Below are 57,671 nucleotides of genomic sequence, written 5' to 3'. Positions count from 1 at the left end.
TCCACCTGCACGTCCACGACGGAGCCGCCGAGGCCGAGTACGAGCCCTCGGAGGTGCTGCTGGTCGCGAAGTCCGCCGCCAAGACCTCCGTGCCCGCCGACCCCGCGTACTCGTTCCTCGGCAAGACCGGCGCGCCGGTCTGGGTACTGCCCCAGGTGCAGGACCCGAACCTGCTGTGGCCCGGCATCGCCACTGAGGAGATCGAGCCCGGGATCTTCACCGAGGGAACGCTGAAGCTGAAGGTCGAGTGCGTCCACGGCCCCGGCGACTTCAGCATCTTCACCACCGACGCCGTGGGTGCGCCCACCGTCCTGGTGGACAGCGGTGACGGCCTGCCCGACCGGATCGAACTCGCCGCCGGAGAGCACCAGCACGCCAACTGGGCGTTCGAGGCCGCCGGCACCTACACGGTGACCGTGCGCGCCGCGGGCGTCCTCGCCGCGACCGGGCAGAAGGTCGTTTCCGAGTCCGCCACCTACCGTCTCAAGGTGAACCGATGATCCGCCGCCTCGCCGCCGCCGCACTGGCCGCCGGACTCGCCCTGGTCGCCACTGGCACCGCACATGCCGCGGTGACCCTCTCCTCCGGCCACGCCGACGCCATCGACGTCGACTGGACCGGCAGCGCCCTCACGCTCGACGTCCGCGACGACACCGTCGTCCCCGGCGCGGACCGCGACCCGTCCACCGTGACGCTGAACGCCGTGCCGGCGAGCCGCACGACGGTGCCGTCGAACTCCTCCTACGCGTTCCTCGGCTCCCCCGGCTCACCGGTGTGGATCCTGCCGCAGAGCCAGGCGAGCGGCGTGCTGTGGGCGGGCTTCAGCACCGAGGGCGTGCCGGCGGGAGTGCTGCAGGGCAACACGCTCACCGTGAAGCTGGTGTCCGTCACCGGCCCCGCGGGCTTCAGCGTCTTCACCACGGGCTCGTTCGGAACGCCGACCGTGTGGTTCGACAGCGGCAACGGCCTGCCCGACAGCCGCGCGTTCGCCGTGAACACCCACGCCCACGCCAACTGGGCGTTCGAAGCGGCCGGCACCTACACCGCGGTCTTCGAGGTCACGGCGACCCGGGCCACCGGCGGCGCGGTCACCACGGGCCAGAAGACCTACACCTTCACCGTTCAACCGTGATCCGCGCGGAGGCCGGGCAGTGCGCCCCGGCCTCCGCGTCTCGCGACTTGATGATTATGATTATCGTTGTTGACTACTTCGGGATTGGCGTGACGACGTGCTCCTTGGCTTGCGCCGACGCCTGCTGTTCGGGTTGATCGTCATGGTGGGAGCTTCGGGCTGCACCGCTCCTGCGTCGCTGAGCGACCGCGACGGCCGGTTGCAGGTGGTCGCCACGACCGGCCTGCTGCGGGATCTCGTGCGCAACGTGGGCGGGTCGAGGGTCAACGTCACCTCGCTCGTACCGGACGGAGCCGACCCGCACTCCTACGAACCGAGCCTGCGTGACGTCCGGAACGTGGTGTACGCGGACGTGGCGTTCAGCAACTACGTGATGCTGGAGGAGCACTCCGTCATCAGGGCCCTGGACGCCAACCTCCGCCCGGAGGCGGCGAACGTCTCGCTGGCCGAGGACGCCGTCAAGTACGCCGCCGAGATCATCCCGCTGGTCGAGGACGTCACGCTGGACACCGTGTGGCTCGGACTGCGGGCCAGGGGCGACGGGAAGGCTCACGGCGCGAACCGCGCGTCGGAGGTCCTGCTGAGCATGACCGCCGCCAGCGGCCCCGGGAACGTCTACGGCTACCTCACCGGGTCGTTCGGCGACGCCGACGTCTACTTCGACTCCAGCGACGGCTTCGACCCCGGCGACGGCTACGGCGACGACACCGCGACCCTGCCCGCCGATGCCCACACCCACATGTCCTGGGCGTTCACCCGGCCCGGCGTCTACGAGGTGACCCTGTCCGCGCGCCTGCGGGTGGACCAGAAGTCACGACCGGTCCCGCTCGGCGAGTCGACGTTCACCTTCGCGGTCGGTGTACAGCCCCCGGACCGGCCTGTGCTGGTGGACCGCGGGCATGCCGACCTCACCGTCGACCTGGACCGCGAGCAGGTCTACGCGCTCTTCGACCCGCAGGGAGGCGGGGAGAAGGCGCAGCAGGTCGTGCCCGCGTCCGATGCCGTCGTCGTGGTGCCGGGCAAGGCGCTCAGCGAGATCCCCGCCGGGTTCGGGTTCCTCGGCCGGCCCGGTGAGCGGGTCTACCAGCTCGCCCAGGCCGTGCTCGGCAAGCACGTGCACGGCGAGATCGATCCGCACCTGTGGCAGAACGTGCGCAACGCCATGGCCTACACCCAGGTCATCCGCGACACGCTGATCGAGAAGGACCCCGAGGGCGCGCGGGAGTACCGCCGCAACACCGAGGCCTACCTCGCCGAACTCGACGCACTCGACCGATATGTGCGCGCGCAGATCGACGAGATCCCCGCGGCGCGCCGTCATCTGATCACGACGCACGACGCGTTCGGCTACCTCGCCCAGGCGTACGGCATGAGCGTCGCCGGATTTGTCACGCCCAACCCCGCCACCGAGCCCTCCCTGGCCGACCGCCGCAAGCTCACCGAGACGATCCGCACCCTCGCGGTGCCCGCGGTGTTCCTCGAACCCAACCTGGCCGCCCGTTCGTCGACGCTCACCCAGGTCGCCGGTGAGCAGGGGATCCGGGTCTGCCCGATCTACGGCGACACCTTCGACGGCGAGGTCACGACCTACGTCCGGATGATGCGGTTCAACGCCGACTCGCTGCGCGACTGCCTGCGCTGATGAAAGAGGAGTACATGAGACGGTCCCTGCCGAGCGCCCTGCTGGTCGTGGCGGCGCTGCTGGCGCCCGCCGCGGCCCTGGCGCAACCACCCGGCGACGGGCAGGACCAGACCATCGCGCCCGACCAGCGGATCGCCGCAGACGAGGCCGTGCTGGCGCGCGGCCACGTGGACGTCGGCCCCCGGTTCGTCGACGGCGCGTGGAAGCTGATGGCGCACGACGACACCGGCGATCCGTCCGTGTGGCGGGACCTGGACCGCACCGCGTTCCAGGTCTCGGACAAGGCACTGCTCACGGTGCCGGACAACCCCGCGTACGCCTTCATCGGCAAGCCCGGCTCGAAGGTGCACGTGCTGCCGCAGGTGCAGAACCCCGAGGTGGCCTGGGTCGGCTGGAACACCCAGGACCCCGAGGTGATGGAGGTCGTCGACCGCGGGGTCACCCTGACCCTCACCGGCGTCGACGGTCCCGGCGAGCTGTTCGTCTACCTGCAGGCCGGCAACTTCGGCGCCGCCGACGTGCTCTGGGACTCCACCAAGGCCGAACGCCAGGACATCTGGGTCGACACCAACACGCACACGCACGCCAACTGGGTCTTCACCACTCCTGGCGTCTACCTCGTCCAGGTGGAGGCGCACGCCAAGCTGGTGGACGGCAAGGAGGCCCGCACCACCGCGACGCTGCGCTTCGCCGTCGGGGACGCGACCGACACCAAAGCGGCACTGGCTGCCGCACCGAGAACAACCGCGAGCGCAACACCTTCCGCAGCGGCGTCCGAAAAGGACAGTGCCGGGAACGGCGGTGGTTCGGGACCGCCCTGGGGTGTCATCGCGCTGATCGCGGCCGTCGCCGTGCTGGGCGCGCTCGTCGTCGTGGTGATCGTGCGCGGCCGCGCGGCGAAGCGGCAGGGGACGTCCGGGTGAACGCGTTGCGGGTGAACGGGCTGGCCGTGGACCTGGGCGGACGCCGGGTGCTCACCGACGTCGGCCTCACCGTCGACCGAGGCGAACTGGTCGGGCTGGTCGGGCCGAACGGCGCGGGCAAGACCACGTTGCTGCGCAGCCTCATGGGCCTCCTGAAACCCAAGGCGGGCCAGGTGGAGGTGGACGGGGAGCCGGTGCGCCGCGCGGGCACCGGCCTGGGTTACGTGCCTCAGCGGCACGAGTTCGCCTGGGACTTCCCGCTCTCGGTGGAGGGCGTGGTGATGACCGGCCGCACCGGAAGGCTCGGCCTGTTCCGCAGGCCGCGCGCAGCGGACTGGCGTGCGGTGGTCGAGGCGCTCGACCGGGTGCGCATGGCCGATCTCAGGACCCGCCCGGTCGGTGAACTGTCCGGTGGGCAGCGTCAGCGCGTGCTGCTGGCCAGGGCGTTGGCGCTCCAGCCGTCGGCGCTACTGCTCGACGAGCCCTTCACGGGCCTGGACATGCCGACGCAGGAACTGCTCTCGGACCTGCTGCTGTCATTGGCCAGGGACTCCCACGCCGTCCTGACCACCACCCACGACCTGCCGGGCGCGCTCTACACGTGCGACCGGCTCATCCTGCTCAACCGCACGGTCGTCGCCGCGGGATCGCCAGATCAGCTGCGCGACGAGAAGCCGTGGATGGACACCTTCGGCGTCAGCGAGGGCAGCCCGTTGCTCAAGATCCTCAAGGCGGTCTGAATGTCCCCCGTCGACTTCCTCCGCGACCTGGTCAACCCCGACCTCGCGTTCCTGCCCAAGGCACTGCTGGTCGCGGTCATGTCCTCGATCGTCTGCGGTGTCGTGGGCTGTTACGTCGTTCTGCGGGGAATGGCGTTCATCGGCGACGCGGTCGCACACGCGGTGTTCCCCGGACTGGCCATCGCGTTCGCGGTGTCGGGCAACCTGATCCTCGGCGGCACCATCGCCGGCGTGGCGACCGCGGTGCTGGTCGCAGTGTTCTCGCAGAACCGGCGGCTTCGCGAGGACTCGGTCATCGGGATCTTCTTCGTGGCCGCGTTCGCGCTGGGCATCGTGGTGATCTCCAGGGCGCCGGGCTACGCGGGGTCGCTGCAGCAGTTCCTGTTCGGCTCCATCACCGGCATCCCCGACGAGGACCTGTACACGGTCGCGGTGACCGGCGTCCTCGTGCTGGGCGCGGTGTTCCTGCTGCACAAGGAGTTCGTCGCGGTCACCATCGACCGGGAGATGGCACGGGCGACGGGCCTGCGGGTGTTCTGGCTCGACATCGTGCTCTACGTGCTGGTCACTCTCGCGGTGGTGATCTCGGTGCAGACGATCGGCAACATCCTGGTGCTCGCGCTCCTGGTGACACCGGCGGCGACCGCACGTCTGCTCACCGACCGGCTCGCGGTGATGATGCTGCTCGCGCCCGTGATCGGCGGCTTGTGCGCACTGGTCGGTCTGTACGTGTCGTGGTCGTGGGACTTCCCGACCGGCGGAACGATCGTCCTCGTTCTCACCGCGGTGTTCCTCGCGGCCTGGGTGCTGGCGCCCAAGCACGGTCTGCTCGCCCCAGGGCGCCGAGCCGAGAGCTCGGCAGACGCCGTGTGACGGTGTTGTCGAGCCGCATGAGCCAGGCGAGGCGTGCTCTACTTCATATGAGTGGTCATGGGGGCCGAGCACGGAGGTGGAAGTGAGCAAGCGGTGGATCCAGGCCACGGCTGTCGTCATCGCCGTCGCACTCACCCTGAGCGCGCTGTACTACCTGGTCGCCAGCCTTTGACCGTGCTCTCCTCGCCTGGTGCCCATGTGGATGGTCCTGGCCGTGAGCAGCGCTACGTCGTCACGGTGGCCCAGCCACACCGGTGAGGTGCGGTCGAGCAAGCTGTTCCACGCGACGCGATCGTCCTGAGCCAGGTACGCCCGGGCTCGTCCGACGCGTGCGGCGAGCTCCGCCAGCACCACCTCCCGCACCGCCCCGGTGAGCGGCGCGGGCAGGTCCAGCAGCGCGCTGCGACCGGTGACCTGCTCGAGTCCGGCGGACCGCAACAGGCCCGGCCATCCGCGTGCCGCGCGCACGACCGCGGGCCTGCTCTCGAACCACGCCGTGAACCACTCGTTGTGCGCGGCGTCGAGCCGGGCCTCGAGCCCAGGCCTGCCCACGCCGACGTCCCAGGGCAGGCAACGCGCGGGCAGGCCGCCCTCCCCCAGTGCGAGCAGACCGCCGGGAGCGAGCAGCCCGGCCAGCCCGGACACCGCGTCCTGCCAGGACAACGCGTGGTGCACGCACGCCCCGGACCAGATCAGCGACACGGGTTCCGGCAGCGGCACTGGACCGTCGTCGAGGTCGTGGAGCACCGTGCGCACGCGGTCGCCCAGCCCTGCCCGTTCAGCGCGCTCGCGCACCAGGGCGAGCATCGCCTCGTCGTTGTCCACGGCGTAGACCCGTCCCGCGCGTTCGGCCAGCCGCAGCGTGCCGGTGCCCGATCCGGGTCCGACGTCGGCCACCACGCCGGCGACCGGCAACGCGTCCAGCAGTGCCAGCTCGGCCTGGGCGAACACCGCTTCCGCCGCGGCGGGGTCCGCGGTCGACGGGCCGGTCATCAGGCGTGCTCGTGCAGGTCGGCGAGGTCCCACTCCGGCAGCGGGTCCTCCAGCTCGCGCCAGTGCACCGGACCGGCCTCGAACTCCTCGTCGGTCAGCAGCGCCGGTTCCAGGCGGCGGCGCGGTTCGTCGAGGTCGAGGCCTACGCCGATGAAGACCAGTTCCTGGCGGCCCTGCGGGGTGTCCAGCAGCTGCCCCGGTTCCAGGGTGAGGTTCGGGCCTGCCTGCGACCACACCGCGAGAACCTCGGGACGGCTGGCGATGTGGCAGAAACCCTTGCTGCGCAACACACCGTCCCAGTCGGCCAGCGCCGCCATCAGCCGTGCGGGGTGGAACGGCCGCGACGCGCGGAACGCGACCGAGCGGATGCCGTACTCCTCGGTCTCCGGGACGTGGCCGGTGCCCGCCAGTTCCTGGGCCCAGCCGGGAGCCTGCGCGGCGGTGATCGGGTCGTAGCGACCGGTGTCGAGCACCTCGGCCAGGTCGACGACGCCGTGCCGCGTGTGCAGCAGGCGGGCGGTGGGGTTCATCCTGCGCAGCACGGCGTCGAGCGTCGCGAGCTGTTCCGCGGTCACGAGGTCGGTCTTGTTGACCACCAGCAGGTCCGCGAACTCGACCTGGTCGACCAGCAGGTCCGAGATGGTGCGCTCGTCGGACTCCGCGGCGGCGAGGTCGCGCTCGGCCAGGTGGTCACCCGTGGTCAGTTCGCGCAGGAAACCCGCCGCGTCCACCAGCGTCACCATCGTGTCCAGCCGCGCGAGGTCGGACAGGCTCGTGCCGTCGGAGAAGGTCCAGTCGAAGGTCGCGGCCACCGGCATCGGCTCCGAGATGCCGGTGGACTCGATGAGGATCGTGTCGAACCGGCCCGAGCGCGCCAGCTCGCCGACGCTGTCGAGCAGGTCCTCGCGCAACGTGCAGCAGATGCAGCCGTTGGTCAGCTCGACCAGCCGCTCCTGCGTGCGGTCGAGGGTCCCCTGGCCCGCCACCAGCGCGGCGTCGATGTTGATCTCGCTCATGTCGTTGACGATCACCGCCACGCGCCGTCCTTCCCGGTTGGCGAGCACGTGGTTGAGCAACGTCGTCTTGCCCGAGCCGAGGAAGCCGGACAGCACGGTGACCGGGGTGCGCCTGAACATGTGCACATGATAATCATATTCATGGCTGGCGTGACCCGTTCCGGCCTCCCGATCACCCCTCCCGAGTGGAAGGCACGCACATGCCCCGTCACAGCCTCGCTTCCCGCCGAGCCGTCCCGTTCCTCGTCATCGCCGCGGCGATGACGGCGTGTTCCGCTCCTCCGGCGGACGTTGGTGCGACCACCCCCGGTGGCTCCAGACCTTCGATCGACCGCGCGGCGGCACCGCTGGAGCCGTCGCTGACCGTCACCGATCCCCAGGGCCGGACGCTTGCTCTCCCGAAGCGGCCCGAGCGGATCGTCTGCCTGAACGGGCTGTGCGACGACATCGTGACCACGCTGGGCCTCACGCCGGTCGGCACGAGCAACCCGGCACTGATCAAGCACCCGGCACTGCTCGGCGAGCAGGCGGGCGCCGCTGTGGCGGTGGTGCCGGGCACGTTCGGCAGCGAGGACGTCGAGGCCGTCGCGGCGATGCGGCCGGACCTCGTGATCGGGCTGCCCGGTGTGCACGACCCGCTGAAGGAGGCGATCGAGCGCTTCGCTCCACTGTGGACGGCCGATCCGGTGACCTGGGAGCAGTCCGTCGGTTTCCTGCGTGCCCTGGGTTCGCTCACAGGCCGGGTGGAGCAGGCCCGCGGCGCCGAGGAGCAGTTCCGCGGCAAGCTCGCCGACGCCGTGGAACGCACCCGTGCCAGTGGACAGAGCAGCAAGAAGGTTCTGCTGATGTACGGCAGCATGGACGCCATCGGAGTGGACACGACCGCGTCCCTCAAGGGTGATCTGCTCTCCCGGTTGTTCGACTACCCGTTCCCCGGCAAGGGCGGCGACATCGCGACCGCGAGCAACTACAGCGTCGAGGAACTGCTCGCCCGGCAGCCCGACGTCGTGTTCGTCTACTCCCTGTTGTTCTCCGCGAAGGACCGGACGCTCAGTGCGCAACTGGCGGACAACGCGGTGTGGCAGCAGATCCCGGCGGTGAAGCAGCAGCGGGTGCACGAGATGCACGCGAAGCTCTGGGGATCCGGCCGCGGTACCCGCAGCCTGACCGCGATCATCGACGAGGCGCTGGAGAAGGTTCCCGCGTGACGGCACGCGTGGCGACAGCCTCCGCGTTCGCACTGGTGATCGCAACCGCGGCGCTGATGCTGGGCCAGCCGTTCGTCGGCGTGAACCGGCTGCTGCCCGCGTTGTCCGCGGCGGACGGTCTGGAGCACGTCATCGTCACGCAGGTGCGGGCGCCACGGCTGATGCTCGGCATCATCGCGGGAGCGTGCCTCGGCGCTGCAGGCATGCTGTTGCAGGAGGCATTGCGCAACCCGCTGGCCGTACCGGAACTGCTGGGGGTGTCCAGCGGCGCCGGTGCGGCGGTCGGCATCTGCGTGGCGCTCGGGATCGCCGTGCCGGGCGCGCCGGTGGTACCCGCGCTCCTCGGCGCGGCGGTGGGCGGGGGCGTGACGCTGCTCGCCGTCCGAGGTGCAGCCGGCCCTTCCGCGGTGCTGCTGATCGGCGCGGCGGTGAGTGCCGCGTGCCAGGCGCTCATGATCGCTGCTGGTGCCCTCGTCGACTCCCGCGAGCAGGGCGTGCTGGTGCGTTACCTGCTCGGCTCGCTCACCGGAACCTCCTGGCAGGCCGTGGGTCCGGCCGCGGCGGGGATGGTGGTGGCGCTGGTCGCCGCGGTGGCGGTCCTGCCCGCGGTGAACCTCCTGCGGCTGGGTGACGACACGGCGTCGGCGCTCGGGCTGCGTGCCGGCGCGGCGCGGATGATCGTGCTGGCGGTGGCGTCGCTGCTCGTGGCGGTCGTGGCCGGGCCGTGCGGTCCCATCGCCTGGGTCGGGTTCTTCGCGGTCCGCATCGCCCACGCCTGGCGGCCGAACAGCGGCGCCGTGCAGCGGCTGGCGTGGTCCGCGGCGCTCGGTGCGCTCGTGGTGGTCGTCGCGGACGTGGCCGCTCGTACGGTGTTGTACCCGGTGGAGCTCCCGGTCGGCGGCCTGACCGCGCTCGTCGCCGTCGTGGTCGGTACAGGCCTGCTGCTGCGCGGCGATCGCACAGCGCGGAGTTCGCCGTGACTCGCTGGAGGAGGTCGGCTCTGCTTCTGCTCGTGCCCGCGGTCGCGGTGTGTGCGTTGGCGCAGCTCGCGATCGGCTCGTCGTTGTCTCCGATGGACACCGCCATCGCGTTGTTCGGCACCGGACACGAGCACTCCGTGATCGTCGAACTGCGGGTACCGCGAGTGCTGGTCGCGTTGTGCGCCGGTGCGTGCCTGGGCGTGGCGGGGACCCTGTTGCAGTGCGTGCTGCGCAATCCCCTGGCAGCACCGGAGATCACCGGGGTCGGGTCCGGCGCGGTGCTGGGTGCGGTCGGCGCCTCCGCGGCGGGCGGCATCGCGGCCACCGCCCCGTTCATGGCTGCCGCCGCGCTCGTCGGCGGCGTGGTGGGCGGCGGTGTGCTGTGGGTGCTCGCGGCGCGGTTCGGCGGGGACGCGATGCGGCTCGCCGTCGTGGGAGTGGTCGTGTCGGCCGTGCTGGCCGGGCTGACCCTGGTCCTGCTCACCGCCCGGCCGCAGCTGGCGGGCGCGGTGACGCGGTGGCTGCTCGGTTCACTGGCCGGCCGCACGTGGGAGCATCTCGCGCCGCTGTGGCCGGTGCTCGCCGTGGTGCTCGTGGCCTCGGTCGCGATCGCCGGAGCGCTCGACGTGCTGGCGGTGGACGACGACCACGCACTGGCCGTGGGATTGGCCGTCACCCCCTGGCGGAACGCGGCGCTCGCGCTGGCGGCACTCGCCACCTCCGCGGCGGTGGCAGCGGTGGGCGCCACCGCGTTCATCGGCCTGCTCGCGCCCCACGCCGCCCGCAGGCTGACCGGTGCGACGCACCGCCATCTGGTTCCGGCGTCCGCACTGACCGGAGCGGGAGCATTGGCGCTGGCGGACGCCGTCGCCCAGCTCGTCACCTCCGCCGCAGGGCGGGCGGAAGCAGGTCTTCCCGCGGGCGCTGTCACCGCGCTTGCCGGTGCGGTGGTGCTGATCGCCCTGGCGCGCCGCGGTTCGACGTCGATCACCGGAGGGACCACGTGAGCGAACTGCGCGCAGAAGGCGTGTGGGCGGGATTCGGGAGCAAGGTCGTCCTGCGGGACGTGGACGTCGCCGCGCGCCGCGGCGAGTGGCTCACGCTGCTCGGCTGCAACGGCAGTGGCAAGACGACGATGCTGCGCGTCCTGGCCGGTCTGCACGAACCCGATCAAGGCGCCGTGCTCGTCGCCGGTGAACCGCTCGCCCGCCTGAACCGCCGCGCGGTGGCACGACGCATCGCCCTGCTCCCCCAGACGATGCCGCCTCTGAGCGGCCTGACCGTGCGTCAGCTGGTGCGCCAGGGGCGTTACGCCACAAGAGGTCCGCTCGGGATGCTGACCGAGGCGGACGACGACGAGGTGCGTGCGGCGCTGCGCGACACCGGGACACAGGAGTGGGCGGACATCCCGGTGGACCAGCTCTCCGGCGGCCAGCGACAGCGCGTACGGCTGGCTCTCGCGCTGGCACAGGACGCACCGGTGCTGCTGCTCGACGAGCCGACCACCTACCTGGACGTCCGGCACCAGCTGGAGGTCCTCGACCTCGTCCGCCGGCTCCAGCACGAACGATCACTCACCGTCGTCGCGGTACTGCACGATCTCACCCAGGCCGTCCGCTACTCGGATCGCGTCGTGGCGCTGCGGCACGGCCGCGTGCACGCCGAGGGCGCCCCGCGGGACGTCGTGGACACCGCACTGCTCCGCGACGTCTACGGCGTACGCGGCCGCGTGTGGCACGACGAGGTCAGCGGCCTCGTCTGCACGTTCGACGGAGTGTCCGAGATGGACTGAACGTCAGACCGCGCGTCGCAGCACAGGGGTCACCCACGCCAGCACCACACCGGACAGCAGGATCAGCACGCCGGCACCGAGGCCTGCGCGCGGGTCACCGGCCGCCACGGACACCGTTCCCGCCAAGGCCGCACCGACGGGCTGCCCGACGCCCCAGGCCAGCATCCTGGCCGTGGTGTTCACCCGGGACTGCAACTCCTCCGGACACACCTGCTGCCGGTAGGTGATCCCGTTGAGGACCACTGTGGCGTGGGCGGCACCCCAGTACACCGCCGCCGCGCACACCAGCAGCCAATGCCCGCTCACCAACACGAAAACGCCGCCGAGCAGGGAAAGCGGCAAGGCGGTCAACGCGAGCCGCGCGCCACCCCAGCGCGCGGTCAGCCGCGGCACCAACCGGGACGCGACGATCGCTCCGGCACCCCAGCAGCTGAACAACGCGGCGAGCCGGACGTCACCACGCGGCGCGACCCCCAGCACTCGATCAGCGAACGGCACCAGCACCGCCACCCAGGCACCGCCGGCAACCGAGTGCGTGGCGCCGACGAGGGTCAAGGTGCGGATGATCGGCTCACGCCACAGGAACCGCAGCCCTTCGCGCACGTCGGCGACAAGGTCACCGGCACCCCGCACGGGACGTGGATCGGCCATGCTGCTGACAATGCTGCGCAGCAGCAACGCCGAACCCACAGCGGTCAGCGCGTTCACCGCCAGCAGTCCCGCCGGTGCGACGACGGCGATCACCAGACCCGTCAGACCGGGAACCACGAGTTCCACCGCCGTGGTGCGTCCGAAGAGAGTCGAGTAGGCGGCCGTCAACCGGTCCTTGCCCACCAGCGCCGGCAGTGCGCCGAAGTTCGCGGCGTCGAAGAACACGAACGCCGTCTGCGTCGCGAACGCCACCGCCACGACGTGCGGCGCGGACAACACACCCGCCCACCACGCGAGCGGAACGCTGAGCAGGACCGCGGCGACACCGAGGTCGAGCGCCACCATCATCACCCGGCGATCCACCCGGTCCGCCAGCGCACCGGCGAGCAGTCCGAACACCAGGTACGGCAACGCCTCCGCCACCGCGACCGCCGACGTCCACCCCGCCGATCCGGTCAGCTGGTAGACCAGCACCGGCAAGGACACAGCCGACACGACCGCTCCCGCGACCGACAACACGCGCGCCAGCAGGTAACGACTGAAATCACGCTCGGACGTGTGCAGTGCTCCGGTGCTCGTCACGCCAACAGCATATGACTATCATGTTCATCTTGGTGCGATCAGGCGGTGGTCTCGACGTCGTCGGTGACACCGATGCCGAGGTGTTCGATGTGGTAGACGGCCTCGTCGAGCAGCATCGCGACGTGGTTGTCGTACAGGCTGTAGACGATGCTGCGGCCCTGGCGCGTACCGGTCACGAGGCTGAGCGCCCGCAACAACCGCAGCTGGTGCGACACCGCGGACTGCTCCATCTCCACGGCCTCGGCGAGCTCGCCGACCGAGCAGGCGCCGTGGCGCAACCGGGTCAGGATGCGCAGGCGGCTCGGCGTCGCGAGCGCCTGGAGGGTGGCCGCCACCGTCGCCGCCGACTCGGCGTCCAACTGCGCCGGCGGTGTGGTCCTGCCCTCGACTCCGTGACCCATGGCAGTATCCTACTCAGTGAACACATGAAGAGGTCTTCAGATGTTCCTGTATGGTGTCTGGCGTGACTTCGACGTTCCTCATCGACAGCCCGCACCGGACACCAGCGATCAAGCGCTCCCCGTTCGCGATCACCGAGGTCCGCTGGGCGATCGCGGCCACCGCCCTGTTCCTGCTCGGTGTCGGCGCGAAGTTCGCCGGCACGGCGCCGTGGGCGTGGTGGACTCTGCTGCTCGCCTGTTACGTCGCCGGCGGCTGGGAACCCGCGCTGGCCGGGCTGAAGGCGCTGCGCGAGCGGACTCTCGACGTCGACCTGCTGATGATCGTCGCGGCGATCGGTGCCGCGTCCATCGGGCAGGTCGTCGACGGCGGCTTGCTGATCGTCATCTTCGCGACGTCCGGGGCGCTCGAAGCCGTGCTCACCCAGCGCACCGCCGACTCGGTGCGCGGACTGCTCGATCTGGCACCACAGCGTGCGTGCCTGCTCCTGCCGGACGGTCGTGAGCGGGAGGTGGACGCGGAGACGCTGCGGATCGGCGACGAGATCCTCGTGCGGCCCGGCGAGCGGATCGGCGCGGACGGCGAGGTCGCCGACGGGAGCAGCGAGGTCGACGAGGCCTCCATCACCGGCGAGCCGCTGCCGGTGCCGAAGCACCGCGGGAACGAGGTCTTCGCGGGCTCGCTCAACGGCACCGGTGTGCTGCGGATGCGGGTCAGCCGGGAGCCGAAGGACTCCGTGATCGCCAGGATCGTGGTGATGGTCGAGCAGGCCTCGGCCACGAAGGCGAAGACGCAGCTGTTCATCGAGAAAGTCGAACAGCGCTACTCGGTCGGCGTGGTGGCGGCGACGCTGGCGTTGTTCTCGGTGCCTCTGCTGTTCGGCGCGGCGTTCGAGCCCACACTGCTGCGAGCGATGACGTTCATGATCGTGGCCTCCCCCTGTGCGCTGGTGCTCGCCACGATGCCTCCGTTGCTGGCGGCGATCGCGAACGCGGGCAAGCGCGGCGTGCTGGTGAAGTCCGCGGTCGCGATGGAACAGCTCGGCACGGTGGACGCGGTCGCGTTCGACAAGACCGGCACGCTCACCGAAGGCACGCCCCAGGTCGTCGGCATCATCACCGAGCAGGACGAGGACGAGGTGCTGACGCTGGCCGCGGCGGCCGAGCAGTTCAGCGAGCACCCGATCGGACGGGCCGTCGTGGCCGAGGCACAGCGACGACAGCTTCGGCTTCCGGCCGCCGGCGACTTCCACGCCACGCCGGGCGTGGGAGTGACCGCGCGGGTCTCCGGTCGATCGGTGGTCGTGCGACGGCACGACTCGCAGCACAACACGGCGGTCGAGGTCGTCGTGGACGACCGTCAGGTCGCGATCATCGAGCTCGCCGACCAGATCCGGCCGTCGAGCCACAACGCGGTGCGCGAACTGGCCGTCCTCACCGGACGGGGCCCGATCTTGCTGACGGGCGACAACCACGCCGCGGCACACCGGGTCGCGGCCGCCGTCGGCATCACCGAGGTCCGTGCGGGGTTGCTGCCCCAGGACAAGGTGCGGGCCGTTCGGGAGATGAGCGGCAACGTGCTGTTCGTCGGAGACGGCGTGAACGACGCACCCGCTCTCGCGACCGCACACGCGGGTATGGCGATGGGACGCAAGGGTTCCGCGCTCACCGTGGACACCGCCGACGCCGTGGTGGTCGGCGACGACCTGACCGTAGTCCCGGCGGTGGTGGCACTGGCCCGCCGCGCCCGGAGGGTGGTGATCGTCAACCTCGCGATCGCCGGGACGTTCATCGTGGTGCTGTCGGCGTGGGACCTGTTCGGAACGCTGCCCCTGCCCCTCGGCGTCGCGGGTCACGAAGGATCCACGGTCCTCGTGGCGCTCAACGGGATGCGACTGTTGTCCTCCGGCCGACGGCGCCGCCCGTGAGCACCGGGCCGGCGTGACTCCCGGTGCGTCCACCGGCCGATGCCCGGATCCGCCGGTGGACGCACTGACCGGGATTACTCGGTGAACATGGTGAACGAACGCATCTGGTCGAAGCGCCGCGCGACGAGATCACCGGAGCTGATCAGGAAGCATCCGTAGTAGAACTCGCTCTGCGTGGGGAACTGGGCCAGCGGCACCCATTCCCGGGCCAGCCGGTACGCCTCCTCGCGCCGCAGGCGGAATCGCTCCTCCCTCGACATGCCGGGATCAGCCGCTTGCCGGGTCCTGAGGTTGTCGAACGCCATCTGCGTCCACGGGCCGTCCTGGCCGCCGATCTCCCGGCAGTACCCGCCGAGGCGAAGCGCGCTGTGGCGCTTCTGATCAGGCCAGAGCTCGTCGACGAGCGCGCACAACTGATCGATGTGCTTCAGCTCGTCGAACAACCGCTTCACGGTGTCCGCCTCGAACTCGACGTCGCGCTCCTCGATCCAGTCCGGGAGCACCGGCCGCACCCACGCGGCGAGCCGGCGCTCGGGCGCGAGGAACGGGATGTTCTCGTGGAAGAACGTCCTGGTGTCGTGGCCGGGCGGCGGTGACGCCACCTCCGTCTCCGTGCCCGCCGGGACGTGGAGAACGCGCGAGAACGAGGTGGTGGGATGTTCCTCCATGTCTTCCTCGTGGTGCAGGAAGAACAGCAGCGAACCGTCCGCCGGCAGGTCAAGTCCCTCTGCTCGCGGAAGAGCCGCGCAGTCGACCGAGCCGATGAACGGCAACGGGGACTCGCCGCCCGGCCACGTCACGCCCACCGGTAACCGGGGAAGCCCTCCGAGCTGCCCGGCGACGTCGTCCCCGGCAGCGCTCGGACCCGCCCAGATCGCGAACCGGAGCTGGTCGGCGAACTTGCCGGCCTCGTCCTGCGGAATGCCCCGATCGAGTGCCACGCTGCGGAACTGCTCATGACGATCCATGGCGCAGCATGATCGCAGACCGGTGGAAGCGCTCCCTCGCAACGGCCGTCCGGGCTAACGCCTCAACCCCGCCTCGGCGGTGAGCAACGGCCAGGAAAATCCTGCACAATTCTCTCGGCAGCTCGACACCGCACCGATCAAGCCATGATCGGCCGGAATTCTGACCCCACCCTCGACCAGCTACCCTGTACAGCCGATCGAAAACGCCGCACTCACTTCGATGAAACGACACCGCAGGTCAGGCGCCATGCAGATGATCCTCGAGAAAAGTGGCGCGGATTTTCTTCACCCGCGAAATCGACCGCGCATGCCAGCGGCACATGTAGTGTGGAGACAAAAGAGCCGCTCTCACCGGCGGCCTCCTCGATCCCTTCCACAATGGCCTGATTCTCCATGTCGGACCGTTTACTCGAACAGGACACACGTGGACCAGCTCAGCCTCGGAGTCATCGGGCAGACCCACAAGGAGAACGAACGGCGGCTTCCCCTGCACCCGCTGCACCTGGACCGGATCCACGCGGACCTCCGCGACCAGATCTACCTCGAACACGGCTACGGAGAACGCTTCGGCGTCTCCGACGAGCAACTCGCGTCCTCGGTCGCCGGGCTGCGCTCGCGCGAGGAGCTCATCGCGGAGTGCGATGTCGTCCTGCTGCTCAAGCCGCTGGCCGACGACATCGCCCAGCTGCGCGAAGGTCAGGTGCTGTGGGGCTGGCCGCACTGCGTCCAGGACGAGAAGATCACGCAGCTGGCCGTGGAACGGCGGCTGACCCTCATCGCCTTCGAGGCGATGAACCACTGGACCTCCGACGGTTCGTTCAGCCTGCACGTCTTCCACAAGAACAACGAGCTCGCCGGTTACTGCTCGGTGCTGCACGCGCTGCAACTCTCCGGCTCGACCGGTGACTACGGGCGGCGGCTGCGCGCCGTCGTGATCGGCTTCGGCGCGACCGCGCGAGGCGCCGTGACGGCGCTCAACGCGCACGGCGTGCACGACGTCACCGTCCTCACCAACCGCGGTGTCACCGCCGTCAGCGCGCCGATCCACTCCGCGCGGATCGTCCACTTCGACCACGACGCCACCGATCCGGAGCGCAGCCACGCCTTCACCGACGACGGCCGCGTGCCGCTGGCCGGGTTCCTCGCGGAACACGACATCATCGTCAACTGCGTGCTCCAGGACACCGACGCACCGCTGACGTTCCTCACCAACGCCGACCTGTCCACCGTGGCACCGGGAACACTGGTGGTGGACGTCTCCTGCGATGCGGGCATGGGCTTCGAATGGGCACGCCCCACCACGTTCACCGAGCCGGACTTCCTGGTGGGCGACCACGTGCGCTACTACGGCGTGGACCACAGCCCGTCCTACCTGTGGAACTCGGCGACCTGGGAGATCAGCGAAGCGCTGCTCCCCCACCTGCGTCCGGTGCTCACCGGCACCTGGGACTCCAGCGACATCCTCCGGCGCGCCGTCGAGATCCGCGACGGAACCATCCTCAACCCCCGCATCCTCTCGTTCCAGCACCGATCACCGGAATACCCGCACGCCCGTTTTTGAGCACGGATCCGGCGACGGCAGGGCAACACTCCACAAAGGACAAGTGAGCAGATGAGCGAACTGCCAGAGGACACCGCGGTGATCACCGACCGGCTGCACCTCGCCACCGGCTTCCTCTCGAACGAACGCGGCTGGGTCGTGGAACGTCTGGCCGCACTCGGCTCGCGCCTGCGCTCGTTCCGCGACGACCAGGTCGACCTCGAGATCAGCGTGAAGGACCGTCGCGGCGTCGAGCAACGAGTCACCCTGGAGTGCTGGATCAACCGCACTCCCCGCCTGCACCTCGTCGCCACCTCGTCCGAGCCGGACCTGCCGTCCGCGCTCAACGAGGTCCGCAACGAGCTGATCCGGCAGGTCGACGAGGCAAAGACGCGGACCGAACCGCGCCACAACCGCGCGCTGAGATCCGTCCCCACGCTGACCGAGGGCCGCGGAACGATGTGACAGCGCCGCGACAGGGCGTTCGCCCAGGTCAGCCAGAGTTGAGGGTCGGGCGCGAGGGCGAGGCGGAGTCCGTGTCGGCGCCGTTGTCCGCCTGGCGTTCGGTGCGGCCGATTCCGTGCCAGTCCAGGCAGAGCACGGTGGCGTCGTCCTGGAGATGATCGTGGTAGGCGCGCCTCACCGCCCTGGTCGCCGCCCGCACCACCTCCCTGGGGTGCAGCGCTTCGGTGTTGCGGAGCAGCGCGGGGAGGTCGACGGCTTCGGCGTCGCGTTCGAACATGCCGTCGGTGAGCAGCATCAGCCGGTCGCCGGGGCGCAGGGTGAGCCGTTGCACCCGGTAGGGATGCGGTTGCACGCCGAAGAGCAGGTCGACCTTCAGGTCCAGCTCCTCCACCACGCCGTCGCGCAGCAGCAGTGGTACCGGGTGGCCCGCGTTGACCAGTTCCACTGCTCCGTCGCGCAGGTCCACCCGCACCAGCAGCCCCGTCGCCAGTGATCCCGGGCGGTGGTCCAGCAGGGCGTTGTTGGCCTGCTGTGCCTGCTCCGCCAGGCCGTCGCCCGCGCGGCGGGCCCTGCGCAGCGCGCCGACCAGCAGGGTCGCCGTCATCGCCGAGCCGACGTCGTGGCCGACGGCGTCGGTCATCGACAGGTGCAGGACGTCGCGGTCCAGGGCGTAGTCGTAGGTGTCGCCGCCGATGTCGTGGGCCGGAACGAGGGCACCGGCCACGGTGAACTGGGCGGCCTCGCAGCAGGACGCCGAGGGCAGCAGCTGGTGCTGGATCTCCGCCGCCAGGCTCATCGTCGTCGTGCGCCTGCCGGAGTGGTAGAGATCGGTGAAGCGGCGGTCGGTCACTATCACGTAGGCCAGTGCGTGCGCGGCCTCGCCCAGCTGCGCCAGCACCTCCTCGTCGAGCGAGGGCACCGTCACCTCCAGCACCCCGACGCAGTCGCCGCGGTTGGTCACCGGGAGCACCACACGCACCCCGTCGCCGTCCTGCCCCTGCCACGGCCGCTGGGTGCGCAACACCTCCTCGTAGACGCTGTCGCGCAGGTCGACGCTCTCGCCGCCACCCCTGCCGGGCTCCCACGTGCTCGACGCCAGCCGCACCAGCCGCTCATCACCGACGTCGATCAACAGGAACGACACGTCGACGGCCTCGAACCGCTTCGCCAGATCCCGCGCGACGACCTCGACCGACTCCACCGGCGGCGCGCTCTCGGCCGCCGCGAGCACATCACCCGGTCGCAACACAGCGGCATCCACGGCAACCTCCGAGCAGTTGGGATCACCCTAACCGCACACCGCACGGGTTGGGACACAACGAGGCATCAACCCCGATGGGCTCCGGCTGCTCGCCGGCCTGGAGACCTGGCCCGCCATGCAGCGACGACACACCGCGCACCACCCGGCTGACCGTCCACAAAGGCCGCTCGCCACCTCGCACGAAACGGTGAACCGGAGCTCAGAGGCGGCGCGCCGATCGCCAGGCCGTCGAGTACGTGCCGCCGTCGTCGAGCAGGGAGGTACCGCCCACATCGCCCATGGTCGGACCGTTGATGCGTTCCCTGCTGGAGATGAAGCGGTGTTTGCCGCGGTCGTCGATACCGAGGTAGATGCCGACGTGGTCGAGCGTTTCGGGATCGTCCTCCAGCTCGAAGAACACCAGGTCCCCCGGCTGCAGCGCGGCGTAGTTCGTGGCGCGGCGCAGCTTGTTGGGAACGAGTTGGACACCGGGACCGAACTCGGAGATCGCGAAGGCGCGGCGCGGCAGGCCGGGCCCTGCCGTGTTCGTGTTGAGCAGTGGCATGCCGAGGCGGTAGCCGAACACCAGCCGGACGTAGCCCGAGCAGTCGACGGCGCCGTAGCGACCGCGGTCGGGTGCGCCGGCGGGGCCGTCCAGGAACTTCCAGGGGACGCCGAGGTAGTCGTAGAAGTCCGACTGCTCCTGCCTGCCCGCGCCGGACGCCTTCACCGGACCGAACGACGCGTCACCCCGGAACCGCACACCCGATGCGTCCTTTTCGGACGGCGCGTCGACCGTGTACTGGGTGGCGATCTCCAGGACGTCGGGCGTGGTGTCCTGGCGGGCGGCGCGGAACCACTCGGCGAACCAGTCCGTCTTCTCCGCTCCCGCGGTCCACGGTTGCGGCAACAGCCGCACCCACGCCGTGGTGCTGACCTTCGCCGCCGTCGCCTTCGGCTCGCTGAACGACCGCAGCGAGCCGTGGACCACAGCGGTCCGCGCGTCGTCGGTGAACGTGGCGGCGACGGCGCCCGCACGATCGCGCACCACCGTTCTCCCGGGACTGTTGACGCGTTCGAAGGTCAGCTCCGGTGCGGTCCCCGCGTCCGGTGCGGTCCCCGCCGTGACCTGCTCCCCGGTCGGCGGTGCGGCGACGGTGGACTGCTTCTCCGGCCAGAACACGACGACGCCGGCGACCAGCACGACGACGGCGACTCCTGCCCCGGCCAGCACACCCTTGCGATTCATCGGCACCTCCATCACACCGTGGGAATCAGACCGATCAGGACACCGCTTGCCAGCACGCCGTAGCCCGCGGCGCTGACGACGCCGGTCGCGATCATCGTGACCAGCGGAGGCTGCCGCACGAGCTGGTAGGCGATGAGACCGGGCACCACGAAGCCGAGCGTCTGATGCGCGAACAGCAGCGGGTAGTCGCTCTGGATGAGCAGGAACAAGGTCGACTGCAGCAGCACGCCGGTGAGCACGACAGCGGCGAACAGGCGCTTGCCGTAGAGGATGACGAAGCGCTGCAGCAGTTTCACCGCGCCGAAGGTCACTCCGCTCATGACGACGACCAGCAGCGCGCGCCGGTAGTCCTCGACGAGCGTCAGCGCCAGCCATCCCGGCGTGATCATGCCGCCCGGTGACAGGTTGGTCGTCAGGTAGCAGGCCAGCGAGAACACCAGGCCGATGGCGAGGCCGAGCGTCGCCACCTCGGGCGGGAGAAGCGAACCGTCAGTCATGGGTGTGTCCTGGTCTGGGCGCCGGACGACGCTCGGGCAGAGGCCGCTGCGGCCGCTGGGGCCTGTGAGGCCGGTGCGGGTGGTCGAAGAGCTGTCCGCGGATGGGCGCGTGCGGACTGACCGGAGGCGGTGCGGGCCGCCTGCGTGGCGGCGGCGGTGGTGGCGGTGGTGGCGGCGGTGGTGGCGGTGGTGGTGGCGGTGGCGCGGCAGGGACGACCGTCCGCGGAGCCGGCACGCGCGGCTGCGGCCGTTGCTCATCGGGTTCGGGTTCGTCGAGCTCGTCGACGGCGTGCAGCAGCACCTCTCCCTGCCCGTGGATGTTGCCGATGGCGATGAGCGAGACGGTGTCGTCCACCTCGGCGAGGATCGAGTCGAGCAGGTCGCCGGCGGCGCGCGCACCGCCGAGGTCGCTCACCCGGTCCTGCCACTCGTCGGCGATGCTGAGCCGTGCGCTGCGGGTCGGTTCTCCGATCAGCACGACGCGGTCCGGGTCGATCCTCTCGACCAGCTCGCCCATCTGCCGGTTGCGCTCGACGCGGTCCGGACGGCAGTTGATGACCACGTGCAGGGGCCGGGCGATCGAGCCCTGCTCCAGCAGGCGCTCGATGTTCATCAGGGTCGACTCGGGGTCGTTGGCCGCGAAGACGTTGGCGAGCTTGATCAGCTTCCCGTCCCGCGTCCTGGTCTGCACCGACAGCACGCCGGGGTCCGGCGGCGCCGCCCACATGCCCGCCAGAGCCAGCCGCCGGTTCACGCCGAGCAGCTCGGCGACCGCCAGCGCGATCGCGACGTTCTCCTTGAACGTCACCCAGGAGAACCCGGCCATCTCCTCGTCGGTGACCGACTCGGGGTCGACGGCGATCAGCTCGCAGTTCCGCTTCGCCGCCTCCTGTTCGAGGATCGCCAGCCGGTCGCGTTCGGCGGTCACGCACACACCACCCACCGGCATGGACCGGCTCAGCGAACGCGCGACGTCGTCCAGCGTCGGGCCCATCTCGGCGAGGTGGTCCTCCCGCACGTTGCACAGCACACCGATCGTGGACCGGATCAGCTTGCTCTGGTTGATCTCCTGCAGGTCCGGCATCACGGCCATGCACTCGATCACCAGCGCGTCGGAGCGATAGGCGGCGGCGCGGCGCACGATGCCGATCTGCTCGACGACGTTCGCGATGCCCCACTTGCGGTAGACCGGCTCCTCGCTGCCGTCCGGGTGGATGAACCTGGCGGCCGTGCCGGTCGTCTTCGCCGTCGTCACCAGGCCGCCGCCGCGCAACGCCCCCGCGCACAGCCTGGTGATCGAGCTCTTGCCGCGGATGCCGTTGACCAGCACCCGGTGCTCGATCCTGGCGAGCTGGCCGAGGTGAGCGCGCTGCTCGAGGATTCCCGCGATCAGCAGTCCGGTGGTGAGCACCACGAACACCACGTACAGGTACGTCACCGGCGTCTGCCTGCTCTGGCGGGAGCGCGCTTGCGCGGTGCCGGGACCGGCTCCATCAGCATCGTCGGCTCGGTCGCGGAGCCGCTGGGGCGGCGGACGTCGCCCAGCCGGTCCGGGCCGTCCACGACGGCCTGCCTGCAGATCTCCAGGCAGCTCGCGATCGTGCCGATCTCGTCGTGGCGCTGCGGGTAGATCACCGACTTCAGGTCGCCCGCGACGAGGTTGTCGGCGGCGCGCGCGACCCTGCGCAGCGGTCCCAGAACGGTGAACAGGATCCAGCCGTAGCCGAAGAGGGTAACCAGGGCGGCGACCAGCGCGAGCAGGTGGGCGTAGCGGCGCGTCTGGTTCTCGGGCAGCGCGAGCTCGCGGGCCGGCTTTTCGGTGGTGACCGTCCAGCCGAGCCGCCCGACCGAGCCGCCCAGCACCGCGGCCGAGGCCACGACCGCCGGCTCCTCGGAACCCTGGTGGACCTCGGCCACAGCGCTGCCGTTCTTCGCCAGCCCCGCGTTGCGCCGCAGGCTCTCCGCGGTGACCTCTTCGAAGGCGACGAAGCCGTCGGTGGCAATGATGGTGCGGAAACCGGGGTCGACGACCCTGGCGTGGCCGGGCACCTGGCTCAGCAGCACCCGCAGGTGGTCGAGGTCGTACTCGCCGATCAGCGTCGTCTCTTCGAGCGGTACCTCGGCGAAGATCACCGGCACGCGGCCGGACTGGTTCTGCTGGCGCACGCCGGAGTCGCGCGCCGGAGGCTGGGCGGTGCGCAACGGCGGGCGCCCGATCACCTCACCGGTGACCGAGCCCTCGCGGTCCACCAGGTACAGACTGCGGTACCGGGTCTGGCTGACCAGCAGCTCCGGCAACGACGCCCGCAGGGGCTCGTCCGTGCCCTTGATGTCCGCGGCTTCCTTGGCGCCGGCGGCGAGCGTCTCGAGATCCGCCAGGCCGTCGTTGACACTGCGGCGCAGCGCCTCCGTCGCCTTGCCGGTCTGCACGCGCATGCTCGCCACCAAGGCGCCCGGGATCTCCACCTGCGGGGTGCGGAACGCGACGAGCATCCCGGCCGACCAGCCGAACATGGACAGCGCGACCGCGAAGCACACGATCCGCGCGCTGGTCCCAGGGGTCTTCCGCTCGCGCTCCGCGTCGTCGTTCAGCTGGTCCTGGCACGCCTTGCCAGCCGCGACGATCCGCGCCACCTCGGTGGTCCCGCTGGCACGGATCCTGGTGTCGAGCCGCCCCGCGGCGAGGCGCAGCAGGTCGGCCCGCACCGAGACCACCGGCTTGGTCATGTACCGGCGCACCAGGACGAACCCGAGCAGCGCCAGAACGGCCAGCGCGGCAGCGGGGACGACACCCGAGCCGGCGGGATCGGTGCCGACCAGAGGGCCGTCCGAAACGGCGACGACCGCGAGGTCGAGGCCTGCGGGGCTGGCCGACGGCATCACCCGTGCGTAGGTCAGAGTGGGCTGCACCTGCTCACCGGCGGTGCCGAGGACGAAGCCCGGCTCGCCCGACGCGGCCTTGCCCGCGCTCGCGATCAAGGCCTCCGCACTCGCGTCGCGGCCCTGCGCCAGCGGACCGCTCGCAGCCACCACCTTGCCGGACAGGGTCACCAGCAGCAGCGACTGCCGCAGAACCTGATCGGGGTCGGCGTCGGACAGGCGGATCGCCGTCGTCGCGGCGAGCAACTGGCCCCCCGGCAACGGAGACACCGCGATGAGCACGACCTCACCGTTGGCCGCGACGGTCGACGCGACGGTGGGGACGCTGACGTCACCCGGCACCGCCTGGATCGGCACGGCCTCACCGCGAGTGGCGACCAGCGTGCGGGACTTCGCGGCGAGCACCGAGACCCCGCGCCACTTCTTGTTGCGCATCAACGCGTCGAGCATCTGCTCGGTGCCGGACGTGCGAGGCGCGGCGACGGTGCGCAGATCGCTCAGGCTCTGGCTCGCCGTCGCGCCGATCGCCCGCGCGGTACCGGCCGCGATCTGCTGTTGCGACTCGACGAACGCCCGCGGCACCTCGCGGCCGTCCCGCGAGTCCAGCAGCACGACCGTCGCCGCGGCGATGCCGAGGAAGAACACGAGCAGTGCGACCGGCAACGGCAGGACGGCGAACCCGGACTCAGGAAGCTGAGCAGCCAGTCGCTTCGCCCGTCTGTCACTGTGCGCAGCGGCCTCGTCACTGCTCGCGGAAGTTTTGTGGCGCGCCACCGAATCGGTCCGTCCTCACATCACAGGCACGCCCCCGCACGCGGCCCCCAGGTCCTGGAATCTCGTAGATTGTGCACTATTGCCCGATGTAACTGTCACTCATACGTGCGCAACTGGGGATCAGATGAGTGAAGTGGACTACACTGAGTGACTCAATCCGACTCAAGGCCCCACTACTGGTGGATTTTGCTGGCGGTGGCCGTCGTCCTCGCCGGAGCCGTAGTCGTCGCGATGCCGAAATCTCGGCAGGAGCCCTCGTTCCAGCTCCCCGCGTCCTCCGTGCGGGAGCGGGTCGAGCAGTACGCGGCGGCGCTGCGGGAGGACGCCGCGTATCGGCCTCCCAGCGACGATGAGCGCCGGACGTTCGTCGAGGCGATCACCACGCTGAGCGCGGGGCGGCCGGATGACGTGCCGGTGGCCGCCGGTCCGTTGCGGGAACTCGGCATGAGCGTCGAACAGGGCACCGACGACCAGACCGGCCGCGGCTACGTGATCGTCGCGAGCGAACCGAACGTGAAACGCGGCTGGGGTCTCTACATGATTGATCTCACGCGGCCGGCACGGCTGGCGCTGCAGGTACCGCACCCGGCGAACGACCTGCACACCGGCGAGATCGGGCTGGAACTGTTCCGGAAGGTCCCCGGAAGCGTGCTGGCCGTCTCCGGCACGCACCGCGCGGTCGCGAACGGTGCGGGTGACGCCGCGCACCGCGTCGACTCGATGTTCCACGTACTCGCCGTCGAGCACTCAGAGCGAGGTCTGCCGCAGGTGCAGTTGCACGGATTCGGTGACGACAGCCTGTCGTCCGCGGACGCGGTGATCTCACCCGGCGCCGGTGCGGCCGAGTCGGCCCACCGGCGCATCGCGGACGGCCTGGACCGCTCGCTGCGGGTCTGCCGAGCGTGGGCGCGCGACTGCGGTGAGCTCGAAGGCAGGCGCAACAAGCAGGGCGGCGTGGCCGCCGAGCACGGGGTGACGTTCGTGCACCTGGAAGCGAGCAGGACCGTCCGGGACGATCCCGCGACCTGGCAGAAGATCGTCACCGTCACCGCGGACGCCCTCGCCGACGCCTGACAGCCGGTCCGGACTTGATTTCAAAATCAATGGGCTAGGTTTTGAGACACCGGTAGACGGTGGCGCGCGAGACACCGATCTCCTCGGCTATCTCCGGCACCGGACGACCTGCCGCGTACATCTGACGCGCCTGCCTGGCCTGCGGTTCGGTCAACGCCGGGGGCCGGCCACCGTTCCGCCCTCGTGGACGCCCGCGAGGGCGTGGACTTTCGGCTGTTGCCGCAGGCACGGGACCGGAAGGCTTCAGCAGGGCCCTCGCACCGTCGAGGATGAGGCTTTTGATCCGCTCGGGGGGCACGTCGAGGAAGAGCACGACCGGATCACCCAGCCCCGCGACCACCTGCGCCGCCCGCACCCGCCCCTCCAGGCTGCGCCGCGGCCCGCAGACCAGGTCGTTGGCGAGGGCGATGGCCGCGCGGAACCGATCCGCCACCGGCGCCTGCACCAGCAGCGTCATGTCCCTGACCAGCATCAACAGCGTTTCCCGATGACGCAGGTAGACATCGACGTAGCCCTCGATGGCACGCCAGCGCACCGCTTCGGGATCACCGGCCGCCTCGGCGTCGCCGAGCGCGCCCTCCAGCTCGTCCAGCAGCGGCAGCGTCAGATGGCGAAGGAGTTCGTCCTTCGACGCGAAGTGGTAGTAGAGCGCCGCTTTGGTGATGCCGACCTGATCCGCGATGGCCTGCATCGAGGTGGCGCGATAGCCGCGTTCGGCGAACAGCGCGCGTGCGGCCACCAGGACGCGTTCCGGTGTAGCGCTCATCCGGCTCCTCGGAAAATCGGCGACATCCACTTACCGATGGTCAGTTTCGTGCCTAGGATGCTGACCACAGGTCAGTCTGCTGGGGAGCGGAGCCATGAACAAGCGGATCAAGGTCACTTTCGAGTCCTGCGGCACCACCTGCGCGGGATACCTCTACCTGCCGGCCGCACCGGCCGGCAGGCTGCCCTGCGTCGTGCTGTGCCACGGGTTCAGCGGCACGATGGACCGGCTGTTCCCGCACGCCGAGCGGTTCGCCGCCGAAGGGATGGCCGCGCTCGTGTTCGACTACCGCGGCTTCGGGGAGAGCGCCGGCGAGCCGCGGCAGCTCGTCGACGTCGAAGGCCAGCAGGAGGACCTGCGGTCGGCGATCGCGTTCGCGCGCCAGCACGACCAGGTCGACAGCGGCGCCGTCGTGCTGTGGGGCAACTCGCTCGGGGGTGCGCACGTCATCTCCGTCGCCGCGGGTGACGCCGGCATCGTCGCGGTCGTGGCGCAGATCCCGTTCAACGGGTTTCCCAAGCGCGTCGAGGGACGGTCGACGTGGCAGACCCTCCGGCTGATGGGGGCCATCGGCTGGGACGCGCTGCGTGGCAAGGCCGGCCTGCGGCCGTACTACATCCCCGTGGTCGGCCGGCCGGGCGAGCTCGCGGTCGCGGCCACGGCCGAGGCAGAGCAGCACATCCAGGCGCTCACCAGTGGTGAGGCGGTTTCCCCGTGGCGCAACAGCGTCGCGCCACGGGCGTTGCTCGGCATGATGCGCTACCACCCGGACGAGGCGGCTGCCCGGCTGACCATGCCGCTGCTGGTCTGCGTCGCGGCCGACGACCGCGAGACACCCGCCGAGACGACCCGCGAGCTCGCCGAGCGTGCCCCGCGCGGCGAGTTGCGCAGCTATCCGGGCTCCCACTTCACCTTCTACACCGACCCGGCCGCGCGCGAGCGCGCCCTCACCGACCAGGCCGGCTTCTTCCGGCGCTGCCTGCGGCTCCGAGAAGACTGAAGCCACCTCGGGTGATCTGGATCATCCGGCGCACCTGTCACGCCGGACCGTGCCGCCTCGTCCAGTTCTGCGCAGCACTCCCGGAACCGAGGAAGATCATGGTCGCAGTTGACGAGACGTCGCCCGGACGACCCACCCGCCGCCGGCACCGGCCGCGGTGGCCGGCGGGCATGATCGCGGTGATGACGGCCGCGCTGTTGTTCATCGCGTACGTGGCAACCGTCCGCTGTGGACGGATACCGTTCGCCGTACCTGAGCCGAGTCCAGTCCCTGTACGCCGACACACCTCTGGCGCGCTTCCACTACACCAGAACCGGACAGGGCTCGCCGGTGGTGCTGATCGCGGGCGGAGTCCAGTGGCAGCACTCCTACCGCGACACCATCCCGGCCCTGGCCGAGACGCACACGGTCTACGCCGTCGATCTGCCGAGCCAGGGCTACACGGAGGTGGCGGAGGACTTCTCGTACGAGATTCCCGCCATGGCGGATGCCATCGGCGCGTTCCTGGACGCCGTGGGTCTGCGGAAGGCGTCACTGGTCGGGCACTCGTGGGGCGGTGCGTGGAGTCTGTCCTTTGCGGAGCGTCACCCCGAACGGGTCGACAAGCTCGTGCTGATGGACTCCCCCGGCCTCGACAGGAAACCGGCGGCGCAGACCGCCGTCTTCGACGTGCCGGTGGTGGGTGAGGCCGCGGTGAAGCTGATGCGGCGCGCGGACTTCAAGACGAGCCTGCGGTCGGCGTTCACCCATCAGGAACGGGTGACGGCGGAGGTGGTCGACGAGACGTGGGCCTGGCTGTCCGAACCAGAACGGCGCAGCGCCTTCGTCGAGCTCGTCCGCAGCCAGGACTACGGCCCCCTCGACCGAGGACTGGAGCGGATCACCGCCGCCACGCTCGTGATCTGGGGACAGGACGACCGGTGGCTGCCCGCCTCCTACGCCCACGAGTACGGCCGGCGCATCCCCGGTGCGGAGGTGAAGATCGTTCCGGGTGCTGGACACAACGTGCACGAGGACGATCCGGCCCGGGTGAACCCGCTGCTCGTCGACTTCCTCACCGGCTGACCCCAGGTCACCGGTGCGCGGCCGAGCCGAGATCGGACGATCTGCCGTCGGCCGGCGTCCCGGCGTGCCCACGGGTCGCCGCACGCCGGTCAGCGACAGCGCACGCCTACTCCCCTTGCTCGCCGGTCAGGTACCGCTGGATCGTCGGGCCGAGCCACGCCACGACCGCGGCCCGGTCCAGCGCGACGACCGGCGGCAGGCACAGCACGTACCTGGTCAGCGCGAATCCCAGTGCCTGCGTGGCGACCAGCCCGGCTCGCACCGGCGCCTCGGCCCGGTCCTCGACCAGCACCGCGACCACAGTCCCGAGCTGGGCCGCGAAGAGCTGGCGCATGCGCTCGGCCGCGGCCTGGTTGGTGACCGCCGCCCGCAGCAGCGCCATGAGGGTGTCGTCGTGCTCCCAGCGGTCGACGAGGTGGGCGGTCAGCCTGGCCCCGACCTCCTCGCGCGGCACCCCGGTCAGGTCCGGCAGCCGCAGGTCGAACTCCGCGGCGGCGGCGAACAGCTTCTCCTTGTTGCCGTAGTAGCGCATGACCATCGACGGGTCGATGCGCGCGTCGGCGGCGATCGCCCGGATGGTGGCGCGCTCATAACCGTCCGCCGCGAAGCGTTCCCGCGCGGCTGTGAGGATCGCCGCCCTGGTCGCGTCGGAGCGCCGCGCCTTGGTGGTTTCCGTGCTGCCCGTCATGCCAACAACTGTAGGCCAACAGCTGTTGACATGTCGAGCCGAGCTGCTCTACCGTTTTGCCAACGACCGTTGGCAAACAGCTGTTGACCAGAAGGAGACGGACATGTCCGAGGTGATCGTGGTCGGTGCCGGCCCGACCGGACTGCTGCTGGCGGGCGACCTGGCCGAGGCCGGTGTCGCGGTGACGGTGCTGGAGAAGCGGAACGGCGAGGTGTCGAACCTGTCGCGGGCCTTCGCCGTGCACGCCCGGACGCTGGAGCTGCTCGACGCCCGTGGACTGGTCGAGGAACTGGACCGCACCGGGGCCGGGCGCGTCACCGACATCCGGCTGTTCGACCGGGTGCACGTCGACCTCGGCACCCTGCCGAGCCGGTTCCCGTACATGCTGGTGACCCCGCAGTACAACGTGGAGCGGGCACTGCTGGCGCGGGCGCTCAAGGCCGGGGTGGAGATCGTGTACGACGCGGCGGTGACCGCGGTGCGCCAGGACGCCACCGGCGCCGAGGTCGACACGACCGGGGGCACGTACCGCGCCGGTTACGTGGTCGGCACCGACGGTTTCCACAGCGCGGTCCGCCAGGCGCTCGGCCAGCCGTTCCCCGGGAAGTCGGTCCTGAAGTCGATCATGCTGGCGGACGTGCGGCTGCGCGAGACGCCGCCGGACACGTTGACCGTCAACGGTTCCGGCTCGGAGTTCACGTTCATCGCCCCGTTCGGTGACGGCTGGTGGCGGGTCTTCGCGTGGGACCGGCGCACCGACGTCACCGACGACACCCCGCTGGAGCTGGACGAGGTCCGCGCGATCACCAGGCGGGCGCTGGGCACCGACTTCGGCATGCACGACGCCCGCTGGCTGTCCCGCTTCCACAGCGACGAACGGCAGGCGCCGCACTACCGCGTGGGCCGCGTGTTCCTGGCGGGCGACGCCGCACACGTCCACTCCCCCGCCGGCGGCATGGGCATGAACACGGGGCTGCAGGACGCGGCGAACCTGAGCTGGAAGCTCGCGGCGGTGCTCCACGGCGCCCCGGACGCACTGCTCGACACCTACCAGGCGGAACGGCACCCGGTCGGCGAGGAGGTCCTGCGGATCAGCGGCACGATGATCCGGCTGGCGATGGCGCGGTCCCGCTTCGCGCGTGCGCTGCGCGGCCTGGTCGGCGGCACCGCACTGCGCGTCCCGGCGATCCACCGCAGGCTCACGGGCAGGCTGTCCGCACTGGGTTTCCGCTACCGCGCTCCCGGCGGCGAGCACCGGCTGACCGGCACCCGGATGCCCGACGTGGCCCTCGCCGACGGCACCCGGCTGTACGAGGCTCTGCGCGGCGGCCGTTTCGTGGTGGTGGGCGCGGGCGACGTCACCGGCTGGGAAGACCGCGTGCTGGTCGCGGCCCCCGCCGAACCGGGCACCGACACGGTTCTCGTCCGCCCCGACGGCTACGTGGCGAAGGTCTTCACCGGCACCCCGGACGCGGCCGCGCTGCGCGACGCGCTCGCGGCACTGGCGGGCAAGGCGGTCGCCGTCTAGGCGCGGCTCGACTCAGTTGTTTGCAGGCGCGGGGCGCCGCCAGGGCCGACGGTTCTGAGTTCATTCAGCACAGCGACTGGAACGGCGGCGATCTGGAGCGTCACGGCGCGTGATCCAGGACGGGTGAAGTAGAGGCGGGCGGGCTCGGCGCAAGGCCGAGCCGCCCGCTTCTACGCGTTTCACAGCATCCAGAATTCTCGAAATATCGACATTCGTACGGTCCGTGACGGCCTGTGACGATACGTATCCGAAACATTTTCCAGAAATACACCCCATTTCCGGACGGTTTTCGAGACGGTTCAGTCCAAACCCACCCGTTCGAGTGGTTGACCTCCCGCAACCTACGACAGAGCGTCACTGATGACCGCATGAAGGCGTCTTTTCGGGGACACTCGAAGGACGTGCTCCATTTGGCGGTCCCACGGTGTGATGATGATTTGGCAGCGTACGAACCGCTGAACGGACTAACCGGCTGAATGCGGCGTCCTGACACAAAACTTGCGACGAAATTGCTCTGGGGGTCGACTTGTACTGCGAGGGAACATGCACGAAGTCCAGCTCCAGCCATTGTTGGAAAGACACGCCAGACGCCATCTGATTCCGGGCGCCCAACTCGCCGTGCACCGCGACGGAATTACCCGCGCGGTCGAGTTCGGCGTCCAGCACACGGGTGGGCCGCCGATGACTCGGGCCGCGCGCGTGCCCGTGGGGTCGGTCAGCAAGACCTTCACCGCGGCGCTGGCGATGATCCTCGTGTCGGACGGGGATCTTGATCTCGATGAGCCGCTCGCCGAGTACCTGCCCGCTGCCGCGAGCCTGAGCGAACGGCTCACCGTTCGTCACCTGTTGAGCCACACCGGTGGTCTGCCGTCCGATTCGGACGAGGTCACGGCGTCGACGTTGAGCAAGCACGTGGCCGAGTGCCTGCGCCGCGCCGACCCGTTGCACGAGCCCGGTGACGGGTTCTCCTACTCGAACATCGGGTACAGCGCCGCCGGGCACCTGATCGAGGTCGTCACCGGTATGAGCTGGTGGGAGGCCATGTCGTCGGTGTTGCTGCGGCCTCTGGGCGTGGAGGCGCACTTCGTGGTGGCGCCGGACGGACAGAACGACTCGGTGCCGGGGCACGCGGTCAATCCCGAACGGCACCGGGTGGTGCCGGTGCACCAGTCGCTCACTCTCGTGGACGCGCCCGCCGGCGCCGTCGCAGCCAGTGCGATCGACCTGGTGCGGCTCGGCCGGATGCTCGCCGGCGAGGGGCCGACGCTCGTGGAGGACGCCCAGCTGCGTGAGATGCGGACCCCCGTGGACGGTGCGGAGCCGTTCGGGATGGCCGACGCCTGGGGACTCGGCGTGGCGCTGTTCGAGGGCGGGTGGTTCGGGCACGACGGCACGGGCGACGGCACGTCCTGCCACCTCCGCGTGCATCCGGAAAGCGGTGCCGTGGTCGCGCTCACGACCAATGGCAGCACCGGATTCGCGATGTGGCACGAATTGGCGCGCGCGCTCGGTGTCGGTGACTACGACGGTCTTCGTGAGCTGGGAGAACGGGTGGCGGCGACGCCGCCGGGCTGCGTGGGACGTTTCTACAACGGCGACACGGAGTATTCAGTGTTGCCGGGTGAGAATGCGCCGCTGCGACTCGTCGTGGACGGCGAGCCCTTCGCCGAGTTGACGCTCTACGACGGACTGCGGTTCCGAATGCGCGACGTCGACACCGGTGACACTTCGCAAGCCGGACGTTTTCTGCGCGGTTCCCCCGGCCGCGACATCGGCTGGCTGCAGGTGGGCGGCAGGCTCGCCCGCCGCGTCGCCTGATCATTTCCTCACCCTTCCGACTGATCCTCCGGAAAGGCCCCTCCCCGTCATGTTTCTCACGGCACTGTTCCGCGCCAGAGTGGCGTCGTCCCCGCACGCACCCGCGGTCATCGCGCCGTCGGGCACGCTCACGTACGCGGAGCTGGACGCCCGCGCCAACCGGCTGGCGTGGTGGTTGCGCGAGCGAGGGGCCGGTCCCGAACGGATCGTGGCGCTGCGGATGCCGAGGTCGGCCGACATCGTGGTGGCGCAGCTCGCCGTGCTGAAGGCAGGTGCCGCCTACCTGCCCGTCGATCCCGCCTATCCCGCCGAGCGGATCGACTTCATGCTGCGCGACGCGGCGCCGCTGCTCACCCTCGAGTCCGCGGTGGACACGAGCGGGATGCCGGACGGCGATCCGGGGGTCGAGGTCGACCCGGCGCACCCGGCGTACGTGATCTACACGTCCGGTTCGACCGGGCGACCGAAGGGCGTGGTCGTCACGCACGCCGGGCTGGCGACCTTCGCGAGCGCCGAGATCGAGCACTTCCAGGTGCGGCCGGGCGACCGGGTGCTGCAGTTCTCCTCCCCCAGCTTCGACGCCTCGGTGCTGGAGCTGTGCATGGCGCTGCCGTCCGGCGCTGCGCTGGTCGTGCCGCCGGAGGGCCCGCTGCTGGGCGAGCAGCTCGCGGAGGTGCTGCGGGACAACAGGATCACGCACGCGCTGATCCCGCCCGTGGCCATGGCGACCGTGCCGGAGGTCCCGCTGCCCGACTTCCGCACGCTGATCGTCGGCGGTGACGCGTGCACGCCCGAACTGGTCGAGCGCTGGGCGGCCGGCCGCCGGATGATCAACGCCTACGGGCCGACCGAGTCCACGGTCGTGTCGACGTGGAGCGAGCCGCTGAGCTCCGGTGGCAGCCCGCCGATCGGCACGCCGATCCCCGGCACCGTCGCCCACGTGCTGGACGACGACCTGCGGCCGGCGGACGAGGGCGAGCTGTACGTCACCGGCTCGGGTCTCGCCCGCGGTTACCTCGACCGGCCGGGCCTCACCGCGCAACGGTTCGTCGCCAACCCCTTCGGGCCGGGACGCCTGTACCGCACCGGTGACGTCGTGCGGTGGCGCGACGGCGTGCTCGAGTTCGTCGGGCGTGCCGACCACCAGGTGAAGATCCGCGGGTTCCGCATCGAGCCCGGTGAGATCGAGGCGGTGCTGCGCGATCATCCCGGTGTGCGCGAAGCGGTCGTCGTCGCGCGCTCCGACCAGGGGCTCAAGCGACTCGTCGCCTACGTCACCGGCGAGGCCGACCGGGCCGAACTGCGGGCGCTGGTGGCCTCCAGGCTGCCCGAACACATGGTGCCGTCGGCGTTCGTCGTCCTGGACGCGTTCCCCCTGAGCCCCAACGGCAAGCTCGACCGGTCGGCGTTGCCCGAGCCGTCGGGCCACACGGAGACGGCCACGGCACCGCGCACCCCCGCCGAGCACCGGGTCGCGCAGGTCTGGGCCGAGGTGCTCGGGCTCGGCGCGGTCGGCCCCGAGGACGACTTCTTCCAGCTCGGCGGCGACTCGGTGCTGGCCATGCGGACGCTGGCGTTGCTGGGCGGCGGACTGCCGTTGCGCGCGCTCTTCGAGCACCGCACGGTCGCGGCGCTGGCCGCGGTGCTGCCGGACGACAGACCCGCCGAGATCCAGCCCACCCACACCGGGCAACCGGTGCCGCTGTCCCGCACGCAGAAACGGCTCCAGGGCGCGGAAGGCCCGGACAGCAACACCGCCGTAGGCGTGCGGTTGACCGGCTCGCTCGACCTCACCCGGCTGCAGCACGCACTGGACCTGCTGGTCGCCCGGCACGACGCGCTGCGCACCACCGTCCACGGTGACGTCCAGGTGATCAGCCCGCACGGCACGGTGCGGCTGGAAATCGCCGACGATCTGGAGGCCGAGCTGGCGAAGCCGTTCGACCTGCGCACCGGACCGCTGACGCGGGCGCTGCTCACCCGCGACCAGGTGCTCGTGCTGTGCCAGCACCACATCATCACCGACGGCCGCTCGGTCACCGTGCTGCTCGACGAGCTGGCCAGGCTCTACTCCGGCGAACAGCTGCCGCGGCCGCGCCTGCAGTACCCGGACTTCGCGCTGTGGCAACAGCAACAGCCGGTGCCCAGCGTGGACTACTGGCGGCACAAGCTCGACGGCCTCGAACCGCTCGACCTGCGCACCGACCGGGTGCGACCACCACTGCGCTCGACGGCGGGCGCGGTGCTGCGGCGCCGGCTGGGAGCCGCGCTCGTGCAGCGGCTGACCACGCTGGGCCGAGCGCACGACGCGACGCTGTTCATGACGCTCACCGCACTGGTGAAGGTGATCATGGCCCGTCACAGCGGTCAGCGCGACATCGCGGTCGGCACGGTGAACGCCGGACGCGACCGCGCGGAGCTGGACGGCGTCACGGGCTTCTTCGTCAACACGCTGGTGCTGCGCACGTGGCTCGACCCCGAGCAGCCGTTCACCGCATACCTGGACCAGGTGCGCGACACGGTGCTGGAGGCGTTCGCCCACGACGACGTGCCGTTCGACCAGCTCGTGGACCAGCTGCGGCCCGACCGCGACCCGAGCCGGACGCCGCTGGTGCAGGCCGTCGTCGCGCTCCAGCAGCCACTGCTCACGCGCACCGCTTTCGGTGACCTGGCAGCCGAGGAGGTCGAGCTGCCGCGGCCGGCCGCAAGGTTCGACCTCGTCACCGAGTTCTGGCCACGCGGCGACGACCTCACGCTGACGCTGGAGTACAACACCGATCTGTTCGACGCGAGCACGATCGAGCGCATGGCCGACGACCTCGTCGCGCTGTGCGAGGCCGTCACCGCGAACCCGGACCGCGATCTCGTCGAGTTCGCGGGCGAGGCGGAGGACGCGGCACGCGTGCGCGGGTTCCGCGTCGACCCGGCGGTGGTCGAGGAGGTCCTGCGCCGGACGGTCGACGACGCGCACGTGGTGGTGCACGACGGACGGCTCGTCGGCTACGTCACGCGGGCGAATCCCGCGGAGCTCAAGGGTGTCCTGAGCCAGGTGCTGCCGGACTACCTCATCCCGTCGGCGTGGGTGGTGCTCGACGAGATCGACCGCGCGAACCTGCCGGAACCACCGGCACCGCGGGTCGAGCGCGCCCGGTTCGTCGCGCCGCGCACGCCGGTCGAGGCCGTGCTCGCCTCGGTGTTCGCGGAGGTGCTGGGCGTCGGCCAGGTCGGGGTGCGCGACGGCTTCCTGGAGCTGGGCGGTGACTCGATCCTCGCGATCAGCGTCGTCACCAAGGCACGGGCCGCCGGTCTGCACCTGAGCGCGCGTGACGTCTTCCAGCACCAGACGATCGCTGAGCTGGCTCCTCGCGTGCGGTCCGCCGGCCGGACGAGCGCCGAGCAGGGCACGGTCACCGGGGACGTGCCGCTCACGCCGATCCAGCGCTGGTTCTTCGAGCACCACGACGGACTGAGCCGGTTCCACCAGTCCGTCGTGCTCGACTTCGCCGAGGACGTCGACGCCGAACGGCTCGCCAGGGCCGTCAGCACGGTGGTGGCGCACCACGACGCCCTGCGGACGCGGTACGCGTTCGACGACGGCTGGCGCCAGCGCATCGAGCCGTCCGGGCACTCGCAGCTGGAGACCGAGATCGTGGCACCGCGCCGGGTCAGGTTGTCCGCGCACCACCTCGTCGTGGACGGCATCTCGTGGCGGATCATCGCCGAGGACCTGCGCGCCGCCTACCGCGGTGAACCGCTTCCGCCGAAGACGACCTCGTTGCGCGAGTGGGCACACCGGCTCGTCGGCCACGCCCAGGCGGGTGGATTCGACGACGAACGATCGCATTGGGAGCAGCTCACCGGTGGCAGCTCCAAGACGGGCACCACCGCTTCCCAGCGCGGTGTCACGGTTCGACTGTCCGAACAGGACACTCGGCGCGTCCTGCGCGAGGTGCCGCCCGTGTACCGCACCCAGGTCAACGACGTCCTGCTGGCCGCGCTCGGGTGCGTGCTGAGCGGCTGGACCGGTTCCCCGCGGGTGCTCGTCGCACTGGAGGGCCACGGCCGCGAGGAGCTGTTCGACGGCGTCGACCTGTCCCGCACGGTCGGCTGGTTCACCTCGATGTTCCCGGTCGCCCTCGACGTGCCGGAAGCGGGCTGGGGCGAGACTTTGAAGGCGGTCAAGGAACAGCTGCGGTCGGTCCCCCGGCGGGGCATCGGTTACGGAGCGCTGCGGTATCTCACCGCCGACGGCCTGCCGGACGTCACGCCGGAGGTCGGGTTCAACCACCTCGGCCGGTTCGACGACGACCAGCGCGGCATGGACCTCGACGCCGGCCCGGACGCACCGCGCCCGCACGCCATCGACGTGGTCAGCCGCGTCGAGGGCGACCAGCTCGAGGTGACCTGGTTCTACAGCACCGACCTGCACGACGAGGCCACGATCACGCGGCTGGCGGACGAGATGCTGGTGGCGTTGCGGGACATCGCGCACCACTGCGCGCAGCCGGACGCCGGTGGCCGCACACCGTCGGACTTCCCGCTCGCCCGGCTGGACCAGGCCGCCTGCGACCGGATCGCGCCGCCGCACGTCGAGGACGTCTACCCGCTCACGCCGATGCAGGCGGGCATGGTGTTCCACTCCCTCGACGGCGTGTACGTGCAGCAGACCAGTTTCGTCGTGACCGCGGACCCGGACGAGCTCGCGGCCGCGTGGCAACGGGTCGTGGACCGCACACCGGTGTTGCGCAGCAGCGTGGTCTGGGAGGGCGTGCCGGAACCGGTGCAGGTCGTGCACGCGCAGGCACCGGTGCCCATCCGCCACCTGGACTGGACTCAGGGGGATCGCGAGGAACTGCTGCGGGCGTTGCTGGAGTCCGACCGGGCTGAAGGCATGGACCTCGCGACCGCGCCGTTGATGCGGCTGACGCTGGCCCGCCTGCCGGAGGGCGAGGTGCAGGTGCTGTGGACGTTCCACCACGTGCTGCTCGACGGCTGGAGCGTCTTCCAGGTGCTGACCGACGTGCTCGGCGAACCGGCGGAACGACCGCCGTTCCGCGACTACGTCGAGTGGCTGCACCACCAGGACGACGAGCCGGCCGAGCGGCACTGGCGCGAGGTGCTCGGCGACTTCACCGAGCCGACGCCGCTGCCGTTCGACCGCACGCCGTCCGGGCAGCACGGCTCCAGCACCACGGCGAACCTGCGGATCTCGTTGTCCGCCGGGGAGTCCGCCGCGTTGTACGCGTTCGCCCGCGAGCAGCGGCTGACGCCGGGGACGGTCGTGCAGGGCGCGTGGGCCGTGCTGCTCGCCCGTTACGGCGGACGGGACGACGTGTGCTTCGGCGCCACCGTGTCCGGCAGGCCCGCCGATCTGCCCGGCGTCGACGACATCACCGGGATCTTCATCAACACCCTGCCGGTGCGCGTGACCGTGGACGACCGGTCACCCGTCGCGGCCTGGCTGCGCGGGCTGCAGGAGGCGCAGGTCGAGGCACGGCGGTTCGAGCACGTGCCGCTGACCGACCTGCGCGCCTGGAGCGGCGTCGAGGGCGGGGTGAACCTGTTCGACAGCGTGCTGGTGTTCGAGAACTACCCGGCGCAGGGACTGCCGCTGCGCGACCTGCGAGCCGTGGAGACGACGAACTTCCCGCTCAGCGCCACGGTCTACCCGGACACCGAGCTGACCGTGCTGCTCGGGTACGACCCCGCGGCGTTCGACGAGACCACGGCGCGCAGGCTCGGCGACCACCTGCGCGTGCTGCTCACCGGCATCGCCGAGGACGCCGACCGGCAGGTCGGTGCGCTGCCGCTGCTCACGCCGGAGGAACGGCACCGGGTGCTGGCCGAGTGGAACGACACCGCGCACGAGGTGCCGGACCGCACCCTGCTGGACCTGCTGGCTCCCCACGGCGAAGAGGCCGTGCGGTTCGAGGGCGAGGCGATCACCGGCGCGGAGCTGGAACGGCGGGCGAACCGCCTGGCGCACCGGCTGATCGCCGAGGGCGCCGGTCCGGAACGGGTGGTCGCCGTGTCGCTGCCGCGGTCGATCGACCTGGTCGTGACGCTGCTGGCCGTGCTCAAGGCGGGTGCGGCCTACCTGCCGATCGACGCCGGACTGCCCGCCGAACGCGTCGCGTTCATGATCGAGGACGCCGGCCCGGTGCTGGTGATCGACTCACCGCTCGACGCCTCCGATCACCCGCCCACAGCCCCTGAGATCGTCCTGACACCGGACCACCCGGCCTACGTGATCTACACGTCCGGCTCGACGGGCAGGCCCAAGGCCGTGGTCGTGCCCCACCGGGGCGTCGTCAACCGTCTGTTGTGGACACAGCACGAGTACGGGCTCACCCCGGACGACCGGGTGCTGCAGAAGACGCCCGCGAGCTTCGACGTCTCGGTCTGGGAGTTCTTCTGGCCGCTGATCGCCGGCGCCACGCTGGTCGTGGCCAAGCCGGAGGGCCACCGCGATCCGGCGTACCTGGCCGACCTCGTGCAGCGCGAGTCGATCACGACCGTGCACTTCGTGCCGTCGATGCTGCGAGCGTTCCTGCGCGAGCCCGCCGCCAAGGGCTGCACGGGGTTGCGGCGGGTGCTGTGCAGCGGCGAGGCGCTGCCGCCGGACCTGGTGCGGGCCTGGTACGAGGCGGTCGACGTGCCGCTGCACAACCTGTACGGGCCGACCGAGGCGTCCGTGGACGTCACGAGCTGGGAGACCTGTCCTGGCGCGGACGTCGTGCCGATCGGCAGGCCGGTGTGGAACACCGCCCTGCGCGTGCTCGACGCCGAACTGCGGCCGGTGCCGCCGGGTGTGCCGGGTGAGCTGTACCTGGCGGGCGTCCAGCTGGCCCGCGGTTACCTGAACCGGCCGGGACTCACGGCCGGGAGGTTCGTCGCCGATCCGTTCGGCCCGGCGGGGACGCGCATGTACCGCACCGGTGACCTCGCCCGGTGGCGGACAGACGGCGCGGTGGAGTACTTGGGACGCACCGATCACCAGGTGAAGATCCGCGGGCTGCGCGTGGAGCTCGGCGAGATCGAGGCCGTGCTGGGCGATGCCGTCGTGGTCGTGCGGGACGATCGGCTGGTCGCCTACGTCAGGACGCCGGACGTGGACGCGTTGCGCAGGGCCGCGGAGGCCGCGCTGCCGGACTACATGGTGCCGTCCGCGATCGTGCGGCTCGACGAGTTCCCGTTGAGTCCCAACGGCAAGATCGACCGGCGCGCCTTACCCGATCCCGAGTGGACACCGGCCGAGCACGTCCCGCCGCGCACGCCGGCCGAGGAGGCCGTCGCCTCGATCTGGGCCCAGGTGCTCGGTGTCGGCCGGGTCGGTGCCGAGGACGACTTCTTCGCGCTCGGTGGTGACTCCATCCGCGGCATGCACGTCACCTCGCTGCTGCGCGACGCGTTCGGTGTCGAACTGAGCCCCCGCGACGTGCTGTCCGCCCGCACCGTCGCCGCCCTTGCCGACCTCGTCGAGGAACTGATCCTGCGCGAGCTCGAGCACACCGCCTCCCTCAACGAACTCTGAGGAACCACGAGCACATGACCACCTCCAAGCAGGACCGCGCCTCCGCCCTGCCCGCACACCTGCGGGACCAGCTGCGCAAACGTCTCGCGGGTGCCGTGCCCGCCACCCCGGTGATCCCGGCGGTGCCGCGCACGGGACCGTTGCCCACCTCTCCCGCCCAGCACCGGCTGTGGCTGCTCGACCGGCTGCGTCCGGGCGGCAACGACCACAACTCCGGGCGTGCGCTGCGGTTCCGCGGCCCGCTCGACGTGCCGAAGCTCGTGCGGTGCGTGCAGGAACTGGTGCGGCGGCACGAGGCGTTGCGCACGACCTTCACCGAACGCGACGGCGCCGCCGTGCAGGTCGTCCATCCGGCCCGGGACATCGACGTGCCCGTTGTCGGCGAGTGCGACCTGACGGCGGAGTTCGCGCGGCCGTACGACCTGGAGCGCGGGCCGTTGTTCCGCGCGCTGATCGTCCGGTTCGGGCCGCAGGACCACGTGCTGCTGCTCGGCGCGCACCACATCGTCACCGACGGGTGGTCGCTCGGGGTTCTCACCGACGAGCTGGCTGCCCTGTACCGCGGTGAGCGGTTGCCGGAGCCCTCGATCCAGTACGCGGACTTCGCGGCATGGCACCGGGAGCAGCGCTGGGACGACGCGCTGGGACGGTGGAAGGACCGGCTCGCCGGTCTGTCGCCGCTGGAGCTGCCCACCGACCGGCCGCGTCCGGCCGAACGCTCCGGTGCCGGCGCGGCACACCGGTTCGTGGTGCCGGCCGCGATCACCGGCGGGCTGGACCGGATCGCGCGAGAGCACGACAGCACGTTGTTCGGCACGCTGATGGCGGCCTGCCAGGTGTTGTTCGCCCGCTACAGCGGCCAGTCCGACGTGGTGCTCGGCACGGTCACCTCGGGCCGCACCCGCCCGGAGCTCAACCGGGTCGTCGGGTTCTTCGTCAACACCGCGGTCGTCCGGTCCGTTGTGGACGGACGGTTCACCGACCTGCTGCGGCAGGACCACGCGCTGCACGACGAGGTGCCGTTCGAGAAGCTCGTGGACGCGGTCGGCACGAGCCGGGACGCGAGCCGCAACCCGTTGTTCGACGTGATGGTGTTGCTGCAGAACACCGAGCGGGGCCTGCCGGCGTTCCCCGGGCTGACCGTCGAGGACGTGCCCGTCGAGCGGTGGGCGGCGGACTTCGACCTGACCGTGGAGTTCACGCCACGCGGTGACGAGCTGGAGTGCGTGCTGGAGTACAGCACCGACCTGTTCGACGCGGCGACGGTGCAACGGCTCGGCGAGCACCTGCTCGTGCTGCTCGGCGGTGTGGCCGACGACCCGTCGCGGCCGGTGCACGCATTGCCTCTCGTCACGAGGGGCGAGCTGGACCGGATGCGGGAGTGGAACTCCACCGCTCTCGACGCGCCCGCAACGACGTTCACCGCGATCTTCGAGGAACAGGTCCGGCGCACACCGCAGGCCACGGCACTGGTCTGCGGCGCCGACACGCTGACGTACGCCGAACTCGACGCGCGGGCGAACCGCCTGGCGCACTGGCTGATCGGTGAGGGCGTGCGGCCCGAGCAGGTGGTCGGGGTCTCGTTGCCCCGCACGGCGGACGCGATCGTGGCGCTGCTGGCGGTGCTGAAGTCCGGTGCGGTGTACCTGCCGATCGATCCCGGCCTGCCGCGTGACCGTCAGGAACACCTGCGCGCCGACGCCGGTGCCGTGCGGGTGCTCGACGCGCTCCCGGACACCGGCGATCTGCCGGCAGCCGGCCCGGCTGTGCCGATCGTGCCGTCCCAGGCCGCCTACGTCATCTACACCTCCGGATCGACCGGCACGCCGAAGGGCGTCGTGGTCGAACACCGCAACCTGGTGAACCTGCTGCACAGCCACGTCGCCGATTTCGCGGGCGGCGAGCGGATGCGGGCCGCGCTCAGCGCGGTGTTCTCGTTCGACACGTCGTGGGAGGGCCCGGTGCTGATGGCAGCCGGGCACGAGCTGCACCTGCTGGGTGACGACGTGCGGCTCGACGCGGACGCCCTGGTCTCCTACGTCGGCCGGCACCGGATCGACTTCCTCGACCTGACGCCGTCCTACCTGCAGCAGCTCATCCCGGCCGGGCTGCTCGACCACCACCCGCGCGTGCTGATGCTCGGCGGTGAGGCGCTGGGCGAACGGCTCTGGCGCGAGCTGGCCGGCACCAACGCCCACAACTTCTACGGCCCCACCGAGTGCACGGTCGACGCGGTGTCGTGCAGGGTCGAGGGCGACCGGCCGGTGATCGGCAGGCCGCTGAGCAACCTGCAGGCGCACGTGCTCGACGCCGACCTGCGTCCCGTGCCGGTCGGGGTGGCCGGCGAGCTGTACCTGGCCGGGGCTCAGGTCGCACGCGGCTATCTGGGACAGCCGGGACTGACCGCGTCGCGGTTCCTCGCGAACCCGTTCGCGGCCAAGGAGGATTCCGGGGCCCGGATGTACCGCACGGGCGACCGGGTGCGGTGGACGGCCGAGGGGCAGCTCGACTACCTGGGCCGGGTCGACGACCAGGTGAAGATCCGCGGTTTCCGCATCGAGCCCGGTGAGGTCGAGGCCGCCCTCCTGCGGCACCCGGACGTCACCGACGCGGTGGTGGTGGCGCGGGACGACCGGCTCGTCGGCTACGTCGTCGGCACGCGCGCCGATCTGCGGCCGTGGCTGAAGAACAGCCTGCCCGACTACATGGTGCCGGCCGCGTTCGTCACGCTCGATCGGGTGCCGTTGACGAGCAACGGCAAGGTGGATCGCAAGGCGCTGCCCGCGCCGGTGCTGGCGCGCGAGGAGTTCCAGGCGCCGCGCACGCCGGCCGAGGAGACGCTGGCGGGCATCTGGTCCGAGGTGCTGGGTGTCGAGCGCGTCGGCGTGGACGACAACTTCTTCGGGCTCGGCGGTGACTCGATCCTCGCCATCCAGCTGGTGTCCCGTGCCCGCCGGAGCGGGCTCCAGCTCTCGTCGCGCGACGTCTTCCGCCACCAGACCGTGGCGGAGCTGGCACTCGCGGCGGCACCCGCGGTCGAGGCGGAGTTCGCGCACGTCGAGGGTCCCGCGCCGCTCACGCCCATCCAGCGGTGGTTCTTCGAGCACGACGGCGACACCGGCTACGCGATGTCGGTCGCCGTCGACGTGCCGTCCGATGTGAACGTTCAGCACGCCTTGGACGCTGTGGTGGCGCAGCACGAGGCGCTGCGCCTGCGGTTCGTCGGCGGGCGGATGGAGCTCGGTGCGCGACGGCCGGTGCTGGAGGTCGCGGACTCCTTCGAGCACCGCGACTTCGACCTGGCGAACGGGCCGTTGCTGCGCGCGGTGCTGGTCGGGCCGCGGCTCTACCTGTCCGCGCACCACCTGATCATCGATGGCGTGTCGTGGCGGATCCTGCTGGAGGACCTCGAAAAGGCGTGGCGCGGTGAGCCGCTCGACCCGCCGACGATGCCGTTCACGCAGTGGGCGCACCACCTCACGCGCCAGGACTTCCGCGACGCGCTGCCGCACTGGCGCCGTCAGCCGACCGGTGGTGTGGCGACGGGAGAACGCCACAGCTTCACCGTGAGTCTCGACGCGGAGACGACCGCGGCGCTGCTGCACGACGTGCCCGGCGTCTACCACACGCAGATCAACGACGTGCTGCTCGCCGCGCTCGGTCGCCGGGAGCTCACGCTGGAGGGTCACGGCCGCGACGTGCTCGACGCCGACGTGTCCCGCACCGTCGGCTGGTTCACCACGCAGTTCCCGGTGTCGCTCGACCTCCCCGGCGGGGACTGGGGTGCCGTCCTCAAGTCGGTCAAGGAACAGCTGCGGGCCATCCCGCACAAGGGCCTGTCGTACGAGGCGTTGCGGTACCTCACCCCGGACAGCGGCCTGAGCGGTGAGCTGCCGGACCTGTGCTTCAACTACCACGGTCATTGGGAAGGCGGCCACGAGGTCCCCGGACCCGACCTCGCCCGGCACCCGGTCGAGGTCAACGGCGTGGTGGCCGACGGCTGCCTGCGGTTCACCTGGTCGTACGCCGGGGAGAGCCCGCGGGCCGAGGCCGAGCGGATGCTGGTGTCGTTGAGGGAGATCGTCGAGCACTGCCGGACGAGCCCCGGCGGCCACACGCCCTCGGACTTCCCGCTGGCCCGCCTCACCCAGGAGCAGGTCGACGCGCTGCCCGCCGACGTCGAGGACGTCTACCCGCTCACGCCGCTGCAGGCCGGCATGCTGTTCCACCACCTGCTCGACCCGGCCGCGTACGTCGACCGGCTGGAGCTGGTGCTCGACGGCGTCGACGATCCGGAGGCGCTGCGCGCCGCCTGGCGCCGGGTGATCGCCCGCACGCCGGTCCTGCGCACGAGCATCGTCTGGGAGGGCGTGGACGAGCCGGTGCAGGTGGTGCACCGGGAAGCGTCCCCGTTGCTGCGCATCGACATCATCCCGTCGGGCGGTTCCCGCGTGCGGCTGGTGTGGGAGTCGCACCACGTGCTGCTGGACGGCTGGAGCACCGCGCAGGTGTTCGCCGAGGTCGTCGCGGAGTACCGCGGCGAACCCGTGTTCGCCCGCCGGCCGTTCCGCGACTACCTGCGGTGGCTGGCCGAGCAGGACACGTCGGCCGCGCAGCGGTACTGGGCCGAGGTGCTGGACGGCGCCGAGCCCACTCCCCTGCCCTACGACCGCAAACCCGCCGAGGCCCATCAGGCCGAGTCGACCGAGTCGATCCGCGTCTCGCTGTCCACTGAGGACTCCGAGGCGTTGCGCACGGGTGTGCGAGAGCACGGCATCACGGTCAACACGGTGGTGCAGGGCGCGTGGGCGGTGCTGCTGGCCCGGCACAGCGGCACTCGCGACGTCGTCTTCGGCACGACCGTGTCCGGACGGCCCGCCGAGCTGCCCGGCGTCGAGTCGATGATCGGCATGTTCATCAACACCGTGCCCACGCGGGTGGCCGTCGACGACGACCAGCCGGCCGCGTCCTGGCTGCGGGACCTGCAGCAGGCGCAGAGCGAGGCGCGAACGTTCGAGCACGTCTCGCTGGCGCGGCTCGGCGGCGGGCTGTTCGACAGCGTCGTGGTGTTCGAGAACTACCCGTTCGACCGCGAGTCCACGGCCGCGCCGCGCGTCGTGGAGGTCACCGCGACCGACACGACGAATCTGCCGATCACGCTCACGGCGCACCTCGGTGACCGGCTGAGCTTCGACCTTGCCTACGACCCGCGCCTGTTCAACGCCGCCACCGCGCAGCGGTTGAGCGAACGGTTGCACGTCCTGCTCAGCGGCATCGCCACCGACCCCCGCCGCCCGGTGGGCGCGCTCCCGTGGACGGTGCCGGGCGAGCTCGACCTGGCAGCGTGGACCGAGCTGGAGACGTCCGGCGAGCTCTACCACGAGGTCTTCGCGCGGCAGGCCGCCGCGACACCGGACGCGGTGGCGGTGTGGCCGCACACGTTCGCCGAGGTCGACGCCGCCGCGAACCGGTTGGCGCACCGGCTGATCGCCGACGGCGCCGGTCCGGAACGACTCGTGGGTCTGGCGTTGCCGCGGCAGGAGATGGTCGTCGCGTTGCTCGCCGTCATGAAGGCCGGCGCGGCTTACCTGCCGATCGACCGCGACCTCCCGCCCGGCCGCCGGGACTTCCTGCTCGCCGACGCGAAGCCCGTGCTGGTGCTGGACGAACTGCCGGACACCAGCGCGTTTCCCTCGCACGCCCTGGACGTCGAGGTGCTGCCGGCCCACCCCGCGTACGTGATCTACACGTCCGGGTCGACCGGCACGCCGAAGGGGGTGGTGATCGAGCACGCCCAGCTCGCGAACCTCTACGCCGACCACCGGGCGACGCTCATCCCTGACGCACCACTGCGGTTCGCGCTCACCGCGGCGTTCTCGTTCGACACGTCGTGGGAGGGCCTGCTGTTCCTCGCCGCCGGGCACGAGCTGCACGTCATCGGCGAGGACCTGCGGCTCGACCCTCCCGCGCTGGTGCGGTACGTGCGGGAGCACGGCATCGGCGTGATGGACGTGACGCCGACCTACGCGCGTCAGCTCCTCCCCGCCGGCCTGCTCGACGCCGGGCTGCGGACGCTGATGCTCGGTGGCGAGGCCGTGGACGAGTCGCTGTGGCAGGAGGTGCGCGAGATCGGCCTCAACTACTACGGGCCGACCGAGTTCGCCGTCGACGCCACCTACTGCGCGCTCGCCGACCACGACCGGCCGGTGATCGGCGGGCCTGGGCACAACGTGCGGGCGTACGTGCTGGACGACGGCCTGCGGCCGGTGCCGGTGGGTGTGCCCGGTGAGCTCTTCCTGGCGGGTGCGCAGGTGGCTCGCGGTTATCTCGGCCGCGCCGGGCTGACTGCCGAGCGGTTCATGGCGAACCCGTTCGAGCCAGGCACGCGGATGTACGCCACCGGCGACCGCGTCCGGTGGCTCTCCGGCGGTGTGCTCGACTACCTCGGCCGCACCGACGACCAGGTCAAGATCCGCGGCATTCGCATCGAGCCGGGCGAGATCGTCGCCGCGCTGCTGGACGTGCCGGGGGTGCGGCAGGCCGCCGTGGTGGCGGTGGACGACCGCCTCGTCGCCTACCTCGTCGGCACGCCGGAGGTCGAGGTCCGGGAGGCGCTGGGCCGCATGCTGCCCGCGCACCTGGTGCCCGCGGCGTTCGTGGAGCTGGCCGACCTGCCGATGACGTCCAGCGGGAAGCTGGACCGCAGGGCGTTGCCCGCCCCCGAGTTCGCCTCCGCGGAGTTCGTGGCACCGCGCACCGACGCCGAACGCCTGGTCGCGGCCGCGTGGGCCGAGGTGCTGGGCGTGGAACGGGTGGGCGCGCAGGACGACTTCTTCGCGCTGGGCGGCGACTCGATCCTCAGCATCCGGGTCGTCGCGCGGCTGCGGGCGGCGTTCGGGGTGCAGGTGTCGCCGCGGGTGCTGTTCCAGCACTCCACCGTGGCGCAACTGGCGGAAGCGTTGCGGGAGGGTGACTCCACGACGATCCCGGTGGCGTCGCGGGTGGAGGTTCCGCAGTCCTTCGCCCAGGGACGGCTGTGGTTCCTGGACCAGTTCGAGAGCGGCGGCACGGAGTACATCACGCCGACCGCGCTGCGGCTGCGCGGTCCGCTGGACGTGCCGAAGCTGAGCGAGGCGCTGACGGCGCTGGTGGCGCGGCACGAGTCGCTGCGCACGACGTTCACCGACGGCTTGCAGATCATCGGCGAGCCGTACGAAGTGCGGCTGCGCCCCGACCACGGCGCCCTCGACGCGATCCTGCTGGAGGAGACGACCGCGCCGTTCGACCTGAGCACCGGACCGTTGCTGCGCACGCGGCTCGTCCGGCTCGGTGCCGACGAGCACGTGCTGGTGCTGACGTTGCACCACATCATCACCGACGGCTGGTCGACCGCGGTCCTCACCGACGAGCTGGCCGCGCTGTACGAGGGCCGGGAGCTGCCGGCACTGCCCGTGCAGTACGCGGACTTCGCGGTGTGGCAGCGCGGTCTCGACCTCGACGCGCAGCTGCGGTACTGGAAGGAGCAGCTCGCCGGGGTGGCGCCGCTGGAGCTGCCGACCGATCGGCCCCGGCCCGCCGTGCGCACGACGTCCGGTGCGATGCACGAGTTCGAGCTGCCGGTCGCGGGCCTGCGCGACGGTGACACCACGTTGTTCACGACGCTCGTGGCGGCCTGCCAGCTGCTGTTCAGCCGGTACTCGGGGCAGTCCGACGTCGCGGTCGGCACGGTGACGTCCGGGCGCGAGCGGGCCGAGCTGGAGAACGTGGTCGGCTTCTTCGTGAACACCCTCGTACTGCGCTCCACAGTGGACGGCAGGCCGTTCGGGGAGTTCCTGTCCCAGGTGCGGCAGACGGTGCTGGACGCGTTCGAGCACCAGGACGTGCCGTTCGAACGGGTCGTGGACGCCGTGGGGCCGGACCGCGACCCCAGCCGCAACCCGCTGTTCGACGTGATGGTGCTGCTGCAGAACACCGCGGACGAGGTGCCGGCGATCGCCGGTCTCGCCGTCGAGGAGGTGCCGCTGCCGGTCGTCACGTCGACGTGCGACCTGACGTTCGAGTTCCAGCAACGCGGTGACGTGCTGCTCGGCGCGGTCGAGTACAACCCGGACCTCTTCGACGCACCGACGATCGAGCGGATGGCCCGGCATCTTGTGACGCTGCTCGGCGAGATCGCGGCGGGCCGGGAGCCGTCCCTGACCGACCACGGCACGCTGCAGGCGGGTCCCGCACTGGAGGTCTCCGACCCGCCGTTCCCGCACCTCTTCCAGAGGCAGGCCCTGCTCACGCCGGACGCCACCGCGCTGGTCGCCGTCGAATCCTTCACGTTCGCCGAGCTCAACGAACGGGCGAACCGCCTGGCGCACCGGCTGATCTCGCTGGGCGCGGGCCCGGAACGCCTGGTGGCGCTGCGGTTGCCGCGCTCGGCGGACTTCGTGGTGGCGGTCCTCGCCGTGCTCAAGTCGGGCGCCGCCTACCTGCCGGTGGATCGTGAACTGCCCGCCGAACGCGTCGAACTGCTGCTGCGCGACGCACAGCCCGTGGTCGTGCTGGACGAGATCGGTGATCTGAACGCTTTCCCCGGCACGGACCCCGCCGTGTCGATCGACCCGGCGAGCACCGCGTACGTGATCTACACGTCCGGGTCGACCGGCACGCCGAAGGGTGTGGCGGTCGAGCACCGCAACCTCACCAACCTGGTGGCACACCACCGGGAGCTGTTCGGCTCGCGCGTTCTCCGGGTCGCGCACACCGCCCTGTTCTCGTTCGACACGGCGCTGGAAGGTCTCGCGCTGCTGGCGTGCGGTCACGAGCTGCACCTGGTCCCCGACGACGTGCGTCTCGACGCGGTGGCACTCGTGGAACACGTGCGGTCGCAGGGCATCGACGTGCTGGACGCGACGCCGGCGCACATGCGGGCACTCATCGCCTCCGGTCTGCTGGAGCGGGCGCCGGAGATCATCACGATCGGCGGCGAGGCGGTGCCACCGGATCTGTGGGACCAGCTCGCTGACGTGCGGGCGTACAACTTCTACGGCCCCACCGAGTGCACGGTCGACGCGACCTCGTGCCGCATCGCCGGGCCGCGGCCGGTGATCGGCGGGCCGCTCGCGAACCAGCGGGCGTACGTGCTGGACGGCGACCTGCGGCCGGTGCCGGTGGGCGTGCCTGGAGAGCTGTACGTGGCGGGCGCACAGGTCGCGCGCGGGTATCTCGGCCGTCCCGGGCTGACCGCGGAACGCTTTCTCGCCGACCCGTTCGCGTCCGAGAACGACTTCGGGGCCCGGATGTACCGGACGGGCGACCGGGTGCGGTGGACGGACGACGGGCAGCTGGAGTTCCTCGGCCGGGCCGACGACCAGCTCAAGATCCGCGGTTTCCGGGTCGAACCCGGCGAGGTCGAAGCCGTGCTGCTGCGTCACCCGGACGTCTCGGCGGCGGTCGTCGTCGGCCGGGACACGCGACTGGTGGCCTACGTGGTGGGCACGGCCGGACAACCCACATACAACAGCGGTATGCGGGCCGTCCGGCCGCACCGCCAGGAACCACCTCAGGCGCGACTCTCATCGAACGGGACCTCGATACCGGCCCTGAACGACTGGGCGCGGAGGTTCCTGCCCGCGCACCTGGTGCCGTCGGCGTTCGTCGGGCTGGAGTCGTTGCCGCTCACGCCGAGCGGCAAGGTCGACCGCCGTGCGCTGCCCGAACCGCACTTCGCGTCGCGCGAGTTCGTCGCGCCGCGCACCGAGCGGGAAGTCCTCTTGGCCCGGACCTGGGCCGAGGTGCTGGGGGTTGAAACCGTCGGGGCCGAGGACAACTTCTTCGCGCTCGGCGGCGACTCGATCCTCAGCATGCAGGTGGTGGCCCGAGCCCGTGCGCACGGTCTGATGATCTCGTCGAAGGACGTCTTCGTCCATCAGACCGTCGCCGCGCTCGCCGCCGCCGCGCAGGAGGCGCCGGCCCCGGTGAGCCACGACCTGGTCACCGGGCCGGCGCCGCTCACCCCGATCCAGCACTGGTTCTTCGACAAGGTCGGCCGCGACGACTACACGATGTCGATGCGCCTCGAGCTCGCGCCCGGCACCGACGTCGACGCGCTCGCCCGCGCCGTCCGGGTGGTCGCCGAGCACCACGAGGCGTTGCGGCTGCGGTTCGCCGACGGCGGGCAGGAGGCCACGGCACCCCTGCCGCAGTTCGAGTCCACTGTGGATGGATTCGACCTCGCGCGTGGACCGTTGTTCCGCGCCACGCTGGTGGACGGCACGTTGCTGCTCGTCGCGCACCACCTGGTGATCGACGCGGTGTCCTGGCGGATCCTGCTCGAAGACCTGGAGACCGCCTATCGCGGTGATCCCCTGCCGCCGGCCACGCTGCCGTTCACCCAGTGGGCGCACCAGCTGAACCGCCGCGCTCCCGAGTTCGCCGACGCTCTGCCGTACTGGCGGTCGATTCCGCTCGGGACGGCGACCGTGCCCGCCGAGCGGCACCACTTCACCGTGGAACTGGACGAGGAGACCACCGCGGCGTTGCTGCGCGACGTTCCCGGTGTCTACCGCACCAGGATCAACGACGTGCTGCTCAGCGCCCTCGGCAAGGCCGTCTCGCCGGTGTTCGCGTTGGAGGGTCACGGCCGTGACGACAGCGTGTCCCGCACGGTCGGCTGGCTCACCAGCCAGTTCCCGGTGTCGCTCGCACTCCCGGACGGCGACTGGGGTGTCGTGCTCAAGTCCGTCAAGGAGCAGCTGCGGGCCATTCCGCACGACGGACTGTCGTACGAGGTGCTGCGCTACCTCACGCCGGACAGCGGCCTGACCGGTGACCTGCCGGAGGTGTGCTTCAACTACCTCGGCCAGTGGGACGACGGCGAGAGCGACGGGGTGTTCCGCGGTCGCCTGGACACCGGCATCCCGGAGATTCCGACGCACCTGGTGGAGATCACCGCCGCGGTCGACGGCGGCAGGCTCGTGCTGGACTGGGACCACGGACTGCCCGAGGCCGAGGCTCGTCGCCAGGCGGACGACATGCTGCGGGCGTTGCGGGAGATCGTCGAACACTGCCGCACCAGCCCCGGCGGGCGCACTCCGTCCGACTTCCCGCTCGTCCGGCTGACCCAGGAGCAGGTCGACGCGCTCGGCGACGTCGAGGACGCCTACCCGTTGACGCCGTTGCAGTCGGGCATGGTGTTCCACAGCATCGACGACGCCGACGTGTACGTCGACCGGCTGGAACTGCTGCTCGACGTCGACCTCGACCGTTTCCGCGATGCCTGGCAACGGGTGATCGCGCGTACGCCGGCGTTGCGCGCGGACGTCGTCTGGCAGGGCGTCGACGAGCCGGTGCAGGTCGTGCGGCGCGAGCAGTCGCCCTTGCTGCGCCTGGACTTCTCCCAGGACGGCGACCGGGTGCGGCTCGTCTGGTCCACGCACCACGTGCTGCTGGACGGCTGGAGCACGGCACAGGTGTTCTCGGACGTGATCGCCGAGTACCGGGGCGAGCAGCCGGTCGCCCGCAGGCCGTTCCGCGATCACCTCCGCTGGTTGTCCGGACAGGACAGCGCGGCCGCCGAGGGGTACTGGCGCCGGGTGCTGGACGGGTTCACCACACCGACGCCGCTGCCGTACGACCGCAGGCCCCAGGGGCCGGCCGAGTCCAGCGCCGTGCTGGGGCTCGACCTGCCGCTGGCCGACCTGCGCGAGCACGGGCTCACGGTCAACACCGTGGTGCAGGGCGCGTGGGCGTTGCTGCTGGCGCGGTTGAGCGGGGAACGGGACGTGGTGTTCGGCACCACGGTGTCCGGCCGTCCCGCTGAGCTGCCCGGTTCCGACTCGATGATCGGCATGTTCATCAACACCGTGCCGTCGCGGGTGGTCGTCGACCTCGACCGCCCGGTGGTGGAGTGGTTGCGCGATCTGCAAGCCGCACAGAGCGAAGCGCGCGCGTACGACCACGTTTCCCTGGCACGACTGGGCGGCGAACTGTTCCACAGCCTGCTCGCGTTCGAGAACTACCCGGTCGGCGCGGACGACGAGCTGCGGGTCGACGTGGTGGAGAGTCGTGACACCACGACGCTGCCACTGGCCGTGCGAGCCCATGCCGACGACGGTGCGTTGCACTTCGAGTTCACCTACGACCCGCGCCTGTTCGACGCGTCCACGATCACGTCGCTGGCCGGCCGGATGGCGTTGATGCTGCGGGAGTTCGTCGCACGGCCGGACCAGTCGCTCGCGGACGTGCGGTGGACGACGCCCGAAGAGGACCACCGCGTCCTGGTCGAGTGGAACGGCACCGCCACGGGACGGCCCACCACCACCCTGCCCGGGCTGTTCGAGACCCAGGTCTCCCGCACACCGGATCGTGTCGCGGTCGGCGATCTCACCTACGCCGAGCTCAACGCCCGCGCGAACCGGTTGGCACACCGGCTGATCGCGGACGGAGCCGGGCCCGAGCGGTACGTCGGGTTGCGGCTGCCGCGCGGCACCGACCTGGTGGTGGCGATCCTCGGTGTGCTCAAGTCCGGCGCGGCCTACCTGCCGATCGACCTCAGCTACCCGGAGGAGCGCGTCGCGCGGATGGTCTCCGACACCGCGCCGGTGACGGTGCTCGAGTCGCTGCCGGACCTGAGCGGCTTCCCGGACACCGACCCGGTCACCGCACTCGGGGCGGACAACCCGGCGTACGTGATCTACACGTCCGGATCCACGGGCGTGCCGAAGGGTGTGGTCGTGCCGCACGCGAACGTGGTGCGGCTGTTCGAGCAGACCTCGGACTGGTTCTCGTTCGACGAGAACGACGTGTGGACGTTGTTCCACTCGTTCGCGTTCGACTTCTCGGTGTGGGAGCTGTGGGGTCCGCTGCTCCACGGCGGCCGGCTGGTCGTGGTGCCGCACGAGGTGTCGCGTTCACCGCGGGCGTTCCTGCAGCTGCTGCACGACGAGCAGGTCACGGTGCTCAACCAGACCCCGTCGGCCTTCTACCAGCTGATGGCCGAGGAGCAGGTGCCGCTGGCACTGCGGTACGTGATCTTCGGTGGCGAGGCGCTCGACCTGTCGCGGCTCTCGGCCTGGTACACGCACCACGATGCACGGCTCGTGAACATGTACGGCATCACCGAGACGACCGTGCACGTCTCCTACCTGGCACTCGACCCCGCGCTGGCGGAGTCCGCGCCGGGCAGCCTGATCGGCACCGGGATCCCGGACCTGCGGATCTACCTGCTGGACGAGCACCTGCGGCCGGTTCCGCCGGGCGTGGTCGGCGAGATGTACGTGGCCGGCGAAGGGCTGGCGCGCGGCTACCTCGACCGGCCGGGTCTCACCGCGTCGCGATTCGTCGCGGACCCGTTCGGCAGTGATGTCTCTTCCGGGGCACGCATGTACCGCACCGGTGACCTGGCGCGGTGGCGTGCGGACGGGAACCTGGAGTACCTGGGCCGGGCGGACCAGCAGGTGAAGGTCCGGGGCTTCCGGATCGAGCTGGGCGAGATCGAGGCCGTGCTGCACCCGGCCGTCGACCAGGTCGCCGTCATCGCGAAGGACCAGCGGCTCATCGCCTACGTCGTGGGTGACACCCCGGTCGACGAGTTGCGCGCCCGAGCCGCGGCGGTGTTGCCGGAGCACATGGTGCCGTCGGCGTTCGTCCGGCTGGATCGCCTGCCGCTCAACAACAACGGCAAGCTGGACGTGCGAGCGCTCCCCGAGCCCGGCCGTGAGTCCGCCACGACGCAGGAGTTCGTGCCGCCGCGCACGGACGCCGAACGCGCGATCGCCGGCATCTGGGCCGACGTGCTCGGAGTCGACCGGGTCGGTGTGACGGACCGGTTCGTCGAACTGGGCGGTGACTCGATCAGCAGCATCCGGGTGATCTCGCGGTTGCGGGCGGAGTTCGGCGCCGACCTGACCCCGCGTGACCTGTTCGGCCATCCGACCGTGGAAGGCCTCGCGGAGCTCCTGCCGGGACGCGGCATGACCACCATTCCGGTGGTGTCGCGGGAGGGCGAGCTGGAGCTGTCGTTCGCGCAGCAGCGGTTGTGGTTCCTCGACCAGCTCACGCCCGGCGGCACGGAGTACGTGACGCCGCTGGCGGTCCGGTTGACCGGCGAGCTCGACGTCGCGGCACTCTCCGCGGCGATGTCCGCGCTGGTGGCCAGGCACGAGTCGCTGCGCACGACGTTCCACGAGGTCGACGGCCGGGCCGTGCAGGTGGTGCACCCGCCTGCGCCGGTGCAGATCCCGGTGGCCATCGGTGACGTCGAGGCGATCCTGGCGCGGGAGGCGACCACGCCGTTCGACCTCACGACCGGCCCGCTGCTGCGGCCGTTGCTGATCCGGGTGTCGGCGCGCGAGCACGTGCTGGCGCTGACGATGCACCACATCGTCACGGACGGCTGGTCCAGCGGGCTGATCATGGAGGAGCTGAGCGCGCTCTACGCCGGTCAGCCGCTGCCGCCGCTGCCCGTGCAGTACGCGGACTTCGCCGCCTGGCAACGATCCCTGCCGCTCGACGAACAGCTCGGCTACTGGCGCACGCAGCTGGCCGGCGTGCCCGCGCTGGAGCTGCCGACAGACCGCCCGCGCCCGCCCACGCACACCACGAACGGTGCGACGGTGGAGATCGCGCTGCCCGCCGGCGGCCTGCGCGAGCTCGCTCGCGGCCAGGACACGACGCTGTTCACGGCACTCGTCGCCGCGTGCACGCTGTTGCTGCGGCGCTGGACCGGGCAGGACGACATCGCGGTCGGCACGGTGTCGTCCGGGCGCGAGCACCCGGAGCTGGAACGGCTCGTCGGCTTCTTCGTCAACACGGTGACGCTGCGGTCCACAGTGGATGAATCGGCGAGCTTCCGCGAGTTGCTCGGCGCGGTGCACGGGACGGTCCGGGAGGCGTTCGCGCACCAGGACGTGCCGTTCGAACGGGTCGTGGACGCGGTGCAGCCCGACCGCGACCCGAGCCGCACGCCGTTGTTCCAGGTGCTGGTGGCGTTGCAGAACGCGCCGAGCCGGGCCGGTTCGCTGCCCGGACTGGTGGGTGAGGACGTCGACCTGCCGGTGCACACGGCGTCGTTCGACGTGGCGTTCGAGTTCACCGAGGCCGGCGACGAACTGCACGGCGCCATCACCTACAACACCGACCTGTTCGACCGCGCCACGGTCGAGCTGCTGGCACGGCACCTGCACGTGCTCGTGGACGGCGCCGTCGCGGCACCGGAGCTCCCGATGGCCGGGCTGCCGATGCTCACCCAGGCCGAGCTGGACCAGCTGGAGGCGTGGAACGAGGCCTCCCAGGAGATCACGCGGGAGGTCACGCCCTGCTCGTTCGCCCAGCTCGTCGAACGGCAGGTCGCCCGCACGCCGGACGCTCCCGCGCTGATCCACGCCGAGGGCGAGATCAGCTTCGCCGAGCTCGACGCGAGGGCGAACCGGCTCGCGAGGCTGTTGGTCGAGCGCGGCGCGGGCCCGGAGCGGATCGTCGCGGTGCAGCTGCCGCGATCGGTGGACATCATCGTCACCGAGCTGGCGGTGCTGAAGACCGGTGCGGCGTTCCTGCCCATCGACCCGGACTACCCGGCCGAGCGCGTCGAGTTCATGCTGCGCGACGCCGATCCGGTCGTCGTGGTGGACGGTCCGCTGGACGCGAGCGGGTACGACGCGTCGCACCTCGGCGTGCCGGTCGACCTGGCGCAGCCCGCGTACGTGATCTACACGTCCGGTTCGACGGGACGGCCGAAGGGCGTGGTGGTCACGCACGCCGGGCTCGCGTCGTTCTCCGCAGCCGAGATCGAGCACTTCGAGGTCCGGCCCGGTGACCGGGTGCTAGAGTTCTCCTCCCCCAGCTTCGACGCGTCGGTGCTGGAGCTGTGCATGTCGTTGCCGGCCGGTGCCGCGCTCGTCGTGCCGCCCGAAGGGCCGCTGTTGGGTGAGCAGCTCGCGGAGGTGCTGCGGGACAACAAGGTCACGCACGCACTGATCCCGCCGGTGGCGATGGCGACCGTGCCGGACGTGCCCCGGGAGGACGGGTTGCTGCCCGACTTCCGCACCCTGGTCGTCGGCGGTGACGCCTGCACCGCGGAGCTCGTGGCCCGCTGGGCACCTGGCCGCCGCATGATCAACGCTTACGGGCCGACCGAGTCCACCGTGGTCACGTCGTGGAGCGGGCCGTTGACACCGGGCGGTGTGCCGCCGATCGGCAGGCCGTTGCCCGGGACTCGGGTCCACGTGCTCGACTCCTTGCTGCGGCCGGTTCCCGTCGGCGTGCCGGGTGAGCTGTACGTCAGCGGTCCTCAGCTGGCCCGCGGGTACCTCGGCCGGCCGGGGCTGACGGCGGAACGGTTCCTCGCGAATCCCTTCGGGCCTGGGCGGATGTACCGCACGGGTGACGTCGTCCGGTGGAACCGCGACGGTGAGCTGGAGTTCGTGGGGCGCGCCGACGACCAGGTGAAGATCCGCGGCTTCCGCGTCGAGCTGGGTGAGGTCGAGTCGGCGTTGCTCAGGCACCCGTCCGTGCGGGAGGCCGTGGTGGTGGCGCAGGACTTCGGCGGCCACAAGCGGCTGGTGGCCTACGTCGTCGGTGTCACGGACGACCTGCGCGAGTTCCTGGCGCAGACGCTGCCGGACTACCTCGTGCCGTCCGCGTTCGTCGCGATCGACGAGGTTCCGATGAGCCCGAACGGCAAGGTCGACCGCAAGGCGTTGCCGGTACCGGAGTTCACCGCCACCACCACGCACGTCGCACCTCGTAACGACGTGGAGCGCGCCCTGTGCTCGTTGTGGGCGGACGTCCTCGCCGTGCCGGAAGTCGGCGTGGAGGACAACTTCTTCGCTCTCGGCGGCGACTCGATCCTGAGCATCCAGGTCGTGGCCCGCGGCCGCCGCGCCGGTCTGCACTTCACCGCCAAGGACCTGTTCACCCACCAGACGATCGCCGGGCTCGCGCCGCACGTCACGGCGGAGACCGACACCGGCGACCGCGCGGAGGTCGTCGGCGACGTGCCGCTGCTGCCGATCCAGCGGTGGTTCTTCGCGGGTGACCGGACTGCTCCGCACCACTTCAACCAGTCGCACCTGGTGGAGCTGACGTCGGACGTGGACGTCGCCGCGCTCCGGCGGGCGCTGAAGGCGTTGGTGCGCCACCACGACGCGTTGCGGATGCGGTTCACGTCCGGCGAGTCCGGCTGGCAGCAGCACAATCCGCCGTTCGAACCGGCCGACGTGCTGTCCGAGCACCCGCTCGACGACCTCGAGCGGGTGGCCGACGAACTGCACGCGGGCTTCGACCTGGCGCGTGGACCGCTGCTGCGGGCGGCTCTCTTCGGGTCGCGGCGGTTGTTCCTGGTGGCGCACCACCTCGTGGTGGACGGCGTGTCGTGGCGCATCCTGCTCGACGACCTCGACACCGCCTACCACCAGGCGCTGCGGGACGAGCCGATCGATCTCGGCCGCAAGTCCACCTCCGTGCGCGACTGGGCGGTGCGGCTGGAGTCCTTCGTGGACTCGGGCGCGCTCGACCACGAGATCGAACACTGGCGGTCGATCACCGCCCAGCCGCTCGGCGCTGCGGAGCTCGACGCTTGTGGGCAGGAGGCGGCCTCGTCGTTCGAACTGAACGCCGAGGACACGGACGCGTTGCTGCGCGGCGCCCCCACCGCCTATCGCACCGGCATCAACGACGTTCTGCTCGCGGCACTGGCCTGGGCGCTCGCACGGTGGACCGGCACGCCGGCGGTGACGATCG

The 57,671-nt window shown here is 70.9% G+C and carries 33 protein-coding genes (2 of these 33 cut by a window edge); 20 read left to right on the top strand and 13 right to left on the bottom strand.

The genetic code is table 11. The annotated features are described in order from the left end of the window. The 6 genes from AB0M48_RS25175 to AB0M48_RS25150 all read left to right on the top strand — a co-directional run. Positions 1 to 500: the 3' portion of a choice-of-anchor M domain-containing protein gene (locus AB0M48_RS25175; protein ID WP_363846342.1), read on the top strand. The gene continues 148 nt to the left of window position 1, outside the view; the window shows 500 of its 648 coding nt (coding positions 149–648); its start codon lies beyond the left edge, outside the window; it ends in the stop codon at positions 498 to 500. After that, complete coding sequence (locus AB0M48_RS25170) at positions 497 to 1,132, top strand: choice-of-anchor M domain-containing protein (RefSeq protein ID WP_363846340.1); 636 nt, start codon at positions 497 to 499, stop codon at positions 1,130 to 1,132. Before AB0M48_RS25175 ends, AB0M48_RS25170 begins: the two co-directional genes overlap by 4 nt. A 109-nt stretch (positions 1,133 to 1,241) precedes the next feature. Further along, positions 1,242 to 2,774: an anchored repeat ABC transporter, substrate-binding protein gene (locus tag AB0M48_RS25165; protein WP_363846338.1), complete on the top strand. Its 1,533-nt coding sequence runs from the start codon at positions 1,242 to 1,244 to the stop codon at positions 2,772 to 2,774. A gap of 14 nt (positions 2,775 to 2,788) precedes the next feature. Next, positions 2,789 to 3,697 carry a TIGR03773 family transporter-associated surface protein gene (locus tag AB0M48_RS25160; protein ID WP_363846336.1) on the top strand — a complete coding sequence of 303 codons (909 nt, stop codon included), beginning with the start codon at positions 2,789 to 2,791 and terminating at the stop codon, positions 3,695 to 3,697. Next, positions 3,694 to 4,437 carry an anchored repeat-type ABC transporter ATP-binding subunit gene (locus tag AB0M48_RS25155; protein WP_363846334.1) on the top strand — a complete coding sequence of 248 codons (744 nt, stop codon included), beginning with the start codon at positions 3,694 to 3,696 and terminating at the stop codon, positions 4,435 to 4,437. The genes AB0M48_RS25160 and AB0M48_RS25155 overlap by 4 nt, the downstream gene beginning before the upstream one ends. Then, positions 4,438 to 5,310, top strand: coding sequence for an anchored repeat-type ABC transporter permease subunit (locus tag AB0M48_RS25150; protein ID WP_363846332.1), 873 nt, complete (start codon positions 4,438 to 4,440; stop codon positions 5,308 to 5,310). 150 nt (positions 5,311 to 5,460) lie between these two features. Here AB0M48_RS25150 and AB0M48_RS25145 read toward each other — a convergent pair whose 3' ends face one another. Together AB0M48_RS25145 and AB0M48_RS25140 are read right to left on the bottom strand one after the other, a co-directional pair. After that, positions 5,461 to 6,303 carry a class I SAM-dependent methyltransferase gene (locus AB0M48_RS25145; protein ID WP_363846329.1) on the bottom strand — a complete coding sequence of 281 codons (843 nt, stop codon included), beginning with the start codon at positions 6,301 to 6,303 and terminating at the stop codon, positions 5,461 to 5,463. Next, the gene (locus tag AB0M48_RS25140) at positions 6,303 to 7,439 is read right to left on the bottom strand and encodes a GTP-binding protein (RefSeq protein ID WP_363846327.1); all 1,137 of its coding nucleotides are present in this window, start codon (positions 7,437 to 7,439) and stop codon (positions 6,303 to 6,305) included. The genes AB0M48_RS25145 and AB0M48_RS25140 overlap by 1 nt, the downstream gene beginning before the upstream one ends. 80 nt (positions 7,440 to 7,519) lie before the next feature. Here AB0M48_RS25140 and AB0M48_RS25135 point away from each other — a divergent pair, with 80 nt between their 5' ends. Genes AB0M48_RS25135 through AB0M48_RS25120 form a run of 4 tightly spaced genes read left to right on the top strand, consistent with a single transcriptional unit; the run spans position 7,520 to position 11,299 of the window. Further along, entirely contained in the window at positions 7,520 to 8,527 is a 1,008-nt protein-coding gene (locus tag AB0M48_RS25135; RefSeq protein WP_363846325.1) for an ABC transporter substrate-binding protein, read from the top strand. Further along, positions 8,524 to 9,507 (top strand): iron ABC transporter permease, encoded by a 984-nt coding sequence (locus tag AB0M48_RS25130; protein ID WP_363846323.1) that lies wholly within the window; start codon positions 8,524 to 8,526, stop codon positions 9,505 to 9,507. Before AB0M48_RS25135 ends, AB0M48_RS25130 begins: the two co-directional genes overlap by 4 nt. Further along, positions 9,504 to 10,514, top strand: a complete 1,011-nt coding sequence (locus AB0M48_RS25125; protein ID WP_363846321.1) for an iron chelate uptake ABC transporter family permease subunit — start codon at positions 9,504 to 9,506, stop codon at positions 10,512 to 10,514. The genes AB0M48_RS25130 and AB0M48_RS25125 overlap by 4 nt, the downstream gene beginning before the upstream one ends. Then, positions 10,511 to 11,299: an ABC transporter ATP-binding protein gene (locus AB0M48_RS25120; protein ID WP_363846319.1), complete on the top strand. Its 789-nt coding sequence runs from the start codon at positions 10,511 to 10,513 to the stop codon at positions 11,297 to 11,299. The genes AB0M48_RS25125 and AB0M48_RS25120 overlap by 4 nt, the downstream gene beginning before the upstream one ends. A 3-nt stretch (positions 11,300 to 11,302) precedes the next feature. Here AB0M48_RS25120 and AB0M48_RS25115 read toward each other — a convergent pair whose 3' ends face one another. Together AB0M48_RS25115 and AB0M48_RS25110 are read right to left on the bottom strand one after the other, a co-directional pair. After that, positions 11,303 to 12,532, bottom strand: coding sequence for an MFS transporter (locus AB0M48_RS25115; protein ID WP_363846317.1), 1,230 nt, complete (start codon positions 12,530 to 12,532; stop codon positions 11,303 to 11,305). A gap of 38 nt (positions 12,533 to 12,570) precedes the next feature. Next, positions 12,571 to 12,933, bottom strand: coding sequence for a metalloregulator ArsR/SmtB family transcription factor (locus tag AB0M48_RS25110; RefSeq protein ID WP_363846315.1), 363 nt, complete (start codon positions 12,931 to 12,933; stop codon positions 12,571 to 12,573). A 62-nt stretch (positions 12,934 to 12,995) separates the two neighbouring features. On the opposite strand from AB0M48_RS25110, the gene AB0M48_RS25105 reads away from it, so the two are divergent. Then, positions 12,996 to 14,858, top strand: coding sequence for a heavy metal translocating P-type ATPase (locus AB0M48_RS25105; RefSeq protein WP_363846312.1), 1,863 nt, complete (start codon positions 12,996 to 12,998; stop codon positions 14,856 to 14,858). A 74-nt stretch (positions 14,859 to 14,932) separates the two neighbouring features. Here the strand turns inward: AB0M48_RS25105 and AB0M48_RS25100 are convergent, their stop codons facing one another. After that, a complete protein-coding gene (locus AB0M48_RS25100) occupies positions 14,933 to 15,826 on the bottom strand; it encodes a DUF1963 domain-containing protein (protein ID WP_363846310.1) in 894 nt (297 codons plus the stop codon). 212 nt (positions 15,827 to 16,038) lie between these two features. Then, on the bottom strand, positions 16,039 to 16,221 hold the full coding sequence (locus AB0M48_RS25095) for a hypothetical protein (RefSeq protein WP_363846308.1): 183 nt from the start codon (positions 16,219 to 16,221) through the stop codon (positions 16,039 to 16,041). A gap of 29 nt (positions 16,222 to 16,250) precedes the next feature. Between AB0M48_RS25095 and AB0M48_RS25090 the strand changes: the two genes are divergently transcribed. Together AB0M48_RS25090 and AB0M48_RS25085 are read left to right on the top strand one after the other, a co-directional pair. Further along, positions 16,251 to 17,387, top strand: coding sequence for a N(5)-(carboxyethyl)ornithine synthase (locus tag AB0M48_RS25090; RefSeq protein WP_363846306.1), 1,137 nt, complete (start codon positions 16,251 to 16,253; stop codon positions 17,385 to 17,387). 51 nt (positions 17,388 to 17,438) lie between these two features. Then, positions 17,439 to 17,831: an HPF/RaiA family ribosome-associated protein gene (locus AB0M48_RS25085; RefSeq protein WP_363846304.1), complete on the top strand. Its 393-nt coding sequence runs from the start codon at positions 17,439 to 17,441 to the stop codon at positions 17,829 to 17,831. Between the two features lie 28 nt (positions 17,832 to 17,859). On the opposite strand, the gene AB0M48_RS25080 is transcribed toward AB0M48_RS25085, so the two are convergent. The 5 genes from AB0M48_RS25080 to AB0M48_RS25060 form a co-directional block, all read right to left on the bottom strand. Next, on the bottom strand, positions 17,860 to 19,092 hold the full coding sequence (locus tag AB0M48_RS25080; protein ID WP_363846302.1) for a PP2C family protein-serine/threonine phosphatase: 1,233 nt from the start codon (positions 19,090 to 19,092) through the stop codon (positions 17,860 to 17,862). A gap of 199 nt (positions 19,093 to 19,291) precedes the next feature. Beyond that, positions 19,292 to 20,320 carry an NlpC/P60 family protein gene (locus AB0M48_RS25075; RefSeq protein WP_363846300.1) on the bottom strand — a complete coding sequence of 343 codons (1,029 nt, stop codon included), beginning with the start codon at positions 20,318 to 20,320 and terminating at the stop codon, positions 19,292 to 19,294. Positions 20,321 to 20,331: 11 nt separating this feature from the next. Continuing rightward, entirely contained in the window at positions 20,332 to 20,817 is a 486-nt protein-coding gene (locus AB0M48_RS25070; RefSeq protein WP_363846298.1) for a poly-gamma-glutamate biosynthesis protein PgsC/CapC, read from the bottom strand. Then, complete coding sequence (gene pgsB / locus AB0M48_RS25065; protein WP_363846296.1) at positions 20,810 to 22,255, bottom strand: poly-gamma-glutamate synthase PgsB; 1,446 nt, start codon at positions 22,253 to 22,255, stop codon at positions 20,810 to 20,812. Before pgsB ends, AB0M48_RS25070 begins: the two co-directional genes overlap by 8 nt. After that, positions 22,252 to 24,360 (bottom strand): HAMP domain-containing protein, encoded by a 2,109-nt coding sequence (locus tag AB0M48_RS25060; RefSeq protein ID WP_363846294.1) that lies wholly within the window; start codon positions 24,358 to 24,360, stop codon positions 22,252 to 22,254. Before AB0M48_RS25060 ends, pgsB begins: the two co-directional genes overlap by 4 nt. Before the next feature lie 306 nt (positions 24,361 to 24,666). Here AB0M48_RS25060 and AB0M48_RS25055 point away from each other — a divergent pair, with 306 nt between their 5' ends. Further along, a complete protein-coding gene (locus tag AB0M48_RS25055; protein ID WP_363846292.1) occupies positions 24,667 to 25,545 on the top strand; it encodes a hypothetical protein in 879 nt (292 codons plus the stop codon). 34 nt (positions 25,546 to 25,579) lie between these two features. On the opposite strand, the gene AB0M48_RS25050 is transcribed toward AB0M48_RS25055, so the two are convergent. Continuing rightward, entirely contained in the window at positions 25,580 to 26,284 is a 705-nt protein-coding gene (locus AB0M48_RS25050; RefSeq protein ID WP_363846290.1) for a TetR family transcriptional regulator, read from the bottom strand. Between the two features lie 121 nt (positions 26,285 to 26,405). Between AB0M48_RS25050 and AB0M48_RS25045 the strand changes: the two genes are divergently transcribed. Both AB0M48_RS25045 and AB0M48_RS25040 read left to right on the top strand, forming a co-directional pair. Next, positions 26,406 to 27,311 (top strand): alpha/beta fold hydrolase, encoded by a 906-nt coding sequence (locus AB0M48_RS25045; RefSeq protein ID WP_363846288.1) that lies wholly within the window; start codon positions 26,406 to 26,408, stop codon positions 27,309 to 27,311. 228 nt (positions 27,312 to 27,539) lie between these two features. Continuing rightward, positions 27,540 to 28,376: an alpha/beta hydrolase gene (locus AB0M48_RS25040; protein WP_363846286.1), complete on the top strand. Its 837-nt coding sequence runs from the start codon at positions 27,540 to 27,542 to the stop codon at positions 28,374 to 28,376. Between the two features lie 106 nt (positions 28,377 to 28,482). Here AB0M48_RS25040 and AB0M48_RS25035 read toward each other — a convergent pair whose 3' ends face one another. Continuing rightward, entirely contained in the window at positions 28,483 to 29,064 is a 582-nt protein-coding gene (locus AB0M48_RS25035; protein ID WP_363846284.1) for a TetR family transcriptional regulator, read from the bottom strand. A 103-nt stretch (positions 29,065 to 29,167) separates the two neighbouring features. Between AB0M48_RS25035 and AB0M48_RS25030 the strand changes: the two genes are divergently transcribed. The 4 genes from AB0M48_RS25030 to AB0M48_RS25015 form a co-directional block, all read left to right on the top strand. Further along, complete coding sequence (locus tag AB0M48_RS25030; protein WP_363846282.1) at positions 29,168 to 30,592, top strand: FAD-dependent monooxygenase; 1,425 nt, start codon at positions 29,168 to 29,170, stop codon at positions 30,590 to 30,592. A 543-nt stretch (positions 30,593 to 31,135) separates the two neighbouring features. Then, positions 31,136 to 32,410: a serine hydrolase domain-containing protein gene (locus AB0M48_RS25025; protein ID WP_363846280.1), complete on the top strand. Its 1,275-nt coding sequence runs from the start codon at positions 31,136 to 31,138 to the stop codon at positions 32,408 to 32,410. Between the two features lie 49 nt (positions 32,411 to 32,459). Then, positions 32,460 to 39,944, top strand: coding sequence for an amino acid adenylation domain-containing protein (locus AB0M48_RS25020; RefSeq protein WP_363846278.1), 7,485 nt, complete (start codon positions 32,460 to 32,462; stop codon positions 39,942 to 39,944). 14 nt (positions 39,945 to 39,958) lie between these two features. Continuing rightward, a protein-coding gene (locus tag AB0M48_RS25015) for a non-ribosomal peptide synthase/polyketide synthase (RefSeq protein ID WP_363846276.1) crosses the window boundary here: on the top strand, positions 39,959 to 57,671 show its 5' portion. It continues 467 nt past the right edge of the window; only the first 17,713 of its 18,180 coding nucleotides appear in the window; it begins with the start codon at positions 39,959 to 39,961; the stop codon falls past the right edge of the window.

It is taken from the genome of Lentzea sp. NPDC051208, assembly GCF_040682435.1.
Taxonomy (GTDB): Bacteria; Actinomycetota; Actinomycetes; order Mycobacteriales; family Pseudonocardiaceae; genus Lentzea; species Lentzea kristufekii.
The sequence above is the reverse complement of the archived record's forward strand: the minus strand, read 5'-3'. Positions and strand labels throughout refer to the sequence as shown.

Excerpts from the sequence above, each read along its gene's own strand:
- AB0M48_RS25170 (WP_363846340.1), top strand. The coding sequence starts at position 497 with ATGATCCGCCGCCTCGCCGCCGCCGCACTGGCCGCCGGACTCGCCCTG.
- AB0M48_RS25160 (WP_363846336.1), top strand. The coding sequence starts at position 2,789 with ATGAGACGGTCCCTGCCGAGCGCCCTGCTGGTCGTGGCGGCGCTGCTG.
- AB0M48_RS25150 (WP_363846332.1), top strand. The coding sequence starts at position 4,438 with ATGTCCCCCGTCGACTTCCTCCGCGACCTGGTCAACCCCGACCTCGCG.
- AB0M48_RS25145 (WP_363846329.1), bottom strand. The coding sequence starts at position 6,303 with ATGACCGGCCCGTCGACCGCGGACCCCGCCGCGGCGGAAGCGGTGTTC.
- AB0M48_RS25140 (WP_363846327.1), bottom strand. The coding sequence starts at position 7,439 with ATGTTCAGGCGCACCCCGGTCACCGTGCTGTCCGGCTTCCTCGGCTCG.
- AB0M48_RS25135 (WP_363846325.1), top strand. The coding sequence starts at position 7,520 with ATGCCCCGTCACAGCCTCGCTTCCCGCCGAGCCGTCCCGTTCCTCGTC.
- AB0M48_RS25110 (WP_363846315.1), bottom strand. The coding sequence starts at position 12,933 with ATGGGTCACGGAGTCGAGGGCAGGACCACACCGCCGGCGCAGTTGGAC.
- AB0M48_RS25100 (WP_363846310.1), bottom strand. The coding sequence starts at position 15,826 with ATGGATCGTCATGAGCAGTTCCGCAGCGTGGCACTCGATCGGGGCATT.
- AB0M48_RS25095 (WP_363846308.1), bottom strand. The coding sequence starts at position 16,221 with ATGGAGAATCAGGCCATTGTGGAAGGGATCGAGGAGGCCGCCGGTGAG.
- AB0M48_RS25085 (WP_363846304.1), top strand. The coding sequence starts at position 17,439 with ATGAGCGAACTGCCAGAGGACACCGCGGTGATCACCGACCGGCTGCAC.
- AB0M48_RS25075 (WP_363846300.1), bottom strand. The coding sequence starts at position 20,320 with ATGAATCGCAAGGGTGTGCTGGCCGGGGCAGGAGTCGCCGTCGTCGTG.
- AB0M48_RS25070 (WP_363846298.1), bottom strand. The coding sequence starts at position 20,817 with ATGACTGACGGTTCGCTTCTCCCGCCCGAGGTGGCGACGCTCGGCCTC.
- AB0M48_RS25045 (WP_363846288.1), top strand. The coding sequence starts at position 26,406 with ATGAACAAGCGGATCAAGGTCACTTTCGAGTCCTGCGGCACCACCTGC.
- AB0M48_RS25035 (WP_363846284.1), bottom strand. The coding sequence starts at position 29,064 with ATGACGGGCAGCACGGAAACCACCAAGGCGCGGCGCTCCGACGCGACC.
- AB0M48_RS25030 (WP_363846282.1), top strand. The coding sequence starts at position 29,168 with ATGTCCGAGGTGATCGTGGTCGGTGCCGGCCCGACCGGACTGCTGCTG.
- AB0M48_RS25025 (WP_363846280.1), top strand. The coding sequence starts at position 31,136 with ATGCACGAAGTCCAGCTCCAGCCATTGTTGGAAAGACACGCCAGACGC.
- AB0M48_RS25020 (WP_363846278.1), top strand. The coding sequence starts at position 32,460 with ATGTTTCTCACGGCACTGTTCCGCGCCAGAGTGGCGTCGTCCCCGCAC.